Source organism: Lysobacter niastensis (genome assembly GCF_015453285.1).
GTDB classification, from domain to species: domain Bacteria; phylum Pseudomonadota; class Gammaproteobacteria; order Xanthomonadales; family Xanthomonadaceae; genus Lysobacter_J; species Lysobacter_J niastensis.
In genome coordinates, this window is the sequence record NZ_JADLZT010000008.1 from 115,344 (window position 1) to 172,082 (window position 56,739).

49 protein-coding genes and 1 pseudogene (2 of these 50 running past the window's edge) are annotated in these 56,739 nt (G+C 65.4%); 30 read left to right on the forward strand and 20 right to left on the reverse strand.

The genetic code is table 11. The features are described from left to right. Window positions 1–37 carry the 5' portion of an amidohydrolase gene (locus IU514_RS14900; RefSeq protein WP_194931929.1) on the reverse strand. 1,418 nt of this gene lie to the left of the window's left edge, so 37 of the gene's 1,455 nt are visible here — the first part of the coding sequence; the start codon lies at window positions 35–37; its stop codon lies off the left edge, out of view. Between the two features lie 150 nt (window positions 38–187). On the opposite strand from IU514_RS14900, the gene IU514_RS14905 reads away from it, so the two are divergent. The 4 genes from IU514_RS14905 (at window position 188) to IU514_RS14920 (ending at window position 2,767) form a co-directional block, all read left to right on the forward strand. After that, a complete protein-coding gene (locus tag IU514_RS14905) occupies window positions 188–964 on the forward strand; it encodes an AMP nucleosidase (RefSeq protein WP_194931930.1) in 777 nt (258 codons plus the stop codon). Window positions 965–1,047: 83 nt separating this feature from the next. Continuing rightward, window positions 1,048–1,458, forward strand: coding sequence for a GFA family protein (locus IU514_RS14910; RefSeq protein ID WP_194931931.1), 411 nt, complete (start codon window positions 1,048–1,050; stop codon window positions 1,456–1,458). A 110-nt stretch (window positions 1,459–1,568) separates the two neighbouring features. Continuing rightward, window positions 1,569–2,135, forward strand: coding sequence for a lysozyme inhibitor LprI family protein (locus IU514_RS14915; protein ID WP_194931932.1), 567 nt, complete (start codon window positions 1,569–1,571; stop codon window positions 2,133–2,135). An 83-nt stretch (window positions 2,136–2,218) separates the two neighbouring features. Continuing rightward, window positions 2,219–2,767: a DUF924 family protein gene (locus tag IU514_RS14920; RefSeq protein ID WP_194931933.1), complete on the forward strand. Its 549-nt coding sequence runs from the start codon at window positions 2,219–2,221 to the stop codon at window positions 2,765–2,767. Window positions 2,768–2,846: 79 nt separating this feature from the next. Here the strand turns inward: IU514_RS14920 and grxD are convergent, their stop codons facing one another. Next, window positions 2,847–3,773, reverse strand: a complete 927-nt coding sequence (gene grxD, locus IU514_RS14925; protein ID WP_194931934.1) for a Grx4 family monothiol glutaredoxin — start codon at window positions 3,771–3,773, stop codon at window positions 2,847–2,849. A 69-nt stretch (window positions 3,774–3,842) separates the two neighbouring features. Here grxD and IU514_RS14930 point away from each other — a divergent pair, with 69 nt between their 5' ends. Beyond that, window positions 3,843–4,718 (forward strand): polysaccharide deacetylase family protein, encoded by an 876-nt coding sequence (locus IU514_RS14930; RefSeq protein ID WP_194931935.1) that lies wholly within the window; start codon window positions 3,843–3,845, stop codon window positions 4,716–4,718. Window positions 4,719–4,738: 20 nt separating this feature from the next. On the opposite strand, the gene IU514_RS14935 is transcribed toward IU514_RS14930, so the two are convergent. Genes IU514_RS14935 through IU514_RS14945 form a run of 3 tightly spaced genes read right to left on the reverse strand, consistent with a single transcriptional unit; the run spans window position 4,739 to window position 7,079 of the window. After that, complete coding sequence (locus IU514_RS14935; protein ID WP_194931936.1) at window positions 4,739–5,143, reverse strand: MAPEG family protein; 405 nt, start codon at window positions 5,141–5,143, stop codon at window positions 4,739–4,741. A gap of 57 nt (window positions 5,144–5,200) precedes the next feature. After that, window positions 5,201–5,830: an SGNH/GDSL hydrolase family protein gene (locus tag IU514_RS14940; protein WP_194931937.1), complete on the reverse strand. Its 630-nt coding sequence runs from the start codon at window positions 5,828–5,830 to the stop codon at window positions 5,201–5,203. A gap of 4 nt (window positions 5,831–5,834) precedes the next feature. Next, complete coding sequence (locus IU514_RS14945) at window positions 5,835–7,079, reverse strand: aminotransferase class I/II-fold pyridoxal phosphate-dependent enzyme (protein ID WP_194931938.1); 1,245 nt, start codon at window positions 7,077–7,079, stop codon at window positions 5,835–5,837. A gap of 159 nt (window positions 7,080–7,238) precedes the next feature. Here IU514_RS14945 and rsgA point away from each other — a divergent pair, with 159 nt between their 5' ends. Together rsgA and IU514_RS14955 are read left to right on the forward strand one after the other, a co-directional pair. Then, a complete protein-coding gene (gene rsgA, locus IU514_RS14950; RefSeq protein ID WP_386760316.1) occupies window positions 7,239–8,363 on the forward strand; it encodes a ribosome small subunit-dependent GTPase A in 1,125 nt (374 codons plus the stop codon). 249 nt (window positions 8,364–8,612) lie between these two features. Continuing rightward, window positions 8,613–9,875: a flavohemoglobin expression-modulating QEGLA motif protein gene (locus IU514_RS14955; RefSeq protein ID WP_194931939.1), complete on the forward strand. Its 1,263-nt coding sequence runs from the start codon at window positions 8,613–8,615 to the stop codon at window positions 9,873–9,875. Window positions 9,876–10,094: 219 nt separating this feature from the next. Here IU514_RS14955 and IU514_RS14960 read toward each other — a convergent pair whose 3' ends face one another. Then, the gene (locus IU514_RS14960; RefSeq protein ID WP_194931940.1) at window positions 10,095–11,405 is read right to left on the reverse strand and encodes a hypothetical protein; all 1,311 of its coding nucleotides are present in this window, start codon (window positions 11,403–11,405) and stop codon (window positions 10,095–10,097) included. Window positions 11,406–11,589: 184 nt separating this feature from the next. Between IU514_RS14960 and IU514_RS14965 the strand changes: the two genes are divergently transcribed. Next, window positions 11,590–13,875 carry an NADP-dependent malic enzyme gene (locus IU514_RS14965; protein WP_194931941.1) on the forward strand — a complete coding sequence of 762 codons (2,286 nt, stop codon included), beginning with the start codon at window positions 11,590–11,592 and terminating at the stop codon, window positions 13,873–13,875. A 134-nt stretch (window positions 13,876–14,009) separates the two neighbouring features. On the opposite strand, the gene IU514_RS14970 is transcribed toward IU514_RS14965, so the two are convergent. The 4 genes from IU514_RS14970 to IU514_RS14985 form a co-directional block, all read right to left on the reverse strand. Next, window positions 14,010–14,396, reverse strand: coding sequence for an STAS domain-containing protein (locus tag IU514_RS14970; RefSeq protein ID WP_194931942.1), 387 nt, complete (start codon window positions 14,394–14,396; stop codon window positions 14,010–14,012). A gap of 23 nt (window positions 14,397–14,419) precedes the next feature. Next, the gene (locus IU514_RS14975; protein WP_194931943.1) at window positions 14,420–14,839 is read right to left on the reverse strand and encodes an ATP-binding protein; all 420 of its coding nucleotides are present in this window, start codon (window positions 14,837–14,839) and stop codon (window positions 14,420–14,422) included. Further along, the gene (locus IU514_RS14980) at window positions 14,839–16,788 is read right to left on the reverse strand and encodes a SpoIIE family protein phosphatase (protein ID WP_194931944.1); all 1,950 of its coding nucleotides are present in this window, start codon (window positions 16,786–16,788) and stop codon (window positions 14,839–14,841) included. Before IU514_RS14980 ends, IU514_RS14975 begins: the two co-directional genes overlap by 1 nt. Before the next feature lie 399 nt (window positions 16,789–17,187). Then, a complete protein-coding gene (locus IU514_RS14985) occupies window positions 17,188–19,302 on the reverse strand; it encodes a TonB-dependent receptor family protein (protein ID WP_194931945.1) in 2,115 nt (704 codons plus the stop codon). 422 nt (window positions 19,303–19,724) lie between these two features. Here IU514_RS14985 and aceE (IU514_RS14990) point away from each other — a divergent pair, with 422 nt between their 5' ends. The 9 genes and pseudogenes from aceE (IU514_RS14990) to IU514_RS15030 all read left to right on the forward strand — a co-directional run bounded on the left by aceE (IU514_RS14990) (window position 19,725) and on the right by IU514_RS15030 (window position 33,015). Then, window positions 19,725–22,424, forward strand: coding sequence for a pyruvate dehydrogenase (acetyl-transferring), homodimeric type (gene aceE / locus IU514_RS14990; protein WP_194931946.1), 2,700 nt, complete (start codon window positions 19,725–19,727; stop codon window positions 22,422–22,424). Window positions 22,425–22,557: 133 nt separating this feature from the next. Further along, window positions 22,558–23,532: an HPP family protein gene (locus IU514_RS14995; RefSeq protein WP_194931947.1), complete on the forward strand. Its 975-nt coding sequence runs from the start codon at window positions 22,558–22,560 to the stop codon at window positions 23,530–23,532. Then, a pseudogene (gene aceE, locus IU514_RS15000) lies at window positions 23,533–23,823 on the forward strand (pyruvate dehydrogenase (acetyl-transferring), homodimeric type); the annotation flags it as partial. Window positions 23,824–24,304: 481 nt separating this feature from the next. Beyond that, the gene (locus IU514_RS15005; RefSeq protein WP_194931948.1) at window positions 24,305–26,914 is read left to right on the forward strand and encodes a Z1 domain-containing protein; all 2,610 of its coding nucleotides are present in this window, start codon (window positions 24,305–24,307) and stop codon (window positions 26,912–26,914) included. Continuing rightward, window positions 26,883–27,905: a PD-(D/E)XK motif protein gene (locus IU514_RS15010; protein WP_194931949.1), complete on the forward strand. Its 1,023-nt coding sequence runs from the start codon at window positions 26,883–26,885 to the stop codon at window positions 27,903–27,905. Before IU514_RS15005 ends, IU514_RS15010 begins: the two co-directional genes overlap by 32 nt. Continuing rightward, the gene (locus IU514_RS15015; RefSeq protein ID WP_194931950.1) at window positions 27,902–29,749 is read left to right on the forward strand and encodes a hypothetical protein; all 1,848 of its coding nucleotides are present in this window, start codon (window positions 27,902–27,904) and stop codon (window positions 29,747–29,749) included. Before IU514_RS15010 ends, IU514_RS15015 begins: the two co-directional genes overlap by 4 nt. After that, window positions 29,746–30,660 carry a hypothetical protein gene (locus IU514_RS15020; RefSeq protein WP_194931951.1) on the forward strand — a complete coding sequence of 305 codons (915 nt, stop codon included), beginning with the start codon at window positions 29,746–29,748 and terminating at the stop codon, window positions 30,658–30,660. The genes IU514_RS15015 and IU514_RS15020 overlap by 4 nt, the downstream gene beginning before the upstream one ends. Next, window positions 30,657–31,433, forward strand: coding sequence for a DUF6339 family protein (locus IU514_RS15025; RefSeq protein ID WP_194931952.1), 777 nt, complete (start codon window positions 30,657–30,659; stop codon window positions 31,431–31,433). Before IU514_RS15020 ends, IU514_RS15025 begins: the two co-directional genes overlap by 4 nt. Window positions 31,434–31,653: 220 nt before the next feature. Beyond that, entirely contained in the window at window positions 31,654–33,015 is a 1,362-nt protein-coding gene (locus tag IU514_RS15030) for a DNA cytosine methyltransferase (protein ID WP_228760765.1), read from the forward strand. A 3-nt stretch (window positions 33,016–33,018) separates the two neighbouring features. Here the strand turns inward: IU514_RS15030 and IU514_RS15035 are convergent, their stop codons facing one another. Continuing rightward, window positions 33,019–33,459: a very short patch repair endonuclease gene (locus IU514_RS15035; RefSeq protein ID WP_194931954.1), complete on the reverse strand. Its 441-nt coding sequence runs from the start codon at window positions 33,457–33,459 to the stop codon at window positions 33,019–33,021. Between the two features lie 486 nt (window positions 33,460–33,945). After that, window positions 33,946–34,425, reverse strand: coding sequence for a hypothetical protein (locus tag IU514_RS15040; protein WP_194931955.1), 480 nt, complete (start codon window positions 34,423–34,425; stop codon window positions 33,946–33,948). Between the two features lie 429 nt (window positions 34,426–34,854). On the opposite strand from IU514_RS15040, the gene IU514_RS15045 reads away from it, so the two are divergent. Further along, entirely contained in the window at window positions 34,855–35,106 is a 252-nt protein-coding gene (locus IU514_RS15045; protein ID WP_228760766.1) for an XAC0095 family protein, read from the forward strand. A gap of 318 nt (window positions 35,107–35,424) precedes the next feature. Here IU514_RS15045 and IU514_RS15050 read toward each other — a convergent pair whose 3' ends face one another. The 3 genes from IU514_RS15050 to IU514_RS15060 form a co-directional block, all read right to left on the reverse strand. Further along, window positions 35,425–36,051: an SOUL family heme-binding protein gene (locus tag IU514_RS15050; RefSeq protein ID WP_194931956.1), complete on the reverse strand. Its 627-nt coding sequence runs from the start codon at window positions 36,049–36,051 to the stop codon at window positions 35,425–35,427. 143 nt (window positions 36,052–36,194) lie between these two features. Beyond that, entirely contained in the window at window positions 36,195–36,599 is a 405-nt protein-coding gene (locus tag IU514_RS15055; RefSeq protein WP_194931957.1) for a hypothetical protein, read from the reverse strand. Between the two features lie 296 nt (window positions 36,600–36,895). Next, window positions 36,896–37,225 (reverse strand): hypothetical protein, encoded by a 330-nt coding sequence (locus IU514_RS15060; RefSeq protein WP_194931958.1) that lies wholly within the window; start codon window positions 37,223–37,225, stop codon window positions 36,896–36,898. Between the two features lie 909 nt (window positions 37,226–38,134). Here IU514_RS15060 and IU514_RS15065 point away from each other — a divergent pair. The 3 genes from IU514_RS15065 (at window position 38,135) to IU514_RS15070 (ending at window position 40,353) form a co-directional block, all read left to right on the forward strand. Further along, window positions 38,135–38,569: a fasciclin domain-containing protein gene (locus IU514_RS15065; protein WP_228760767.1), complete on the forward strand. Its 435-nt coding sequence runs from the start codon at window positions 38,135–38,137 to the stop codon at window positions 38,567–38,569. A 251-nt stretch (window positions 38,570–38,820) separates the two neighbouring features. After that, window positions 38,821–39,063 carry a hypothetical protein gene (locus tag IU514_RS19025; protein WP_228760768.1) on the forward strand — a complete coding sequence of 81 codons (243 nt, stop codon included), beginning with the start codon at window positions 38,821–38,823 and terminating at the stop codon, window positions 39,061–39,063. A gap of 12 nt (window positions 39,064–39,075) precedes the next feature. Next, the gene (locus tag IU514_RS15070) at window positions 39,076–40,353 is read left to right on the forward strand and encodes a DUF1254 domain-containing protein (RefSeq protein WP_324187852.1); all 1,278 of its coding nucleotides are present in this window, start codon (window positions 39,076–39,078) and stop codon (window positions 40,351–40,353) included. A 144-nt stretch (window positions 40,354–40,497) separates the two neighbouring features. On the opposite strand, the gene IU514_RS15075 is transcribed toward IU514_RS15070, so the two are convergent. From IU514_RS15075 to IU514_RS15085, 3 genes are all read right to left on the reverse strand, one after another. Next, complete coding sequence (locus IU514_RS15075) at window positions 40,498–41,199, reverse strand: ester cyclase (protein WP_194931960.1); 702 nt, start codon at window positions 41,197–41,199, stop codon at window positions 40,498–40,500. Window positions 41,200–41,406: 207 nt separating this feature from the next. Further along, window positions 41,407–42,168 (reverse strand): LytR/AlgR family response regulator transcription factor, encoded by a 762-nt coding sequence (locus tag IU514_RS15080; protein ID WP_194931961.1) that lies wholly within the window; start codon window positions 42,166–42,168, stop codon window positions 41,407–41,409. Beyond that, entirely contained in the window at window positions 42,165–43,286 is a 1,122-nt protein-coding gene (locus tag IU514_RS15085) for a sensor histidine kinase (RefSeq protein ID WP_194931962.1), read from the reverse strand. Before IU514_RS15085 ends, IU514_RS15080 begins: the two co-directional genes overlap by 4 nt. A 275-nt stretch (window positions 43,287–43,561) precedes the next feature. Between IU514_RS15085 and IU514_RS15090 the strand changes: the two genes are divergently transcribed. Further along, the gene (locus tag IU514_RS15090; protein ID WP_194931963.1) at window positions 43,562–45,511 is read left to right on the forward strand and encodes a PASTA domain-containing protein; all 1,950 of its coding nucleotides are present in this window, start codon (window positions 43,562–43,564) and stop codon (window positions 45,509–45,511) included. Beyond that, a complete protein-coding gene (locus IU514_RS15095) occupies window positions 45,504–46,124 on the forward strand; it encodes a hypothetical protein (RefSeq protein WP_194931964.1) in 621 nt (206 codons plus the stop codon). The genes IU514_RS15090 and IU514_RS15095 overlap by 8 nt, the downstream gene beginning before the upstream one ends. Before the next feature lie 162 nt (window positions 46,125–46,286). Here the strand turns inward: IU514_RS15095 and IU514_RS15100 are convergent, their stop codons facing one another. Then, entirely contained in the window at window positions 46,287–47,411 is a 1,125-nt protein-coding gene (locus IU514_RS15100; protein WP_194931965.1) for a DUF1214 domain-containing protein, read from the reverse strand. Between the two features lie 364 nt (window positions 47,412–47,775). On the opposite strand from IU514_RS15100, the gene IU514_RS15105 reads away from it, so the two are divergent. The 7 genes from IU514_RS15105 to IU514_RS15135 all read left to right on the forward strand — a co-directional run bounded on the left by IU514_RS15105 (window position 47,776) and on the right by IU514_RS15135 (window position 55,373). Further along, entirely contained in the window at window positions 47,776–49,917 is a 2,142-nt protein-coding gene (locus IU514_RS15105) for a DUF6311 domain-containing protein (RefSeq protein WP_194931966.1), read from the forward strand. Window positions 49,918–50,168: 251 nt separating this feature from the next. Continuing rightward, complete coding sequence (locus IU514_RS15110; protein ID WP_194931967.1) at window positions 50,169–50,516, forward strand: hypothetical protein; 348 nt, start codon at window positions 50,169–50,171, stop codon at window positions 50,514–50,516. Between the two features lie 175 nt (window positions 50,517–50,691). Next, the gene (msrB, locus tag IU514_RS15115; RefSeq protein ID WP_194931968.1) at window positions 50,692–51,141 is read left to right on the forward strand and encodes a peptide-methionine (R)-S-oxide reductase MsrB; all 450 of its coding nucleotides are present in this window, start codon (window positions 50,692–50,694) and stop codon (window positions 51,139–51,141) included. Beyond that, window positions 51,138–51,659: a peptide-methionine (S)-S-oxide reductase MsrA gene (gene msrA, locus IU514_RS15120; protein ID WP_194931969.1), complete on the forward strand. Its 522-nt coding sequence runs from the start codon at window positions 51,138–51,140 to the stop codon at window positions 51,657–51,659. Before msrB ends, msrA begins: the two co-directional genes overlap by 4 nt. Window positions 51,660–51,853: 194 nt before the next feature. Beyond that, window positions 51,854–53,290 (forward strand): tetratricopeptide repeat protein, encoded by a 1,437-nt coding sequence (locus IU514_RS15125; RefSeq protein ID WP_194931970.1) that lies wholly within the window; start codon window positions 51,854–51,856, stop codon window positions 53,288–53,290. A 117-nt stretch (window positions 53,291–53,407) separates the two neighbouring features. Continuing rightward, entirely contained in the window at window positions 53,408–54,817 is a 1,410-nt protein-coding gene (locus IU514_RS15130) for an IgA Peptidase M64 (RefSeq protein WP_194931971.1), read from the forward strand. 109 nt (window positions 54,818–54,926) lie between these two features. Then, a complete protein-coding gene (locus IU514_RS15135) occupies window positions 54,927–55,373 on the forward strand; it encodes a TIGR03067 domain-containing protein (RefSeq protein WP_194931972.1) in 447 nt (148 codons plus the stop codon). 3 nt (window positions 55,374–55,376) lie between these two features. Here the strand turns inward: IU514_RS15135 and IU514_RS15140 are convergent, their stop codons facing one another. Continuing rightward, window positions 55,377–56,739, reverse strand: the 3' portion of a protein-coding gene (locus IU514_RS15140; RefSeq protein ID WP_194931973.1) for a hypothetical protein. Its footprint extends 209 nt past the window's final position; only the last 1,363 of its 1,572 coding nucleotides appear in the window; the start codon falls outside the window, past its right edge; its stop codon occupies window positions 55,377–55,379.

Below are 56,739 nucleotides of genomic sequence, written 5' to 3' on the forward strand. Positions count from 1 at the left end.
GCACCGCGGCCAGCGCGGTGGCAAGAGTTCGATACATGGTTTCCCCGGAGTTGGCTGGACGCCAGACCCCCACCGTAGCCGCGGTCACAGGTTCGTGCCAAGCCTGACGTTGGTCATGGCCCGGCGTGACACAATGCACGGAGCCAACGACACGACAAAACAAGCAAAAAAAGAGGAGAAACTCCCGATGAAAGACAAAGAGCAGATCGTCGACAACTGGCTGCCGCGCTACACCGGCGTGCCGCTGGACCAGTTCGGCGAACACATCCTGCTGACCAACTTTGGCGGCTACCTGCACACCTTCGCCCGCCTGACCGGCGCCGAAGTGGTCGGACTCGACCGGCCGATGCCCAGCGCCACCGCCGACGGCATCACGATGATCAACTTCGGCATGGGCAGCCCCAATGCCGCGACGATGATGGACCTGCTCAGCGCGATCATGCCCAAGGCGGTGCTGTTCCTGGGCAAATGCGGCGGGCTCAAGCGCAAGAACCTGCTCGGCGACCTGATCCTGCCGATCGCCGCGATCCGCGGCGAAGGCACCAGCGACGACTACCTGCCGCCGCAGGTGCCGGCGTTGCCCGCGTTCGCACTGCAGCGTGCGGTGTCGACGATGATCCGCGACCTCGGCCACGACTACTGGACCGGTACCGTCTACACGACCAACCGCCGCGTCTGGGAACACGACGAAGCCTTCAAGGAGCGCCTGCGCACGATGCGCTGCATGGCCATCGACATGGAGACGGCCACCATCTTCGCCGCCGGTTTCGCCAACCACATTCCGTCGGGCGCGCTGCTGCTGGTGTCGGACCAGCCGATGATCCCGGAAGGCGTGAAGACCGAGGCCTCGGACGCGCGCGTCAGCGCGGAGTTCGTCGATCGCCACATCAACATCGGCATCGAGGCGCTCAAGCTGATCCGCCGCCACGGCAAGTCGGTGAAGCACCTGCGCTTCGACGAGTAAGCGGCGCGATCCGGTACCGCGGTCGCAATCGTTGAAACGGAGCGCGGGTAATCTCCGCGCTCCACTCACCAGGACCGTTCGCGATGCCCACCAAGACCTACGCCGGAAGCTGCCACTGCGGCGCCGTCCATTTCGAGGCCGACATCGACTTCAGTCACGGCACCGGCCGCTGCAACTGCTCGATCTGTGCGAAGACGCGCAACTGGGGTGTGGTCATCAAGCCCGATTCGTTCCGCCTGCACAGCCGCGCCGACGCCACGACCGACTACCAGTTCAAGGCGGGCTCCTCCGTGCACTGGCCGTTCTGCAGGACCTGCGGCGTGCGCCCGTATGGCCTGGGCGACATTCCGGAAGTCGGCGGCAAGTTCGTGTCGGTCAACATCGCCTGCCTGGACAACATCACGCCCGAGGAACTCGCCACGGTGCCGGTGCGCTTTGCCGATGGACGCCACGACAACTGGTGGAATCCGCCGGCGGTGACCAGCTACCTCTGAGGAGGCCCCGGGGCGATGGCCGGCACGTGAGCGCCGGCCGCGCACGGCATCGCAGTGTCTGCGACGCGGGCAAGGCACACTGTCCGTCTGAAGCGAGGAGGGGGTCGGCCATGGACAAGTTCATCTACCTGCTGGCCGGCGCCATGCTGACCTGGCTGTTCTACTTCCTGCAGCGACGGGTCGAGCGCCGCGGCGCGGTCGAGGCGATCGAACGCAACCAGAAGCTGCTCGACCTCAAGCAGGGCCTCGACAGCAGCAACACCAACCTCGACGACCTGCGTCGCCTCGAGCAGCGCCTGATCGGCAAGGCCGAAACCGCGGCGCGTATCGCCGACAGCTATTTCACCCGGGCCGAGGAAGTCGCTCGCCACAGCGGCGACGACGGCCTGACCCAGCACGACATGAACCAGCAGGCGATCGACGAGTTCCGTCTCGCCGACGCACGTCTGCAGGTCGTGGTGGCCCACCTGCGCACCCAGCTCGACGGCGAGACGCTGGCGATCTTCGACGAGACGCAGCACGCCTGGTTCGATTTCCGCAATCGTTACGCCCGCTTCGTCTCGCAGTCCTATTCCGCCGGCGCGATCCGTCCGCTGATCCACGCGGTGACGATGGAGAGCATCACCGAACTGTGGATCAACGAACTGGAAACGCAGCTGGCCGACGAGTCGGTGTGATGGATGGGTACCTTCTCCCGCACGTGGGAGGAGGGGATTGGACTGCGTTACGCTGATATCTGATTCGTCACGCAATGACCTTCATGCACACGACCGCGCGCGACATCGTCGATTTCTGGCACCACGCTGGCTACGAGCGCTGGTTCGCACGCGACGAAGTCTTCGATGCGCGCTGCCGCGAGCTGCTCGACGCGCACCACCGCGCCGCTCGCCGCGAGCTGGAACACTGGATGGACGATGCCGAGGGCGCGCTGGCGCTGGTATTACTGCTCGACCAGATTCCGCGCAATGCGTTCCGTGGCAGCGGCCATGCCTACGCGACCGATTCGCTGGCGCTCCACTACGCGGACCGCGCGCTGGCCCTGGGCTATGACCGCGAGGTGGACGAGGTGCTGCGCGTGTTCCTGATGATGCCGTTCGAGCATTCCGAATCGCTCGAGGACCAGGACCGCAGCGTCGCGCTGTGCGGCGCGTTCGAAGGCGAGCAGGGCAGGGAATACCTGGACTACGCCGAGCGCCATCGCGACGTGATCCGTCGCTTCGGCCGGTTCCCGCACCGCAACCACGTGCTGGGCCGTGCCAGCACGCCGGAAGAGCAGGAATACCTGGACAACGGTGGCGGCTTCACCTGAGCGGTAACGCAACCTGGCCCTGAAACGACGAACCCGCGGTTGAGCCGCGGGTTCGCTTTGTCTGCTGCGCGGGATCCGATCAGTAGCGCGGCAGGTTCGGGTCGACGTCGGCCCAGGCATCGATGCCGCCGGTGACGTTGTAGACCTCGCGGAAACCGAGTCCGCGGAAATGCTCGGCTGCCTGCTGGCTGCGGCCGCCGTGGTGGCACAGGAACGCCAGCGCGGTGTCCTTCGGCAATGCTTCCAGCGCGCCGGTGCCGGCGTCCATGGTGTCGAAGGCGACCGGAGCGGCGGCCATCGCGCGCTCGTCGGCCGGGCGCACATCGACCAGGCGCAGCGTGCCGGCGCGAACGCGCGCGTCGGCTTCGGCCGGCGTGATCGCGCGCACTGCAGGCGGTGCATGCGGGTTGTGTACGACCAGGCCGCGGCCGCGCTCGTCGTCGACCCAGTCGATGCTGATGCCGTCGGCGCGGCGTGCCTGCAGCCAGTCGGTCTGCACGCGCACGCCGTCGATCTCGACCGCCACTGCGTTGGTGTCGACCGGCGCCAGCTGCAGACGCGCGTTGTGGCGTGCGTCGATGTCGAGCTGCACGGCGTAGCCGTCACCGGCGTTGGCGATCGCGCCGCGCAGCATTTCCAGCGCGGCCGGGCTGATGGTCAGCTGCGGCGGGCTGCGATCCGGCGCCGGCAGGCCGAGCACGCTGTGCAGCTCGCCGCTGCCGGCCATCTGCTCGACGATGTCGCTGCCGCCGACCAGTTCGCCATCGATGTACAGCTGCGGGATCGTCGGCCAGTTGCCGTACTGCTTGATGCCCTCGCGGATCTCAGCGTCGGCCAGCACGTTGACGTGGGCATAGCCCTGCGGCAGCAGCGCGTTCAGCACGCCGGAAGCCTTGGCCGAGAAGCCGCACTGCGGCGCGTCCGGCGCGCCCTTCATGAACAGCACGACGCGGTTGGATTGCAGCAGGGTTTCGATGCGCGAACGCAGCGCGGGGTCGAGGGACATGTCGGACTACCTGGTGGGAACGTGATGCAGATGGGGGCGGGCAGTCTACGCCGCAAGGTACGATGGGGGATGAATTTGCCGGTTGTTTCGCCTTCCTTTCACCGTCCGCCGCGCCATCCGTACGCCTGGGCCTGGGTCTTCACCGCATCGCAGCTGCTGGTCGTCGGCCTGTGGTGGCGCTGGGGCTGGCCGGCCGGCCTGCCGGCCATGGTGGCCAGCCACCTGACGGTGATCTGGGCGACGCTGCATCCCCGCTCGCAACTGCTGGCGCCGGCGCTGAGCCGCCTGCCGGTGGCCGACCGGGCGGTCTGGCTGACCATCGACGATGGTCCGTCCGCCGACACGCGGGCGATGCTGGACCTGCTCGATGCGCATGGCGCGCGCGCCACGTTCTTCCTGGTCGGCGAACGGGCATCGGCGCAGCCGGAGCTGGTGCGCGAAATCGTGCGTCGCGGCCACGGCATCGGCCAGCACAGCCACACCCACCCGCAGGCCTGGTTCTGGGCATTGCCCCCGCGCGCGATGCGGGCGCAGATCGACGCTGCACAGGCCGCGTTGACCGCTATCACCGGCACGGCGCCTCGCTGGTTCCGCGCCGTGGTCGGCATGAGCAACCCGTTCGTCGCGTCCGCGCTGAAGCGGCATGGCCTGGCGCGCGTGGCGTGGTCCGCGCGCGGCTTCGATGGCGTGCGTTGCGAACCCGAGCAGGTGGTGGATCGCATCGAGCGCGACCTTGCGCCCGGTGCGATCGTGCTGGCGCACGAAGGCGCGGCGCACGGACGCAACGTGGAGACGCTGTCGCTGCTGCTGGAGCGGCTGCGTGCGCTGGGTTATCGCTGCGTGGTGCCGGACGGGGATGCGAGTGTGCCGGAGCCTTCCGCCGGAAGCGCGGGCGAGGACATTCAACGCCGTAGAGAGGTCGAATCCGGCATCGCGACCCACTGAAGTGGGCCGCAAGGTCCGGGCTAGTGGTTCTGTGATGGGTGCAGGGCCACGATGGCCCACAGACCCAGCACCGCCAGGAAGTTGACCGTAAAGACGACGCCCCGCAGCCGGACGTTGCTGGTCAGTATCTGAACCAGGCTATGCAGTACCCGTCCAAGGACGAAGATCCAGGCCAGCACAAGCGAGAGCTGGCTTGTGCCGGACTGAAGCAGCACCAGGCACGCCGCGTAGAAGAGCAGGGGCCATTCGAACTGGTTCGAGAGATTCGCGCTGATGCGAGGCTCGAACCTCGCCCAGGGATTGCTGCCGTCGGAGCGCCGGCCGATGCCCCAGATCGCCGGGGCGCGAGCAAACGTGAGCAACGCATACAGGAAAGCAGCCAGAGCAACATGTGCTGCCATGGGAGCGATCAGGGGATGCGGCATGGAGATTCCTGACTCGGGATGCGTCCTGCGGCCATGAAGCCAGGTTGACCGCGTCGTTCAGCGCGACAGCAGGGTGCGCGCCACAGGCAATGCCTGCTGCGTCCACAGCGTGTACATCGCCGCCGACGGATGCAGGCCGTCTTCGGCGAGCATTTCGGTTTCGGCGCCGTGTTCGCGCGAGGCAGGCGTGATGTCGACGAAGGCAACGCCGCGTGCGTCGCACACCGAGAGCGCCGCAGCGTTGTAGGCGTCCAGTTCGGCGGCGATGGTCTCCGGCTTCTGCTGCGTGGTCTTCACGAACGGCGTCACGCCCCAGTCGGGGATCGACAGCACCAGCACGCGGTCGGCGCGGCCGCGTGCGTAGCGGATCGCGCGCTGCAGCAGCGTGTCGAACTCGCCGCGATAGCCCACCGCGCTGCGCAGGCGGTACTGGTTGTTGACGCCGATCAGCAGGCTGACGAAATCCCATTCGCCGAGCGGCTCGGCACCGTCGATGCCCCAGGTCAGCTCGTCGGTGGTCCAGCCGGTGGTGGCGATGATGCGCGGATCGGACAACGCGATGCCTTCCTCGCGCAGTGCGTGCGCCAGCTGTACCGGCCAGCGCCCGGCCTCGGGTACGCCTTCGCCGATCGTGTAGCTGTCGCCAAGGGCGAGGTAGGACAACGCGGGTGCGGGAGCGCTCGCCATGGCGTCAGGCCACCGCTTGCGACTGACCGCGGTCGGCGTAACGGTCGAGCAGGCGTTCGATGCGACGGAACACTTCGCGCAGGTCGTCCGGTTGCGGCAACAGCGTCACGCGGAAGTGATTGCGGTAGGGCACGTTGAAGCTGGAACCCGGCACCACCAGCACGTCTTCGGTTTCGAGCAGTTCCAGCGCGAAACGGTGGTCGTCGAAGCCCTGCGCCGCAGCGCCGGTCACGGCCGGGAACGCGTACAGCGCACCGGCCGGCGCGACGAGTTCCAGGTGCCGGCTCGCAGCAACGCTCTCGGTCACCGCCCGGCGAGCCTCGTACAGGCGGCCGCCGGGTGCGCACAACGGCGCGATGGTGTCTTCGCCATGCAGTGCGGCGTCGATCGCGAACTGGCCCGGCACGTTGGCGCACAAGCGCAGCGCGCCGAGCAGGTCCATCGCGTGGTGCAGGTTGCCGCTGGCGACCGGATCGCCCGAAAGCACCGCCCAGCCGACGCGCCAGCCGCAGGCGCGGTGCACCTTGCTCAGGCCGCCGAACGACAGGCACGGCAGGTCGCCGGCGATCGGTGCGACCGGCGTGAACTGCGCGCCGTCGTAGAGGATCGAGTCGTAGATCTCGTCGGCCATCAGCAGCAGCTTGTGGCGTGCGGCAATGGCGACGATCTTTTCGATCAGCTCGCGCGGGTATGCGGCGCCGGTCGGGTTGTTGGGGTTGATCAGCACGATCGCACGGGTGCGGCTGGACACCAGCTGCGCGATCTCGTCCGGGTCGGGCAGGAAGCCGTTCTCCGGCAGGCAGCGGTAATAGACCGGGCGGCCGTCGTTGAGGATGGTCGCCGCGCTCCACAACGGATAATCGGGCGAGGGCAGCAGCACTTCATCGCCGGGATTGAGCAGCGCCCGCAGCGACAGGTCGATCAGCTCGCTGACGCCATTGCCGACGAACACCCGTTCCGGGCTGGCATTGGGCGTACCGCGCTGCTTGTGGAAGGCGGCGATCGCCTCACGCGCGGCCGGCAGGCCCTGCTGGTGGGTGTAGGGGTCGGTATCGGCGATGCGGTCGGCGATCGCGCGCTGCAGGTGCTCCGGCGCGCGGAACCCGAACGCGCCCGGGTTGCCGATGTTGAGCTTGATCAGCTTGCGGCCCTGGGCCTCCAACTCGCGGGCTCGCCGGGCCAGTTCTCCGCGGATTTCGTAGCGGACTTCGGACAGGCGTTCACGGGTCTTCACGGGGGGCAGGGACATCGCAGCAGGAGAGGTGGGGGTGGACCGCCAGACTAGCCAAAAAAACGCATGAACGGCACTGCGGGCACGCCCGATCCGAGGCCGATCCGCGACCGCGTACTGCGCCACGCAGGGCGGCCGAAGGTAGAATCCGGGCATGCCAACCCCCGCCACTGACTTTTGACTTCCACGCACGCCGCCCTGCAGGCGATCGGCTGGCCCCTCGCGGCCGATGAGGCGCGGCCGGCGACGACCGATTGGCAGCAGGCCTGGCGTGACCTGATGGCCACGCACCCGAAGGCCAGCCCGGCGCGGGTGGTGGAACAGCATCGCAGCGGCTACATCGTCTCCGACGGCCCCGACCAGAGCTTTCCGGTCGAATCGCTGCCCGAGTGGCAGCGCCCGCCCGGCTTCCGCAAAGGCACGGTGACCATCGACCAGCGCCCCGGCGTCGGCGACTGGGTGCTGGTCGAGGGGCGCAAGGCCGTGGCCCTGTTGCCGCGTCACAGCACAATCAAGCGTGCCGCCGCCGGCGAGCACTACCAGCAGCAGCTGATTGCGGCCAACGTCGACACGGTGTTCGTCGTCTGCGGCCTGGACGCCGACTTCAATCCGCGCCGCATCGAACGCTACCTGCTGCTGGTGCGCGGCGGCGGTGTCGAGCCGGTGGTGGTGCTGACCAAGGCCGACCAGGCGCAGGACGTCACCGACGCGCTCGCCTCCCTGGTCGAACTGGCCGCGCAGGACGTGGCCGTGCGCGCAGTCAACGCCAAGGACGCCGAGAGCATCCTGGTGCTGGCGCCGTGGCTGCAGCCCGGTCGCACCGCGGTGCTGGTCGGCAGCTCCGGCGCCGGCAAGTCGACGCTGACCAACACGCTGCTTGGCATCGAGAAGATGAAGACCAGCGCCGTGCGCGAGCACGACTCGCGCGGCCGCCACACCACCACGCACCGCGCGCTGATCCCGCTGCCGTCGGGCGCCTGCCTGATCGATACGCCCGGCATGCGCGAGCTGAAGCCGACCGGCGAGGAAGACGTCGCCGAGAACTTCAGCGACGTCGAAGCGCTGGCCGATCAGTGCAAGTTCCGCGATTGCCACCACGAGCGCGAGCCGGGCTGCGCCGTGCGCGGTGCGATCGAGGCGGGCAAGCTCGACCCGCAGCGCTTCGCCAATTACCTGAAGCTGCGCGACGAGGTTGCCGGTGCCGCCAACAAGCTCGCCAACCGGCGCGCGCAGAAGGCCGACGAGAAAGTGCAGGGCAAGGCGCTCAACAAGCGCCTGGACGAGAAGTACGGGCGCCATTGAGGCGCATGGACGGTAACGCGGCGTAACCGGTACGGCGCGTCATCTGCGGCGTCATTCCCTCCTTCAACCCACGGTTCGTCGAAGGGGCGAAGCCGATGCCTGCCGTTCGTCCTGAGCGTAGGCGCATAGCGCCGGAGTCGAAGGGCGGACGCGTTGGAGCTTTGCCGGGCACGCGCAGTCCTTCAATTTGTGCGCCGCGGCCCGGGTGCACCCCGGCAATGGACTACACTCGCGCACGGCATGAACAGAATGTCGAACGCCCTCTCGCAGGAGGTCGCCCACCATGCAGCGCTCGACTCGCGCATGGTCGCGGCCGTGCGCGACGTCCGCGTGCTGGCGCTGGCAAGCTGGCCGGCCGGGCTGGAGGTGCAGTTCCTGGCCGACTACGCCCGCGGCGTCGTGAAGCTCCCGCAGGTCGAATATCCCAAGCTCGATCTCGCCGAGGTTCGCAGCGAGCTTGACGCCATCGCGAAAGCCGCCGACGAGCAACATCCGCTCGGCCAGTACGTGGCCGAATCGGCGCGCAGTTGGGCGGTCGCCGCGGCGCTGTGCGAATCGCTGGGCACCGACGCCGTCACCGATTACTCGATCCAGTTGTTCGGTCATCCCGGCCAGGCCCTGCCCGGCGACGGTCCGAGCACGCTGGAGGCGGCGCACCATTTCATTTCCATCGCCGACGAGCTCGACCACGAGCTGCTGTCGCCCGCCGAGCACGTCACCATCTCCGCGACCGCGTTGCAGCTGCAATTGCAGCGCGAGCTCGACGACTACTTCGACGGCCGCGTGATCGAGGTCGAACTCGATCCCGACCTGATCGCCAAGGCCGCGGCCGGCGCGACCCGCATCCGTCTGCGCCACGGCGCCGCCTTCAGCGATTACGACCGTCACCAGTTGCTGCAGCATGAAGCGTTCGTGCATTCGCTGACCGCGCTCAACGGACGCGACCAGCACATCCTGCCCAGCCTCGCGCTGTCATCGCCCCGGGTCACCGTGACGCAGGAAGGGCTGGCGACCTTCGCCGAGCAGATCACCGGCAGCATCGACATCGGCCGCATGAAGCGCATCAGCCTGCGCATCGAAGCGGTGCAGATGGCGCTGGACGGCGCCGACTTCGTCGAGGTGTTTCGCTATTTCCTGAAGTCAGGGCAATCGCCGGAGGACAGTTTCGCCTCGGCGCAGCGCATCTTCCGCGGCGTGCCTACCTGCGGCGGCAGCGCCTTCACCAAGGACACGGTGTACCTGCGCGGCCTGGTCAGCGTGCACACGTTCTTCCGCTGGGCGCTGCACCAGCAGAAGCTGGGACTGTGCCGGCAGTTGTTCGCCGGCAAGATGACGCTGGGCGACGTGCAGCGCTTCGAGCCGCTGGTCGCCGAAGGCGTGATCAAGCCCGCGCGCTGGCTGCCGCGCTGGATCGCGCGCGCGAACGGACTGGCCGGCATGCTGGCGTTCTCGCTGTTCGCCAACCGCATCCGCCTGGCCAGCATCGCCGAGGATTGCTTCAGCGATATCTGACCCGTACGGCGAAATCGTGATGGAAGCAAAATCCCGTTCGTCCTGAGCGTAGGCGCGCAGCGCCGGAGTCGAAGGATGAGCGGATGGGGTGCATAACGCCTCACTTGTCCATGCGGACGCCATCAAGTGTTCGTCACCCGTCCACCCCTCGACTCCGCTTCGCTACGCTCAGGGCGAACGGTGAAGATTGGTCGGGGAGGGCCTGCGCGCAGGTTGCCGTCACTCCAACCGCCGCAGCGCCCCATCCTTCTCGATTACATAGTCGGCATCCTCGCTGCCGCCGACCAGGCGCACGCGTTCGCCGATGGGGACGCCGGCGTAGCTGGGGATCCCAAGCGACAGGCGCAGATAGATCCAGTGCTGGCCCGCATCGGCGGCGCGTATTCGTACCGGGTGTCCTTCGGCGCGCGCGACCGCGTCGGCCATCGCCGGCGAGAACACCGCCTGCAGTTCGCCGACCTCGTGCATCCGCCGCATGACGTTGACGCCGTGCCACAGGCTCAGCACGGCGGCGATGCCCAGCGCTATCCGTCCGCGACGGTCGCTCCTGGCCCACACTGCCGCCGCCAGCCCCGCGATCGCAGCGGCGAAGCCGTAGCCGTACTGGTTGGCCGACTCCGCGAGGATCAGCACCGGCCCCAGCGCTGCGGCACCGACCAGCAGGAAGGCGGCGAGCCAGCGCGAGCCGGCACGCCAGAACGTCCAGGCGACCGCCAGCCAGACCAGGCCGGCGACCCACAGGCGGGCGTCGCCCGCGCCTTTCTCCAGCAGGCCGGTGATGCCGAGGCGGGTCGGGATCGACGGATACAGCTGGTACTCGAGCCAGCGCAGCGGCGCGTAGGCGAAGCTCCAGCCGTAGTTGGCAGCCTCGCGCGGGGAAAACAGGATCACGCCAAGGCGCAGCGACAGGTAGATCGCGACCGGCACCATCGCGCCGGCCGTGGCCATCGCCCAGCTCCGGCGCCGGCCCAGCAACAGCCAGCCGAGGGCGGCCAGCCCCGGGATCACGATCGCGGACTCCTTCGCCAGCAGCCCGATCGCCGTCAGTACGGCGGCACCCGCGAAGGTCAGCACGGCGCCGCGCTCGCGCTGGGCCAGCAGGCCGGTCGCCAGCGCGCAGCCGGTCCAGATCAGGTCGCCGATCGTGCCGACCCAGCCGTGGGTGTGCATCGCGAACGGGCTCAAAGCGAAGCCCAGCGCACCGCACAGGGCCGAAGTGGCGCCCAGCCCGAAGCGGCGCAGCAACCATGCCAGCAGGGCCGCATTGAGGCCGCCCCAGGCCACGATCACGACATGGAAAGCCTGCGGCCGGGCGAACAATGCCTCCGACAGCCACAGCCACAGCGAGAAGGTCAGCGGCCGGTACTGGAACATCTGCAGGTCGGTCCACAGCTGATCCCGCGGCATCAGGTGGGCGTCGTGGCCGGCGAAGGCGGCCCACTGCAGCTCGTCGTGGCTGAAATAGCCTGGATTGAGGATCAATGGCAGCTGCGCGAGCAGCACACAGGCCAGCGTGGTGGCGGCGAGCATCCATGGAGCCGGCATCCATGTCGACGGGGCCCAGTGCGGCCGGAAGCTCGAGCGCATTCGTGTCCCCACCCTGCAGGAGAGGTTGCATTCTGCGCAACGCGTCGCGCCCCGGCCATACCGTGGCGTCCTCGGGCTTCACGTTAAGCGGCTAGAATCGGCGGCCCATCCGTGGTTTTCGCCCGAAATGTCCGATACCCCGTCCAGCACCGATCTCAAGCAGGCCGCGCTCGATTACCACCGCATGAGCCCGCCGGGCAAGATCAAGGTCTCGGCGACCAAGCCGATGGTCACCCAGCGCGATCTGGCCCTGGCGTATTCGCCGGGCGTGGCCTTCGCCTGCGAGGCGATCGTCGAGGACCCCAGGACCGCCAGCGAGCTCACGGCGCGCGGCAACCTGGTCGCGGTGATCAGCAACGGCACCGCCGTGCTCGGCCTGGGCGACATCGGCCCGCTGGCCGGCAAGCCGGTGATGGAAGGCAAGGGCGTGCTGTTCCAGAAGTTCGCCGGCATCGACGTGTTCGACATCGAGATCGACGAGCGCGACCCGGACAAGCTGGTCGACATCATCGCCAGCCTCGAACCGACCTTCGGCGGCATCAACCTCGAGGACATCAAGGCGCCGGAGTGCTTCATCGTCGAGCGCAAGCTGCGCGAGCGGATGAACATCCCGGTCTTCCACGACGACCAGCACGGCACCGCGATCATCGTCGGTGCCGCCGTGCTCAACGCGCTGGAAGTGGTCGGAAAGAAGATCGAGGACGTGAAGCTCGCCACGTCCGGCGCCGGCGCCGCCGGCATCGCCTGCCTCGACATGCTGGTCGCGCTGGGCATGAAGCCGGAGAACATCCTCGCGGTCGACCGCGACGGCGTGCTCTACACCGGCCGCGGCCACATGGACCCGGACAAGCAGCGCTACGCGCGCGACACCGCCAAGCGCACGCTCGCCGAAATCATGGATGGCGCCGACGTGTTCCTCGGCCTGTCCGCCGGCGGCGTGCTGAAGCCGGAGATGGTCGCCACGATGGCCGACAAGCCGATCATCCTGGCGCTGGCGAATCCCTATCCGGAAATCCTCCCGGAAGACGCCAAGAAGGTGCGTCCGGACTGCATCATCGCGACCGGCCGTTCGGACTACCCGAACCAGGTCAACAACGCGTTGTGCTTCCCGTACATCTTCCGCGGCGCGCTCGACGTCGGCGCGACCGGCATCAACGAGGAGATGAAGCTGGCCTGCGTGCGCGCGATCGCGCACCTGGCGCGCATGGAATCCTCCGATCTCGGCGCGGCCTACGGCGGCGACGTGCCGACCTTCGGCCCCGACTACCTGATCCCGCGTCCGTTCGACCCGCGCCTGCTGGTGATGCTGGCGCCGGCCGTGGCCAAGGCCGCGACGGACTCGGGCGTGGCGACCCGTCCGATCGAGGACATGCCCGCCTACATCGAGAAGCTGAGCCAGTACGTCTATCGCACCGGCCTGCTGATGAAGCCGGTCTACGACCGTGCCCGCAGCGACCTCAAGCGCGTCGTCTACGCCGAAGGCGAGGAAGAGACCGTGCTGCGCGCCGTGCAGACGGTGATCGACGAGAAGCTCGCGTTCCCGATCCTGATCGGCCGCCCGGAGGTGATCGGGGCACGCATTACGCGCCTCGGCCTGCGCATGCGCGAAGGCGTCGATTACGAACTGACCAACATCAACTCCGACCCGCGCTTCGACGACTACTGGCAGCAGTACCACGCGCTGACCGAGCGTCGCGGCGTGTCGCCGGCCGCGGCCAAGAACCTGCTGCGCTCGCGCCCGACGCTGATCGCCGCGCTGATGGTCGAGCGCGGCGAAGCCGACGCGATGATCTGCGGCCTGGTCGGCCGCTTCCACAAGAAGCTCGGCTACCTGCGCAGCGTGTTCGACTTCGACCCGGGCGTGTCCGGCACGGCCGCGATGACCGGCGTGATCAACGAGCAGGGCGTGTGGTTCTTCCTCGACACGCACGTGCAGTGCGATCCGCCGGCCGAGCAGATCGCCGAGGCGACGCTGCAGGCGACGTACCGCATGAAGCTCTTCGGCATCGAGCCGAAGGTCGCGCTGCTGTCGCACTCCAACTTCGGCAGCCACGACAACGCGTCGGCGGCGAAGATGCGCAAGGTCTACCAGATCATCAAGGAGCGCATGCCGAAGCTGGAAATGGACGGCGAAATGCAGGCAGACACCGCGTGGGACGAGGAGCTGCGCCACCGCATCTTCCCGAACACCACGCTGAAGGGCCGTCCGAACCTGTTCGTGATGCCGAACCTCGACGCCGCCAACATCACCTACAACATGATCCGGGTGATGACCGACGGCGTCGCGATCGGCCCGATCCTGATGGGCCTGGACAAGCCCGCGCACATCCTGACCCCGGCCTCGACCGCACGCCGCGTGGTCAACATGACCGCGATCGCCGCGGTGGACGCGCAGATCCGCGCTCGTAGCTGAGAGCGGCCCTCACCCTGACCCTCTCCCGCATGCGGGAGAGGGGACTAGAAGCAAGGCAAAGAAAAAGGACTCCCGAGGGTCACCCCTCTCCCGCCTGCGGGAGAGGGGCAGGGGTGAGGGCTGGCGCCGGGAAATTACTCGTCCTCGTCCGCCCCACGCAGCACCTTGCGCTGCATCGCGTCGAGATAGGCGTCGGCTTCCTCGGTCGAGGTGAAGATCTCGTTGAGCGGGACCGCCTTCACCACGTCGAACACTTTCTTGATCTGCGGCTGCGGGTTCAGCACCAGTACCTTGCCGTTGCGCGATGCCAGCGCCTTGCGCGCCTTGAAGATCGAGCGCACGCCGGCGGAGCTGATGTATTCCAGCGACGCCAGGTCCAGCACCAGCGACTGGATGTTCGAGGCCAGCACCGGCGCCAGGCGCCGGTCCAGTTCGTCGTAGCTGTGCGTGTCGAGGCGGCCGCCCAGCGCGATCCGCTGGTTGCCGTTTAGGGCGGGATCGATGCGGATCTGCAGGTCCATGGCGGTGAGTTCCTCGTAACGGCTCAGGCTGCGCGCAGCACCACGCGCAGGACGTTGTAGGGTTCGTCGCGCTCGTAGCTGACGGCTTCGGCGATCTCGCGGATCAGGTGCACGCCCAGCCCGCCGATCGGCCGGTCGAGGATGCACGCCTCCAGGTCGGGCATGGGTTGCGACAGCGGATCGAACGGCTTGCCGGTGTCGCGGAACTCGACATGCAGGCGGTTTCCGTGGCGCGCGATGTCGACCACGATCTGCTTCTGTCCATCGCGCGAGGCTTCCTCGACGCCGTGGTCCATCGCGTTGCAGACCACTTCTTCGGCGATCAGCTGCATGTCGTCGCGCACTTCCGGTGCGACGCGGTGTTCGGCGAGTGCGCGGTCGATCGCCGTGAGCAGTTCGCCCAGGTGTTCGCGCTGGTGTGGGACTTCGATCCGTAGCTGCATCATTCGCCTCCGTCGGTGTCCGTGGCCAAGCATAGTGCCAATACGGTGATGTCATCCGATTGTGGCGCCGCGCCGCTGAACCGGTGCGCGGCCGACACCAGCGCCTGGCGCAACGCACCCGGGTCGCTACCCGGTTGCAGCGCATCCATCAGCCGTTGCGTGCCGAATGCCTGCTGGCCGCCGTCGAACGCTTCGGTGATGCCGTCGGTGTAGGCCACCAGTGCGTCGCCCGGTTCGAGTCGGCCGCGCCACACCGGATAGTGCTCCTCGATGTCGATGCCGAGCGGGCCCGCCGCCTCGACCGCCAGGAACTCGCGGCTGCCGTCGGCGCGCAGCAGCACCGGCGGCTCGTGCGCGGCGCTCGCCAGCCGCAGCTCGCCGTCATCGACGTTGATGCGCCCGCACAGCACGGTCGCGAACATGCAGGTGTCGTTGCCATCGGCCAGGCGCGTCGCGGCCGTGCGCAGCGCGTCTTCCACCGAGCCGCCGCGGCTGGTGGCCACTTCCAGCACCGTCATCGCCCGCGCCATGAACAGTGCCGCCGGAACGCCCTTGTCGGACACATCGCCGATCGCGAACCACAGTCGGCGTCCGTCGCGCACGAAGAACGTGTAGAAGTCGCCGCCCACCGCCTTGGCCGGTTCCAGCATCGCGTGCGCGCGCAGTACGCGGCCGTTGCCGCGCAGCACCGGCGGCTCCGGCAGCATCGCCAGCTGGATGTCGCGCGCGATCGACAGCTCGCTTTCCAGCTTCTGCCGCGCCGCGCCCATCTGCTCGATGCGACGCAGTTGTTCCTTGATCGAACCGCGCGCATGGTCGAACGCGCGCGCCAGCAGCCCCACCTCGTCGCGGCGCAGCGTGTGCGGCACGGGCGCCTCGTAGTTGGCTTCTGACAGGTGTGTTGCGGACGCAGCCAGTTGCTGCACCGGTTTACCGATCCGCCCGGCCAGTCGCCGCATCAGCAGCATGCACAACCCGGCGAGCAGCAGGCCGGTCGCGCCCAGCGCCATCAGCAGGCGATTGAGGCGCGCGATGATCAGCCGATACGACTGCGACACCACCACGGTCCAGCCGGTCTCGCCGACCGGCTCGACGACGCTGAAGCGCTTCTCGCCGCTGGACGCGTCGATGTGCACCAGTTGCAGATGGCGGCGTTCGCGCACCGCTTCAACCGCGGGCAGCAGGTCGCTGCGTCCGGCCAGCCGGACGAAGCGCTCCATGGTCATTTCGCGGGCGACGGTCACGTCCGGGTTGAACGCGATCATCCCGCCCGGCGCGACCAGACTCGCGCGCCAGCCGGGCAGGTAGGCGACCGTCTGCAGGCTGTCGGTCAGCGCGGTCAGCGGCAGGTCCAGGCTGACCATCCCGGCGCCCTGCGGCAGCGGCTTGTTGTAGGTAACCATCCAGCGGTTGCCGGCGGTCTCGCTGAAGTAAGGCTCGGACCACCAGCCCCGCGCGCTGTGCAACGTGCGTTCGTACCAGGGCTTGCTGCGGTAGTCGTAGTCCTCGGCGACGAAGTCGCGGTCGGCGCGGCCGTCCACGTGCACGTAATGGGCGTACGGGGTTCCGCCGGCGACGCGCGGTTCCAGCGCCAGCAACCCGCCGGCGCAGCCCGGTGTCGCCTTGACCAGCGAGCGCAGGGTGCTGGTCAGCGCCGCGGGATCCAGTCCGGAATGCGCCGCGAGGTCCGACAGGCCATCAGTGCTCACCGTGACCGCGAGCATCGTCGCATCGAGTTGCTCGGCGGCCTGCTGCGCGTTGGCCATCGTGTCCAGGCGCGCGTCGCGGTCGACCTGCTGTCGCAGGTACCAGGCCACGCCGCCGACCATCAGGCACACCAGCAACACGCCGACCATGCCCGACCACAGCGCGATCCGCGTCCGCAGGCTGTCGCGCTTGCGCACGCGATCAACCGGTCCCAGCGGCAGCGCCTCCAGTCGAGTGGCCATGGCCCGTCTTCCCATCCCCTGCGCCGCCCCAGCGCCCGATCATTAGTACGGACGGCGTGAAGGAAACGGAACGGCCGCGGATCAGGCCCCGCGGCCCCAGGGCGAGACGGGCTCGCGGCTGCTGACCCTCCGTTCGTCCTGAGCGTAGGCCGTAGGCCGGAGTCGAAGGATGAGCGGGCGGCAGAGCGTACTGTCGCTTTGCCATGCGAGTCGGGCGCCGAAGTGTTTCCGCACCCGTCCACCCTTCGACTCCGCTTCGCTACGCTCAGGACGAACGGTGAGGGTTGGTCTGGGTGGTGATGAGGCCCACCTAATCCCGTTCGTCCTGAGCGTAGGCGCGCAGCGCCGGAGTCGAAGGATGGTCGGGCTGGAGTGCGCGTACTGCTCTCGCTTGGAGCCTCAACGCGGCCCCCAGCCCAGCCCCACGCTCAGCGTGCGGCCCGCACCCGGCTCGAAATAACGCTCGTTGGCCTCGTTGACGATGACCGAGCCCACGAAGTCGCGGTCGAACACGTTGTCCACGCGCACGAACCCGTGCCAGCCCGATCCCGGCACGCGCCACTGCAGGCGCAGCGCGAACTGCGCGTAGCCGGGCGCGGCCTCGGTGTTGCGGTCGTCGGTGTCGATGTCGTCGCTGGCGCGCATCTCCACCGCCGCATCGAACGCGCCGCTGCCGGCCGCCCAGGCCAGTTCGGCGTAGCCGTTCGCGCGAGGGATGCCCGGCACGCGGTTGCCCGCCGCCACCGTGCGCGTCACCGGCACGCCACCGACGACGACGCCGTAGCTGAAAGGCGTAGTGAAACGCGCACGCAGCAGGTTGGCGGTGGCCACGTACGACCAGCGTTCGCCGAACGCGCCCTCGATGCCGCCCTCGATGCCCTCGCGACGCGTACGCCCGGCGTTGGCGAAGCTGGCGCGGCCGCCGCGATTGTCGGCCGGAACGATCTCGTCCTCGCCGTCGATGCGATACACGGCGACGCTGGCTTCGAGTCCGTCGCGCCGCCAGCGCGCACCGACTTCCGCGCTGTCGAAGCGCGCCGCACGCAGGTCGTTGAAACCGGCGCTGCCGTCGGGCCGGTACGACAGTTCGGTCACCGTCGGTGTCTCGAAGCCGCGGCCGAGGCTCGCGAACATCTCGCCCGAATCGAACGCACGCGACACGCCCAGCGACGCCGCGGTCTCGCGGTAATCGAGCGTGCCGCTGTCGTCGCCGTTGCCGGGCGCGATGTAGTGGTCGTGCGATTCGAAGTCGATGCGCGCGTGGCGCACCGCCGCCAGCGCGTTCCATTGTTCGGCGAAACGCCAGCCGCCGCTGACGAACGCCTCGCGGTCGTCGATGCGGTTGTCCTCGTCGCGGCGCAACCGGCCACGCACGCCGAGCACGGTGTCGGCCGGCGTGGTGCCGACGAAGTTCTCGTAGCCGCGACGGTCTTCGTCCAGGCGTCCCGCTTCCACGCCCACCGCCAGCGCGCCGCGCGTGAACTCCCAGCGATGCCCGGCCTCGATCCCCGCCGAACGCCGGCCCAGGTCGATCACGCCACCGGCACTGGTCGGCGCGCGCTGTGCCGCCACCGGTACCGCGAGGAATTGCACGACGTCGCGATCGATGCCGTAGCCGCCCAGCCAGTACGCGCGGCCCGGTGCATAGGTGTCGTCCCAGCGCACGCCGGCCTGCGCGTTGTCGATCTTCTTGCGCGTGTCGAACAACAGCGCCGCTGGATCGGTGCCGTGCGGCTCACGTTCCCATTGCGCGCGCGTCAGGCCGAGCGGGTCGTCGGTGTACGGCTGCGACAACCCGCCCGCGACCAGGCGCAGACGCCGGTCCGCATCCGGCGACCACTGCGCGACGGCATCGAGTTGCGAGCGTTCGGCGGCGCTGTGCGGGCGCTCGCCGTCGGTGACGAAGCGGCTGCCCAACGCCTGCCAGCGCCAGTCGGCGTCGCTGCTCGCGCCTTCGATGCCGGCCTGCGCGCGGTGCGTGCCGTGCTCGCCGATCCAGCCGTCGGCGCGCACGCCGGTGGGGCCGTCGAGCACGGTCTCGGCGACGATCGCGCCGCCGGCCGCGTTGCCGTACTGCAACGCCAGCGGCCCGCGCAGCACCTCGATGCGATCGAGCGAGCCGAGCGGGAAGTTCGCCGCCTGGCCCTGGCCGTCCAGCGCCGACGACGGAATGCCGTCCACGATCAGCCGGATGCCGCGGATGCCGAATGTCGAGCGCGCACCGAAGCCGCGACTCTGGATCTGCAGGTCCTGCGCGTAGTTCTGCCGGTCCAGCACACCGATGCCGGGCACGCGCACCAGCGTTTCCGCCAACGACACCTGCCGTTGCCCGGCCCGCAGCGTCTCGCCATCGATCACGCTGACCGCGCCGGGAAAATCCGCCAGCGCCTGCCGCACGCCCGACACCTGCACGGTATCGAGCGTGGTCGCGTCTTCGCGCTGCTGCGCAGGCAGCGCGGCAGCGTGCAGGACGAGGGCGGCCGCGAGGCCGCGGCGGAGGGTGGGGGAGGTCATCGCGGCATAGACAACCACAGGTCGGGCGGCGCGCCTACCCGCAACTCCGTCCCCTATACCGAACTTGGGAGGCGCCCCCTTCGAAGCTACGAACCTCTCCCACTCCCCAGAGAACGTCCCCTCTCCCGCTTGCGGGAGAGGGCTAGGGTGAGGGCGCTTTTGACTTTGCGATCAGGCGTCGAAGAGCACCCTCACCCCAACCCTCTCCCGAAAGCGGGAGAGGGGGCGGTTCCCAAGACGTTGCGGGCTCCCAACCATCCACCCCCGCACGTCCCCCCATGTCCACACGACATCAGCCCGAATACCTTGCAAACGTTGCCAACTGGGCCGCCCACAGGGTCGGACGACCCGTCCTTCGCTGTTAGAATCGGGGCTCTAATCCCCGCCCCACAACGAGGCGCGGCCACGGGGCCGCGATGTAAATGACTTCTCTCCACGCCGTCATCCACGACCTGCTTCAGAACGACCCGGACCCGACCGAGACCCGCGAGTGGATCGAGTCCGTCCAGGCCGTCATCGAGCGCGAAGGCGCGCAGCGCGCCCATCAGCTGCTCGAGGGCATGGTCGAGGTCACGCGCCGCGCCGGCGCGCATCTTCCGTTCTCGCCGACCACCGAATACGTCAACACCATTCCCGCGCACCTGGAGGCAAAGAGCCCCGGCGACCACGCGATGGAATGGCGCATCCGTTCGATCCTGCGCTGGAACGCGCTGGCCATGGTCGTGCGCGCCAACCGCAAGCCCGGTGACCTCGGCGGCCACATCGCCAGCTTCGCGTCGGCGGCCACGCTCTATGACGTCGGTTTCAACCACTTCTGGCGCGGCCCGGAAGGCGACCACCCCGGCGACATCATCGGCGTGCAGGGCCACAGCTCGCCCGGCATCTACGCGCGCTCGTTCCTCGAAGGCCGCATCAGCGAATCGCAGCTCGACCACTTCCGCATGGAAGTCGACGGCCGCGGCATCAGCTCCTACCCGCACCCGTGGCTGATGCCGGACTACTGGCAGGTCGCCACCGTGTCGATGGGCCTGGGCCCGCTCGCCGCCATCTACCAGGCGCGCAACTGGAAGTACCTGGAAGGCCGCGGCCTGATGCCGAAGACCGACCGCAAGGTCTGGGCGTTCCTCGGCGACGGCGAAACCGACGAGCCCGAGAGCCTGGGCGCGATCTCGGTCGCCGGCCGCGAAGGCCTCGACAACCTGGTCTTCGTCATCAACTGCAACCTGCAGCGCCTCGACGGTCCGGTGCGCGGCAACGGCAAGATCATCCAGGAGCTGGAAGGCCAGTTCCGCGGCGCCGGCTGGAACGTCATCAAGACGATCTGGGGCAGCTACTGGGATCCGCTCCTCGCGCGCGACACCACCGGCAAGCTGCGCCAGCTGATGATGGAAACCGTCGACGGCGAGTACCAGAACTGCAAGGCCTTCGGCGGCGCGTACACGCGCGAGCACTTCTTCAACAAGTACCCCGAGACCGCGCAGCTCGTCGCCAACCTCAGCGATGACGACATCTGGCGCCTCAACCGCGGCGGCCACGATCCGCACAAGGTCTACGCGGCGTACCACGAAGCGGTGAACACCAAGGGCATGCCCACCGTCATCCTGGCCAAGACGGTCAAGGGCTACGGCATGGGCGCGGCCGGCGAGTCGCTCAACCCGACCCACCAGACCAAGAAGCTCGACGACGAAGCCGTGCGCCTGTTCCGCGACCGCTTCAACATCCCGGTCACCGACGCGCAGCTGGCCGAAGGCAAGGTGCCGTTCTTCCACCCGGGCGAGAAGTCGCCGGAAGTGGAATACATGATGGAGCGCCGCAAGGCGCTCGGCGGCTTCCTGCCGCAGCGCCGCCGCAAGGCCAGCACCTCGCTCGAAGCGCCCAAGCTGGAAGTCTTCGACCGCCTGCTCAAGTCCAGCGGCGACCGCGAGATCAGCACCACGATGTCGTTCGTGCAGGCGCTCAACATCATCCTGCGCGACAAGCAGGTCGGCCCGCGCTGCGTGCCGATCGTCGCCGATGAGGCGCGCACGTTCGGCATGGAAGGCCTGTTCCGCCAGCTCGGCATCTACGCGCCGCAAGGCCAGAAGTACAAGCCGGTCGACCGCGACCAGCTGATGTACTACCGCGAGGACGAGGCCGGCCAGGTGCTGGAAGAAGGCATCACCGAAGCAGGCGCGTTCTCCAGCTGGATGGCCGCGGCCACCAGCTACAGCACCAACGACCTGCAGATGCTGCCGTTCTACATCTTCTATTCGATGTTCGGCTTCCAGCGCATCGGCGACAGCGCCTGGCAGGCAGCGGACATGCGCTCGCGCGGCTTCCTGCTCGGCGCCACCGCCGGCCGCACCACCATTAATGGTGAGGGCCTGCAGCACGAGGACGGCCACAGCCACCTGCTGGCCAGCGCCATCCCCAACTGCCGCGCCTACGACCCGACGTTCGGTTTCGAAGTGGCCGTCATCCTGCAGCACGGCATGCAGCGCATGCTCACCGAGCAGGTGGACGAGTACTACTACATGACCGTGATGAACGAGAACTACACCCACCCGGACATGCCGGAAGGTGCAGCCGAGGGCATCATCAAGGGCATGTACCTGCTGAAGGACGCCGGCAAGCCGAAGAAGGGCGAACTGCGCGTGCAGCTGCTCGGCTCCGGCACCATCCTGCGCGAAGCCATCGCCGCGGCGGAAATGCTCGACAAGGATTTCGGCGTCACCGCCGACATCTGGTCCTGCCCCAGCTTCACCGAGTTGGCGCGCGACGGCGAAGACGCCATCCGCCACAACCGCCTCAACCCGGAAGGCACGCAGCGCAAGCCCTACGTCACCACGCTGCTGGAAGGCCGCCAGGGCCCGGCGATCGCCGCGACCGATTACGTGCGCGCCTTCTCCAACCAGATCCGCGAGTTCGTGCCGATGAAGTACACGGCGCTGGGCACCGACGGCTTCGGCCGCTCGGATACCCGCGCCAACCTGCGCCGCCACTTCGAAGTGGACCGCAACTACATCGCCCACGCCGCGATTGCCGCGCTGGCCGCGGAAGGCAAGATGACGGCGAAGGACGTCGCCCGCGCGATCAAGCAGTACAAGATCGACGGAGAGAAACCGAACCCGCTGGGCGCGTGATGCTTCATGCCCCCTCTCCCGTTTACGGCGCCCGAAGGGTGTCCAGAGGTGAGAGGGTTGGGGAGAGGGAAAGGCGGCCGCGAGGGCGCCTTTTCTTTTCTGGTTCCCACCTTCCTGCCTGCAACGTGCATCAATGAGCCAGTCCCCGTTTCTGCATGAGCTCCGCCTGTTGCTGGGCATCGAGCGCAACACCACCCGGCATGGCGAGAAGTGGATCTCCGGCGTTGGCGCGGCGATAGGCATCCTGGCCGTCTGGTGGCTGACGCGCTGGTCTTTGGGCGATGCCGCCACGCCGGCCGGCGTGTTGATGATCAGCTCGATGGGCGCTTCGGCCGTGCTGCTTTTCGCCGTGCCGCACGGCGCCTTGTCGCAGCCCTGGGCCGTGATTGGCGGGCATCTGGTCTCGGCCGCGATAGGAGTCACCTGCCAGCGCCTGCTACCGGGCCACGCCTGGACCGCGGCGTTGGCCGTCGGCCTGGCGGTGGGCGCCATGTACTACCTGCGCTGCATCCACCCGCCCGGCGGTGCGACGGCGCTGACCGCTGTCATCGGCGGTCCGGACATCCACGCCCTGGGTTACCACTACCTGCTGGTGCCTGTGCTGGTGAACGTGCTGGCCATCCTGGCGATGGCCGTGGCGTTCAATGCCGCGTTTGCGTGGCGCCGCTATCCCGCGCACCTGCACCGTCGCCAACAGCCTTCCCGCATCACCCAGCCCGCGCAGCGCCAGTTCGAGTTGACCCAGGAGGACTTCTCCGCCGCCATGGAGCAGCTCAACTCCTATGTAGACATCACGACCGAGAACCTGACCGAATTGCTGGAACTGGCCAAGCAGCACGCCGAGCGCAACATCACCCACCCCGATGCCATCGTGCCCGGCCGCTACTACAGCAACGGCAAGCTGGGCCGGTTGTGGAGCGTGCGGCAGTTGCAGGCGGGAGTTGCACACGTTCCCGGCACCGGCGCGGGCACAGCCCCGTTGCGCTATCACGTGGTCGCTGGCGATCAGGCAGGGCAGTCCGGCAGCAGCGGCGCGGACGAATTCCGGCAGTGGGCGCGCTTCGAAGTCGTGCCCCAGGACAATGGCCGCTGGGTCAAGGCGGATTAGGGCAAGGAAGGAAGGCTGCCAGGGGGCGGTGCTACCGATACGTGCGCGCCTTCTCCAACCAGGGTCCGCGAGTGCGTGCCGATGAAGTCCACGGCGCTGGGCACCGACGGCTTCGGCCGTTCGGACACCAGCGCCAAACTGCGCCGCCACTTCGAAGTGGACCGCAGCTACATCGCCCACGCCGCCATCGCGGCTCTGGCCGCGGAAGGCAAGATGACGGCCAAGGGTGTCGCCCGAGCGATCAAGCAGTACAAGATCGACGGAGAGAAGCCGAACCCGATTGGGGCTTAAGTCGCCAACACCCCCGCGCTCGCGGGAACCATCTCCTCTCCCGCTCGCGGGAGAGAGCTAGGGTCAGGGCAAGAAGGCGGCCGAGAGGCCGCCTTCGTCGTTCCAATCAATCGCTACGGTCCTTGGCGCTAAGGCAGTTAGATAGAACTAGGACTCGATACAGCCGATGTCCAGACAAGTCGCCGGTCCGAGCCTGGCGCTGGTCTAGATCTTGCACATGGACCCCACCGAGGCGCGCACACGATCGCTGAGAAGTGTGATCTGTTGGACATACTTGAATCTCCCGAATAGCATCCGGACAGGGGGGAGTTTGGTCCGGCTGGGTCGACGGGCGAACATGTCTCGCCACTGTCCTTCCCCCTAGGGACGAAGCCGCAACTGGCGGCAACACAGGGTTACGGGGGATTTGGATGGATCGATGTGTTTCTTTGCTTGCCGAGGCAGGCAACGTGCAGCGCGTGGCAATCCTGTGGGGTGCTCGATGAATCCGCAGATCGAGCAGTTCGTAAAGGAAATCAGGCAGAGGTTGCCTGCACATGGATCACCCGAGTCTGCTGCCAATGAGCTGCGCAGCTTCATCGTGAGTGTGACCGGGACGTTCTCGCCCGAAATGGAATCAAACCTTGCCGAGGCGCTCGGTCAAGTGCAGAGCACGCTGCAGAAGGTTGAGATTCTTAGGCGAAACTCGCTTACCAAAACGCGCGACGACTGGTATCCGGGTCCTGCAGCTACTGATCAGCACTGGCCGGCTTTGCAAGGCTACCTGCGGAACGCCAAGAATTGGGATCACGAGTCGATCGGCGTCATTGACGAGAGTTCCAGCGAAGTCGTGTCCCTCCTGGCCAATCCGGCGGAAGAACAGTTCCGCTGCAGAGGTCTTGTCGTAGGGTATGTCCAGTCCGGCAAGACGGCGAACATGACTGCCGTGATCGCAAAGGCGGTCGATGCGGGTTACAACCTGATCGTGCTGCTCGGCGGAGTGACGAACAAACTGAGGGCGCAGACCCAGCGGCGTCTGCTCAGCGACATTGTGGAGCGCCATCGCCATATGTGGCAGCTCTACACGACCGTCGATGACGACGGCGATTTCGCTAGGCCGCCCAACGGTCAGTTCACGATGCCGGTGACTGGTCGCGCCCAGCTCGTCGTGATGAAGAAGTGGACATCTAGGCTGAATGCATTTCTGCAGACAGTGGAGCGCACTCCGCCGACTGTTCTGAGGTCACTCAAGACGCTGATCATCGACGACGAGTGCGACCAAGCATCCGTCAACTCTTCGTCGAAAGAGCATGACATGACGAGCATCAACGAGGCGATCAGGAAGATCATTCGGGCCCTGCCAGCAGTCTCATATGTGGGCTACACCGCAACGCCATTCGCGAACGTCTTCATCAACCCATTTCCGCACAACAAGGACGAGCTGGACGATCTGTACCCGGAGGATTTCATTACTGACTTGCCGAGACCGAAGGACTATTTCGGAGCGAGGGAAGTCTTCGGCTTTGACCCGGTCGATGCGGCCAATGACGAAGGGGCATCGGCCGGGCGCGACATGATCAGGATCATCCTCGCTGATGAAGTGGCAAAGGTGCGTCCTGCCAGCAACAAGGATCGCGGAACCTTCATGCCGGCAATAGCCAAGGAACTGGAGCGGGCGCTGCTCTGGTTCCTAATTACGAGCGCACTCCGGCGGCGGCGCGGTCAAGCAGGGTCCCATATGACCATGCTTGTGCACACATCTCCCAACGTCAATCAGCACACCCGCATGGCGGAATCGATCCGCGCGTGGCTTACCCTGCATGCTGACGCGATCAGGAACGCGAGCGGCGGCGCTTGGGATCTTCTCAAGGAGGTCTGGGCACTCGAAACCGACCGCGTCCCGCTTGAAGGGAAGGATGAGAACTCGCTGGATCCCGATGGGCTGCTGCCTTGGTTGAAGGAGGTGCTCGGCAAGCTGGAAGTGGCCGTAGAGAATGGCGAAAGCGTTGAGCGGCTCAATTATGCGGACGAGGCCAAGACCTATATTGTCGTCGGCGGCTCGGTCCTGGCTCGTGGCTTGACCTTGGAAGGCTTGTGCGTTTCCTACTTCCTCCGCACCTCGCAGCAGTACGACACCCTGCTTCAGATGGGGCGCTGGTTTGGGTTCCGTCATGGCTACTCTGAGCTGCCTAGGCTCTGGGTGACGCAGGATCTTGTGTCGAACTTTCGTGCACTGGCACGGATCGAGGAGGAGATTCGGGAGGACATCGCCTTCTATCGCGAACGCAAGGCATCTCCCCTCGAGTTTGCAGTAAAGGTTCGCCAGATTCCCGGGCTGGCCATCACGTCAGCCGCCAAGATGCGGCACGCATACAGGACAAGCATCAGCTTCGAGGGCAAGCACGTTCAGACGATACGCTTCGACCATCGAAAGGATGGCATCGTGTCTTCCAACTGGTCGGCAGCGAGTCGCTTCATTGATGAGGCAAAGGCGAAGGGGAAGTTCGACCACGAACGCGGTGTTTTCGAGGCCGTCCCCTTGGCCTCTGTCCGAAAGTTCCTGCTGGATTTCCAGATCTCCGATCAGCACCTGGACCTGAAGCAGGACATGCTCCTGAGCTACCTGGATAAGGCCGCTGCAGGCCTTGGCTTTTGGAACGTGGCGGTTGTTGGGCCGGAGAGGGGACAGGCTTCTAGCCGGGCACTCGGTTTCTTGGGCAACGTCCCGACCAACAGGCGATCGAGATTGGCGGAGTCAGGGGAGTACGCCGACATCAAGGCTTTGATGTCGATGCGGGACATCCTGGTGGATGCGGACGATTCGCGCGTGAGCCCTGGCGATAAGTGGAAGGATCTGAAGGGCCGGAGGCCCCAAGTGCCTCTGCTGCTGCTCTATCCCATCGAAGCGGAGTCGAAGCCCTCGGCACCGACCATTTCAAAAGACGGACGCCCCACTCGTGTTGCACTCGATGCCGTCGATGACCTGATCGGCTTCGGCATCGTATTTCCGGGTGCACTCGACAGGTCGGGTGGCTACTACTCGGTAGAACTGGACGTCCCCACGCCTGAGCAACTTGAGGATGATGGCAGTCAGGGAGACGAGAATGGTTGAGCGGCCTATCGAGCGCTGGGCGAGGCTGCGAGCCTCGGGGGCTGGTGACGGTGCAGTGGAAGTTCCAAGCCTCTCTTCGCTTGTCGAAACCGGCTACGGTCCGATCAGGTTCGCGGTTGGTCCCAGCGGTGAGCCACGCCTGATGGTGCCCTGCGGAACCGGTGTATCACTGAAGTCGGAAGCATCGAACGGCAAGCTGGCTGTCACCGTGTCCAAGTACGACGTCGATGGTCGCAAGACGCTCTTCATCGACGTAATGTGCGTTGAGCGGGCACTGGACACGGTATTCGCGGAGCTTGCCGACGAGATTGTTCACCGGGTATCCACGGGGCAAGGGCCGGTGGCTGCCGTGGAGGGGACAATCGCTGATTTCCGTGATCTCTTACGTGATGCTCAGACACAAACGGTTAAAGATCCGCAGATCGTGGGGCTGTTGGGCGAGCTCCTCGTACTTCGGTGGCTCGTGGAGTCCTCTCCGCATGCGATCGAAGCGTGGACCGGACCATACGATCAGAGGCACGACTTCCGTCGGCGGGAGCACGCGATCGAGGTCAAGACATCTACCCGCGCCGACACCACGTCCGTGACAATCAGCAGCTGTGAGCAGCTCTCGGAGCCAGCAGGGGGGACTCTCTCGCTCGTCCATCTGAATGTGGAGCGCGCCGATGGCGGCGAGCTCTCCGTCTCCAGTTTAAGCAATGAGATCATTGCAGCGGGCGTTGCGCAGCATGCCCTTGGAAGGGCGCTCGCCGAGATGGGGTGTCTCGATCCGAATGCGGCCGAATGGAACAGAGTTTCCTACGCCTTGGAGAAAGCCAGCGGCTATCGGGTTGGTCCGGGCTTCCCCAGGATCACGTCGACCCAGTTCCCGGGAGGAGTTATGCCGGAAGGAATCGAGTCTATCGTCTACGTGGTCGACCTGAAGGTCGCCCGACAATTTCAACTCTCGGAACTTGAGTTGAAGGCTGCTTTCTCGAGGATGGCATCGTGAGAGGGCTCGAGCTTTACAGTGAACCCTTCGCAAAGACAGGCAACATGGCGGCAGAGGGTTTCAAGCGTCTCTTGGGTCGGCCGACGCTGGGTCTTCTGCAGACGTTGATAAGGGAGGGTATCCAGAACGTGCTGGATGCGTCCCATGGGGCCGAAGGCCCTAAGGTCCTGATTCGTCTGCGCACGCTTACAGCAGAGCAACGGAAGGCCCTTTCTGAAGGAGTTTTGGTAGAGAGACCGCGCGGCGACTCGACGCGTGCAGACATCGACGCAGCGCTGTCCAAGTCGGACCTTCGTGTTCTTGAGCTCTGCGATTTCGGAACCGAGGGCCTTTCAGGTCCAACGAGGGCCGATGCACCACACGATGGAGAGGAGCCTCTCAACTTCGTTAACTTCCTCCGTAACGTCGGCGCGGCGAGAGATACACACCACGGCGGCGGTACCTACGGGTACGGAAAGAGCTCGTTGTACGCGATAAGCAGCTGTTCCACGATCGTCGTCGACAGTCAGACTCGCTGCGCCAATCACGCCGAGCGCCGACTCATGGCCTGTCATCTTGGCGCCGCGTTCGACGCTACGGGAAGCGATGGCGAGCGTCGGCGGTACACCGGCCGCCATTGGTGGGGGATCCGGGACGGTGTCGATTCGGTTGATCCTGCTACCGATGAAAGGGCAGCTGCGCTGTCCGAAGAGCTAGGGATGTTCCCCAGGGGGCGTGCTCAGACGGGCACCTCCATCCTGATCATTGATCCGCTGTTGGGAGACGACGCTTCCCAGTCGGCGATTGAAGACATCGTCGAAACCGTGCTGTGGAACTTCTGGCCCAGAATGGTCTCGTCTACGCCACAAGCAAGAAGGCTCACAGTGGAAGTGGAGCTTGAAGGCGAAAGCGTTCCTGTGCCGAGTCCCGAGGAATTTCCACCGCTGGACCTCTTTGCCTCGGCGATGTCGGAGCACCGAGCCAAGGGAGCTGATCTTCAGTCAATTGTGTGCGGCAACGCCAGGAAGCAGCTCGGCAATCTCGTCCGAAAGAATGGGCTGCGTGCAGAGCGACGCTGGCCGGCCACAAGGGAGGGGTCGTTGATTCCAAAGCAGGCCAGTCATATCGCGCTGATGCGGCCTGTCGAGCTGGTGGTCAAGTACATCGAGGGGGATCCGCTTCCGGACCGCCGCTTCGACTGGGCTGGTGTCTTCATCTGTTCGGATAGTGACGAGATCGAGGAGGCATTTGCACTTGCGGAACCTCCTGCACACGACGACTGGATTCCTGACAACCTTCCGAAAGGGAACGCAAAGACATTCGTCCGCGTTGCTCTGAGACGACTTAATGAGATCGCTCGGCCGCCGAGCAGTCACGCGCTACCCGCCACAGCATCAGTTGAAGCTGGCCCGTCCCTGGCGGCGACTGCCGCCAGGATGGGAGCGTTCCTGGATGCTGTATCCGCCACGGGGCCGGGTAGGCCACCACGCAAGCCTGGCGCTGTATTGCCTCGGAAGTCGCTTGCCGTTTCAGCGCCGAAGTTCGAGGGATTGCAGCTAGATGCTGCAGGTCGACCCTTGGCCAAGTTCAGTGCGGAGCTGCACAACGATGGGTCGGACGCGAACCTGCATTTGATTGTTGCCCCCTACCTGGTGGTTGATGGGGGCTCTACAGATGCAGCCGACCTGCCTGAAGGGTTCGAGTTGAATGTTTCGCAGATCCTGCTGGGCGGCCTGAGAAAGGCCGTGGAAGGTCCCTGGATCAAGGTCGGGCGAGACGGTGGAACGGTCGAGATGCTTGTGCCCACTGTAAAAGAAGCCGCCGTCGGCGTGAGGCTCCAACTCAAATCCGGGAGGCCTGAATGAGTTCTCGGATTGCATTTCCGTTCCTAGTTCTGCCCGATGGTGTTGTCTCCTTCGGAGGATGGATGATCGGGGATCCCGGGGCTCCGTTGGCTGCGGCAGGGGCCTTGCTGGAGAACTGGGACTACGCCCGGGATCTTGAGGTTGGGGCTTCTGTAACGATTGACTGGGCTGCTGCTGCCGCTGCGTTGCAGCTTCCGATTTCCGCGCTCAAGCTCAAGCTGTGCCTTATCGCAGGTACCGGCACGGGCAACCTGCCCCGCAGACAGGACCGTCTTTGCGAAAGGGTTGTCGATAGCTCCATCCGAGAATCCCATCTTTCAGCGGTTGTCTTGGGTAGCAATCTGTCGGGCCGGTTGCGGCTTTCCCTGGTGGTAACTCTCGTTGCCCCATGTGAAGGTGGCACAGTGCTTTCCCCCCAGGTTCAGGGGGCTCGCTTGTGGCAATCGCGACAGGACATCCTGATCGAAGATGGAGGCGATTCCCGCTTTCCTCTGGAGACTGCGAGTTTCACCGAAATATTCAAAGGGAAACCGCACGAGAACGCGCCTTGGTATCTGCACTGGACGCCCGGCGTGCTTCAGGCGGATTTCTCCGCATGCGTCAGGCTCTATGTGAACTCGGACCGACCTGACGTTCTTGCGCGCTTTGTCGAAGGTGACGCCCCCACTCTTCAGGCGATCTTGGGGGATGTTGTGTCGCAGATGGTGGAATCCGTGATTGCTAAAGAAGATGCCGCTGAGCTCTTGGCAGAGTGTGGGGAAGGCTCTGTTGGGCAGCAGGTTCAGCAATGGCTCGACTTCGCATTCCCAAGCCAGGAAGTCGGGAGCATCAAAGCCCTATGCGATCAGAAGCCGGGCACATTCCGGGCCGCGATCCTTGCCGCAATGGAGACGAAGGGGTCTCAACAATGAGCATTCTGTTGATGCCTCGCCTCACCTCGCTCGGCGTGTCGGCGGTTCTGGAGTCGGCGGGCTCGGTGGCGCCGACGCCGGAGGGGGCGAAAGCAATTCTGGAAGACGGCGCGTCGATGCGGTCCTTTGCCGCCAGTGGCGGCAATCGCGCGGAAGAACTTGCGTGGAACGTTGGGGCGGCCTTAAGGGAAATCGCCATCAATTCGGGGTTTCCCGGGAACCCCAGTCAGGTGGCTCGCTCGAAGTTCGACCGTGAGGCAGCCATCTACCTGGCTGCTCATCCGGACCTCGCAACCGGAGAAGCCTTGCGGGACGACGTGTGGGCGTACATCGCGACTATCGTGGTTCCCGATCTTGTCGCATGGCGGTTCCCCGACCGCGGGCAGCACCGGTTTGAGGGCGGCGTTCGCAACGCGCTCCAGCGCTTGTGGTCCAGAGGGACTGTTCTGGATCGAGGGGAGCATCACGTTGCTCGATGGGGGCTCGTTCAGGAGTTGAGCGAGGACGCTGCCGTCCAGATATTCGAGCGCGCATCAATCGCCGGAAACAGGCCGCTCGCCGTCGCGTTGGCGGAGTGCTGGGTGCGAATGGCTGGCAAGATCGGGCGCGGGAATATGGAGGATGTCATGCGGAGGGCTACCAAGCTGATCAGGCTCCGAAACGAGATTGTGGATCTCGCTGGCCTTCCTGCCGCGGAACTGGACACCTTGGTGGCTTCGAGCTTCGACTTGGCCTGGGAGTCGATCAGCGCTGACTCGCTTACGGCCTGTTGACAATTCCAGGGTTCGTGCGATCCTGGAGCTGAGGCCGTCCGGCCTCATTTTTCGTGCTCGCGTTCCGAATATGCAAATACCCGTAGTCGACATTTTTGCCGGTCCTGGCGGGCTGGGTGAGGGTTTCTCAGCCTTTGTGCCAAAGCCCTCGTCGCAGGCTGCCCCTTTCCGAATTGCTATTTCGGCTGAGATGGAAAGCAATGCAGCGAGGACGCTTCGCTTGCGCGCGTTCTTCAGGCAATTCGCACCAGGTGAGGCGCCGGCGAGCTATTACGATTACGTGGCTGGGCGTACCGGCCAGCCTTGGACCGATGCGACGGAAGCGCAATGGGTCGCGGCAGGGGAAGAGGCGCGGCAGTTGACATTGGGTGTTCCGGACCATGATGCGTTCCTCCGCGAAAGAATTCGCCCCGTCGCTCAACGTGATCAGCCCTGGGTTCTTATTGGTGGTCCACCGTGCCAGGCGTACTCGCTTGTCGGCAGGTCCAGGAACTTGGGCAAGGCCGGATACAAGGCCGAAGAGGATCACCGCCATTTCCTTTACACGCACTACCTGAAGATCCTGAAGGAATTCAGGCCCGCGGCGTTCGTAATGGAGAACGTCAAGGGCATCCTTTCGTCCAAGGTCGGTGGTGAGTTGATGTTCCCTCGGATTCTCGAGGACTTGCATCAACCTGGTGGTCGGAATGGGCCGAGATACCAGATCGTTCCGTTGGTCATTTCGAATCACGACTCCGACAAAGATGTGGCGGGAAAGCGCTTCATCCTTCGAGCCGAGGAGTTGGGCGTTCCCCAAGCAAGGCATCGCGTGGTGCTTCTCGGATTGATCGAGGGCATCGACCCGGCCAAAGGCAAGCGCCTTGTTCCACTCAGTGAGCGATTCGGCGTTTCCGACGTCATCGACGGTCTTCCGAAGCTTCGCAGTGGCGTTACAGACCGTGAGGTCGGAAGTTGGTGCGAATTCGCAGAGTACGTGCTGGAAAAGGCGCGCGACGCATCCAACGACGAAGCTGTCGCCGCCAAGCTGGAGAAGTTTGCCGCGAGCGTGAAAAAGCGCGACCCGGGAATGGGGGGGCGCTGGATTAAGGGAGCGACTGACGGGGATAGAGTTCCCGATCACCTGAGGTCGTGGCTGATCGACCCGAGGCTGGATGGCGTTCTGAACCACGAGGTGCGAGAGCACATGGCTTCGGACCTGAAACGCTATGCCTTCGCGTCGGCATTTGCGCGAGTTCATGGGCATTCTCCCCGTGGGGCGAAAGAGTTTCCCTCAGCCCTCTATCCAAAGCACAAGAACTGGAAGAGTGGAAAATTTGTTGACCGCTTCAAGGTCCAGCTGTCCGGTGCACCGAGCTCGACGGTAACAAGCCATCTCTGCAAGGATGGGCACTACTTCATTCATCACGACCCGAGTCAGCTTCGCAGCCTGTCTGTTCGCGAGGCCGCACGCCTCCAGACTTTCCCAGACAACTATTTCTTCGAGGGATCTCGCGGAGCGCAGTTCAAGCAGGTGGGTAACGCCGTACCTCCCTGGATGGCTCGGCAGATTGCGGGCGTCGTGCACTCGTATCTGAAGCCTTGATCCTCAATCTGGAACTTCGATCGATCTTTGGTTGGAAGTTATGAAGTCGACCACGCGACCAATCGCGTGATCGCTATTGGACCTCAGCGCGCACTCCCAGACGACGGCAACCCGCCATCCCAGATCGCGAAGCTTCTCTTCGTTCGCATGGTCTCTGACCTTGTTGGCTGCGATCTTCGCCACCCAGAAATCTGTTCTGGTGGCAGGGACAGTCGCGAAGCGGCACCCGTGGTGGCCGTGCCAGAAGCAGCCATGAACGAAAACGGCCACTTTGTGGCGCGGAAGAGCCAAATCTGGCCGTCCCGGAAGGTCTCGTGGCGATAGCCGATAGCGAAACCCCAGGCGGTGGAGAAATCTTCGGACGAGCATCTCCGGCTTTGTATTGCGAGACCGGATCGACGCCATCATCCGGGATCGGACTTCGGGGGAGACTACGTCTGCCATCCGAACAGGTCCCAACGTATTCCGACAGATATCACAATCATACGCACTGCACGGCTGCCAGGTAGGTCCGATCCCATTGGCAGAGTACGAATCCGCTTCGCTCTTGCGGGAGCCTATTGGGGTGGGGCGGCCATCATGTAGTGCCGATCACTGTTTCAGTTCCGATCTGCGATCGCGGCCGAATGCATGGAGCTCCAAGCCCCACTCGCCGAGCAAATAGCTCCATCGCCCGAGCTCTGAGCTCCATCGTCGGAGCAAATAGTCACAGTTGCCGAGCAGATTGCTCGGACGTCCGAGCACCTGAGCTCCATCGCCCGAGCAAATAGTCACGGATGCCGAGCTCTGAGCTCGGGCGGTGGTGAAAGTTTCACCACGCGCCGAGCAAAAAGCCCGGCGCGCGGAGTGGGGGAGCTCCACGCGCCGGGCTCGAACAGTCAACGCGCCTGTCGGGGTGGCTCCCGCGAGGCGTTACAGAGGGCCTTGCCTCTACGCGGAGACCGGGTCGGCCGGCTTTTCCGACGGCGACGGTGCGCTCCGGTTGAAACGCCCTGACAGATCACGGCGGGCGGCTTTCAGGGCTTCGTTCTTGCCGGCCACCTTCAGCAGGGCGTAACCCTCCAGCGAACAGGCGATCACGTCGCTGCCCAAGGCCAGCACGGTGTCGTCCAGGCGTTCCACCTGCTGCTTCAGTTGCAGCAGGCGCGGACGCAGCAGGTCGAGTGCGGCCAAGTCGCCCATCGCCATGCCCACGTTGACCGTACCGGGCACGATCTGCGGGTTCGCGGCGAGCACTGCGAGCGTTTGACGACAGAACACTTCGGACTTCTCGCCCATCTTGGTCAGCTCGCGCCGCTGCTGCGGCTGCAGTGCCAGCATCTGCGCGAAGATCGCGCGCAACGTGGCGATGGCGGCGTCGAGTTCGGCAACCTGCGGGTCCGTCAGATTCACTTGGATGAGGTTTTGCATAGCGGTTTCCTTGCGTCCTTTTAGCGAGTCCGGATGTGCCGGACGGTCCTTGCTCCGCCGCGATCCGTGCGGACGGTTGCTGCATGCCGACGGGTCGGCGAGGGAGCGGGGCCAGTGTGGATGCAGTGCGCGACTGTGACACCGGCGATCCACGCAAATGTGCCTTGACGTGCTCGCAGTGCCGGTAGCAGATTCGCTTGCAAGGAGCGTCGAAACTCCGACACATGGCGGTACCCACCTCCGAAAGACCGGTGGGTTTTTTGTGCCCGTACTGCGGGTGCGCCGACGCTGAAAGTCTCTGCGTCGGGAGGGCGGCTAATACAACACCCGCAAGGGGAATACGCCCGCCGACCATGTGCGGTTTCGAACCTCCCGACACCTTGCGTCGCGTCCGCGACGCAAGCCGGCAAGGCTGCCTGGAGAATCGAGATGCGAAAGGATCATCGCACCAACCCCGCCACGCCCAAGGCCAACGCGCCGATGGGCTACGTGCTCCCCGAAGACGCCCACCTGGCCCTGGTCCAGACCCGCGACCACCTGCGCCTGCTCGCGCGCCTCACCGAACCACGCACCGACACCGGTGCGGACGAGCTGCCGCTATGTCCGCTCGCGCTGGCCCACTGCTTCGATCGGTTGGCTCGGGATCTGGACGAGGTGGTGGGGGCGGCAGTGTGGGGCTAGACCTGTGGCGCAAGCACGGCTCCAGCAATGCCTCGTAAAGGAGACGTAGGAGGCGAGCTGAAGAAGCTGTTAGCCGAACAGGTCGTTGAGGACGGAGCGTCCAAGGAGGCTATGCAGAAAGAGCCGGAGATTGATCGCTCGGACTGGGCCGGGCTGATCTTATGGCCGCTGCTGACCAGCGGCAGGCGATGTCCGCTCACGGCCAAAAGCAGAGATTCCGCCAACCTCTAGGCCGAGGTCAGATCGGCTCCGACACCTTCCAGGTTCCGTTCATGATCGGTCTCTGCCGTCGGCGCAGGCGCATCGGAGCTCGACTCGCTAGCTAGTACGAGCGACAAGGGCTTGAACTTCATTCCTTCTAAAATGCGGGATTGCGAATGTCTGGTCATAGCTCGCCCACAGGACATGATCGATAACCGTCCACCTCGATCCCGCTAGCGCCAGGATCAGTTCTTCCTTTGCGAGAGATCGGTGCTCCTCAGTGTCGTATCCGTTATAGCGGAGCGTCGCAACAAGAACTTCTGGAGACTCAAGAATGCCAATTGCAGGATCATCTGGAAGTGGAGCCTCGCCGGCGTCAAGATGATTCGAGAGGAAGAATGCAACCGTCCATCCATCCTGATTCGGCTGCTTACGCAGCGGGATTGGGAACATCCTGAACTCGCCAGTCGTTTGGAAGATCGGCGAGGTCATCTCCATCTTCTCTCGACTCTCATTGTCGCCATGTATGTAGTCGGCCAGCTTCTCTCGGGCCGCTCCCACAGCTGCGTCGTGGCCTCCTTCCGCGAAGACATGAGCAAGCAATGCCGGCGCGTATCGCCTGATCTCCACGTGCCCAACGATGCCTTCCATGTGATACGCAGGCTCGGAACCGAGACGAATGCCGAAGAATCCTGGTATCGATCTAAGGGTGTCGGTTAACAATGGTTTAGTTGTGCCGTTCATAACGTCTCTCCAGCACGTGTTCTTGCTCGTGATGTCTCTCTTGGCCGGGAACGGCCTTGTGATGGACGTTGTCGCAGAAGACTCAAGCGGCGGCGGAAAGTCCCGACTCTTGTCCGCCAATGCGCCGCAGTGGTGCTCCCGCGTCACCGCAGGAAGCGCTCCAGCCCGTTGTAGCGTTGACGCCATGCACGCATTGACCTTGCGCTAAGGCTGCTATCGATCGAGAAATGCTTGGCGTCCCTGATATCCGAAGCCATCAGGAACATCAGAGATGCGGACTGCTTGCCTATCCGCGCATCGATAAGCGACATCGCCTTGATATCAGCAAGCAGCTGCTCAAGCGTCAACTCTTGCTCCTTTGTGAACCAAGCAAGACCGCTTCGCAGACGCATGGACACCCGGTCGAAGAGGTTCGGATTCGCAACACTCTTAGGCACAAGGCTGGGCATCCCTTCGTTCTCAGCCCGCTGCGTCGCGAACTCGTCTTCGTCGTCGCAAGCCGGCTGAGCCAGGTACAGGGAAATTCGTTCTGAGACTTGAGTAGTCATGGGACCTCTCCCGAACGGCATCGAGTAGGTTGCCCCCCACTCGTCGATACCTGTCAACTTTCAACGCACGGCATGGGATCAATAGTGCCCATACTGAACGTGCATGTTATTGGGAAGGTCGACAACTTACCCTCTGTCGGCCGACAGCAGGGATTGGTGATGCGGCATGAAGGGGATGCGGCGCCGAGTGGCCGTTACAACCGGCGCCTTAGTGCCATATGATCATGCGCCAGTTGCCGTTATCCAGTCGTGACTGAGTATAGGAAATAGCGGGGCTTCGCCCATCATCCCGCATCTCACCAACCATAGAGCGCCAATGTCGTGAGTGCCGCAATGCCCGTGATAGCCGTGAACCAGTACGCGGCCAACATGAGGGTCCGGTAGCGACCGCAGTAACGAATGCCATCTCCATCCAAGCTGTCCAAATACTCACGGTGGTGCAGATAGAGCATCGTGCTGCGCGCACTCAATACAGTCCTGTCTCGCCAAATGATGGGCTGCTCGGCATGCAGCCATTGCTGTGGATGCCGCACCTTCAATCGATGCAGAAATGCAAGCCATATCACGGTTTCTGCCGCGATCGCGGCTGCAAACAACAAACTCGCGATGGTGGTGAACTGGTTCATGAGGATCTAGAGGACGCGGGAGGAACCCCAAGCGGACGTTTGAAGAAGAGCCTAACTAGGCGAGCGGTCAAGGTGCTTTGTCACCTCGTCGAGGCTCGGCTCTCCGCTCCGGCTTGTGGTCCCGGCTCGTATCGCGCTCGTTGTCATCGTCTGGCGGCGCCCGTTGACCAGGCTGATCCGCGCGGCTTTCAGGTTTGCGCAGCTCGCCGCGTGCCATTTTTGCTTCGCTTTCATGGCCATGCAGTGTGCTCATCTGCTTTGGTCCTGAATCAGTATCGGTTGGACGCTTAGGCGTCGGGCAAACGGCGGCGTCAGGCTGCTCGGTTACGCGAGTGCCGTTACGTTGAAGACCCCGCTTCCAGAAACACGAGTCCCCGTCGGCAGCAAGTATTCGCCTTTTCTCATTAGCGCAGGATGAGGGCGAATGCCGCGCTTCGACGAACAATGCACTTTCGCTGAGGAAGCGATTTGTTCAGGCCAAGCGGCACTAGAGGGAGCAAGCAAGATCATCGTCCCGGTCGGAGGTCCTTGGGGTAACCTCCGAATGGCGCCGTAGCTTCGGCGTCGAGCTGCCGTTCTCGGCGACCCACGAGAACTTGATGGGAGCAGGAAGCATGCTCGTCTGCTCGTCGTGAGCGGGCACGATCCCGTGGCGCCAGCGGCAATGCACAATGTCAGGTGACCACCCTCCCATGAAGCGTGGTCCAGATAACATCTAAGTAACAACGCAAGGCGCACTCTCCCTTGGCACTACGACGCAATGTCGTAACGGCCACTCAGCCGCGCTGCACTTCCCCCCCATTTCTCCGCACTGAGCCTCGCGTCCCTGCCACCGGCAGGGGCCACGGCTTCGGCCGCTTTCGATTTCGCAACCGCGAATCACACTCCAAAGGCAATCTTATGAACACCATGACCAATACCCCCAGCACCAAGAACCTCGTCGATACCGCCGCCGCCAACGGGTCGTTCAAGACCTTCGGCAAGGCCATCGAACGCGCCGGCATGAACGAAACCCTGCGTGGCACGGGCCCGTTCACCGTCTTTGCCCCGACCGATGCCGCGTTCGACAAGTTGCCGGTCGGGAAGTTGGAGAATCTTTTCAAGCCCGAGAACAAGGAAGAACTTGTTTCGCTGCTTAACTACCACGTCGTCAATGGCCGCAAGCTCGTAGCCGACATCGGCAAATGGGATACGGCCAAGACGGTCAATGGCCAGTCCGCTCCGATCAAGATGACCGACGACAAGGTCAGCATCGACGGCGCGCTGGTCACCTCGGCCGACATCGGCTCGAGTAACGGCGTCATCCACGGCATCGACAAGGTCAACATCCCGACCAAGCTGTAATGATGTTGCGGTGAGCTAGAAAGAACGGCGGGGCTATTGCTCCGCCGTTTTTTCTGGCGCGGGGCTAGCGACTGCCGTACTTCAACGACCGCTTCCGGCCACAAGCGGACTTCACCATGCCGTCACTCCTGCGGGGGCATGAAGCGATATTTCCGGCCGCCTGTGTCCAGGCTGAGCGCGGCGGCCGGCACCATTGCCGCCGCATTGCCGGCCGCGGTGTTCGTCTAGTGTCACTCTTCAGGGGAAATGCCATGCGCTCGCTGCATATTGCCGTCGCTACATTCGTGTCGAGTACGCTGCTTCTCGCCAGCTGCCAGCGCACGGAGACACCGCCCCCATCCACTGCCTCGCCCACGAAGGCCGCGCTCGCGGAAACGGTCTCGCCAACCCAGGTGCCGCCACCGACCTCCGCCGCTGACATCGCCGGCACGCCACCCGGGACGGTGATGACGCCGGGGTATATCGAAACCGTGGGCCGGATGATCTACGTGTAGGGCTGGCCACTGGTGAACCATTACAACCGTGCGCTTGCCCTAGCGGATCTGCCCGAACCGGGCCGTAACGGCGGCGTGTTGCCAGTGGCGCCTCCGGGGTCCATCAGCATGCTGACCGACTATATCCAGGCCGACCAGAAGTTCGTGACCTGTCCGAATCAGGACACCGTCTACGGTGCCGGTTACCAGCACGTCGATACGCAGCCGGTCGTCATTCAGGTGCCGGACTTCGGGGACCGGTTCTTCGTCTATCAAATGGCCGACTCGCGCACGGAATCGTTCTGCTCCATCGGCAAGCAGTACGGCACCAAACCCGGGTTCTATCTCTTAGTCGGACCGAACTGGAAGGGAGAAGTGCCCAAGGGCATCAACGCCGTGTGTCGCGCATCGACCGACCTGATCGCCGTGCTGCCGCGCGTCTTTATGGATGACACCCCCGAAGACCGTGAGGCGGTGCGGCCCCTGGTGAACCAGGTCGTTCTGTACCCGCTGGATCAGTTTGACGGGAAACTGAAGACGAAGGATTGGTCGAAGACGCCCGTGTTCCCGGCTCCGAAAGTCGAAGGCGGGGGCGAGATCAAGTTTGTCGTGCCCGAAAAGTTCTTCGACCAGCTTCCCACCGTGATGCAAGGCGTGCCGCCGTTGCCCGGCGAGGAGGCGTTGTACTCGACCGCCCGCTCGGTACTGGACGCGGCAGCGAAGGATCCGAAGATCAAGGAACAACTGGTGCGCATCGCCGTGGCGACCGAGAAGGATGTGATCGCACCGTTGTTCGACTTCCGCAACAACGGCCGCCCTGTCGGCAACGGTTGGACTTCGCCGTCCAACGGCGCGAAGTGGGGCTTCGATTACCTGTCGCGCACGGCGTCGGCAAAGTCGAACATCTACGACAATGCGCCCAATGAAACGCGCTACATCTACACCGACGTCGACTCGAACGGCGGCCGGCTGACCGGCGCGGGCGGAAACGCCTACACCGTCACCTTCGCCAAGGGACAGACGCCGCCGGTGAAGGGCTTCTGGTCGCTGACGTTGTACAACAAGCACCACCTGTTCGAACCCAACGCGCTCAACCGCTTCGGCGTGGGCACCAAGAACAAGGACCTAAAGCTCGGTGACGATGGCTCGTTGACGCTGTACATCCAACATGCGTCACCCGGTCCCGACAAGCAAAGCAACTGGTTGCCGGCACCGGCAGACGAGTTCTCGCTCTATATCCGTGCGTATTGGCCGGACGCTCCGATCACGGAAGGCAGTTGGATGCCGCCAGCAGTAACCAAGGTCCACTAACTCGAGCGTAATGTCCGCTTTGGGTCGTTAGCAGACATCTCCGATGCTTGCTCGATGTGATGTCATTTGAAATCTTCGAATGACTTGATCACGAAGCAACGCCGACGCCGACGCCGACGCCGACGCTGACGCTGACGCCAGCGCTCAGTCGCCACCCCGCACATTCACGCAAGCGAACCCGGTGTGAAGCCGCACGCGCCTCGTGTGCCGCCACATCCAACTCGCGACTGTGGCGACACCTCTGACCTTGTGAGACTGCTGTTGGTCGGCTATGCGAGGCGCTGCGTCGGCCTGGGTCAGGGAGCACCAGCGGTAGAGCTTCCGTCGGTCGCCGGCGTCGCTGCGGGTGTCGGCAACATGCCCAGTTGTTTCATCAACCCCCAGCGAATCGGCGCATGTCCATTCTTCAGCGATTCGCCCATCAGCCACTCGGAACAGCGTCGTGCCCGTGACTTGCACTGCGCGACCGGTGGCCGGAACGCCGTTGCCGGCGCCAGTGTTGGTACCGCGCGCCGTCCAGCGCACCGCCACCAGATCGCGCTCAGCCACTTGTTTATCGACCGTGATCTTCAGATCCGGAAACGCCTCGCGCCATCCCCGGGCTTCGGCCATGCCATGGGCATGGGTGAAGGTTGCCCTGCCGCCGTGGCCAACGAAGTCCGCACTGTACGGCACCTCGAATCGACCCTGATTGAGACCTTCCTCGTACACCCTGCGGGTGATCGACTTGTTGAGCTCCACGGACTCAGCGCGAACGCCGTCGGACGCATTGGCCCCACACGGCATTACGCCGGTGAGAGCGACGATGGTTGCCACTGCGGACAGCAGGATGTTGTACGTTTTCATGGCCAGCTCCGTAACGCGGAAGTGCGTGTTGCGGATCATGGGCCGTCGTACGGACGCTCGCGTGCCCTTGGGGGCAGGCGGACGCGGCGGTGGGAGGAGTGGGGGCTGCGCAGGGACGAGAGCGTGTCATGCATCGGCGCAAACGCGCGGAGGAGCGCGGTGCCATGCCTGGCTCGCCCAGAAAGCGAGTGGTGCGGAGAACAGCGATCAGCCAAGCAACTCGTCGAGCACCGCCCGATAGCGGCGGCTGCCGTTTACCTGCGCGCCAGTCTTGAGGAGAACGACGAAGTCTCCATTGAACATTGGCTGCACTTCGCGAATCTGGGCAATGCTGACGAATGCCGCTCGCGATACCCGGATGAAACGTTGTGGGTCCAGGCGGGACTCGAGGCTGGCCATCGTCTCGCGCATCCGGTGCTGTTTCGCGCCCGTGTGGATCTCGACGTAATTTCCTGCGGCGACAATGCGATCGACCTCGTCGATGTCGACCAATCGAACGCGACCCTCGGAGCGGATGGCGAGTCGCGCGGGGTAACGCTGCAGTTCTCCTCGGTCGATCGACATCAAGGCCTCGGAAACGCGGCGGATGAAGCCGTCATCGGGATGGGCCAGGTGGGAACGAGCGCGCTGCAGTGCACGGCGAAAGCGTTCCGGATCGATCGGCTTCAGCACGTAGTCGAGCGCTTGCGCATCGAACGCTCGCACGGCGTGTTGATCGAATGCGGTCACGAATACGACCGCTGGCATGCGGTTGCCACCGATGGCTTCAATGACGGCGAACCCATCGAGTTCGGGCATCTGCACATCGAGGAAGACGAGGTCGGGCGAAAGCGCGCTGATCGCCGAGATCGCAGCTTCGCCGTCACCGCACTCTTCGACGACTTCGATGTCCGGCTCCTGCTGCAGCAGCCGCAATATCCCGCGGCGGGCGACCGGTTCATCGTCAACGATCAGTACGCGGATGGTCATGTGACAGTGCGCCAAGGTAGCTCGATCTCGGCGATGACGCCGCCGGCGTCGGAATTTCGCACGTCGATGCGTTGCCTGTCCGCATACAGCAAGCGCAACCGCGCCCTGGTGTTGGCCAGGCCGACGCGTTCGGTCGCCGCAGGTGGTAGACCTCGGCCGTCATCGACAACGCGCAGCAGGAGGGAGTCGCCCTGCCGGTCCGCGTTGATTTCCACTCGCCCCGGTCCGGCGCGCGTGGCCAGCCCATGGCGCAGCGCGTTCTCGACCAGGGGTTGGAGGATCAGGTTCGGAACCCGCGCTTCGAGCACCTGATCAGGAATGAGGATCTGGTAGCTCAGGCGCTCGCCGAAGCGGGCCTGCTCGATCTCGAGATAGTTCTCGAGAAAGCCAATCTCTTCGCCGAGCGTCACCTCATGCGCGTCGGTGCTGTCGAGCGAGCGGCGCAGCAACGCGCTGAGTTGCAGGAGGATCCGATCTGCCGAGTCGACATTCTCGTGCATCAGCACCGAGATCGTGTTGAGGGCGTTGAAAAGGAAGTGTGGCTGCAGCTGGGTGCGCAATGTCTGCAGGCGGGCATCGGCCAGCTGCGCTTCGAGGCGGAGTTGCCGACGATCCTTTTCCCGCGCGGCCCGCACGAGTCGCTCCACATGTGCCGCGGCGACGATCAGCCAATACACCGGGAGGTTCAGCAGAAGCGTCGTGCTGAGCAGCCGGCTGAAGGTGCCGAGCCAGGTGGGTTCGACCTGGGTTGCGCCGATGACGGGCGCCGCCAGCGCGAAGAGCGCCAGGTTGACCAGGGCGCAGGTCGCCGAAGCGACGCCGTGCACCGCAAGCGCGCCAAGGAGGCGCGGTCGCTGCAGCGGCAACCGCGCCTCGAGTCGCAGCGCGATCGGCGTGAGGGCCGCCCAGACCGCGGCCCAGACGAGCCAGATGGCACTGGCACGTGCCCACGCCAACGGTTCGCCGCGCACCTGTGCAGCAAACCAGGCCTGCCCGGCGAAGAGCATCGCGACCAGCGTCCACGCCGCCAGAATGGCGACGCCCCGGCGACCGATTCCGGACCCGGTCTCCACCACCGGTCGCGCCCCTTCGCGCTCTTCTCTAGCGAGCTGTGCCATCGGCCGGGCTGCCTCCAGTCGCCGACCCCGTCGCCGGCGTTGGCAGCATACCCAACTGCTTCATCAGCCCGGGCCGGGAGTGACGACCGGGGGCCGCGGTGTGGTGAGTGGAGGCTGCAGCCGGATAGGACTCGTTGTTGGAGCGCGCGTTCGAAGAGGCGTCGCGGTGGCATCTCCTATGCGGTGTGTCTTGCGTGCAACACGCCAGCTCGCACATTCACACAAGCGAACCCGGCGTGAAGCTCCGAACGCATCGCATGCGGCCCGGAACCTGCATGGCCGGATGCCTCGGGCACACCCGTTCGCGTTATCGACATGACCGTCGAAACGCCTTCGGTGCGCGTGCAGCCATGGGGTCTCCCATCGATACGCGCGCACGCATCGCCACTGGGTTCCGCATCGTGATGCGGCGGCGTGCCGGCTTGCGCGTGGGTCTGCGCCTGCTCGCCGCGCTGGCGATCGCCTGTGCGAGCACGGGTGCCTGGGCGTGCGACGAACACAAGACGCAGGCTGGCGGAAAGAGCGCCCAGATCCTCGTGCCGGGCGTGATCGGCGACTCCGAGCGGCTCGCCATCGAATGCCTGCGCCGATACGGCTATACGCCGAAGCTCGGTGGCGTCATCCAGTCGGATCGTCCCGAGGGCACCGTGGCGCGGACGGTGCCCGCCGAAGGCACCACGCCGGTGGGGAAGTCCCGGCTCGCCGTCGTGGTGGAGTACTGGGTGTCGGCCGGTGCGACGGGGTACGACCCACAGGCAACGAACGCAGCAGCCCTGGCAGAAGAAGCGGCCTCTCGAAGGGATTCAACGAAAGAGACGCGCACCGTCCGCGTTCCGGACCTGCAGGGGCGATCGCTCTCCTCGGCGAAGAGCCGGTTGAAGTTCAGCCGCCTGGTGCCGGGCGAAGTCTCGTGGCACGCGCGCGGCGCCAAGGCGGGGCGCGTGCTCGAGCAGGTGCCCGCCGCGGGAACGCGGGTCCCGCTGCGCACGCGCGTGGATCTGGTGGTGTCGAACGGCGGGCAGGCCGCACTCGTCCCCGATGTCGTGGGCAAAGAGGAGATGAGCGCCATCGGAACGCTCTCGTCCAACGGTCTGAACGCAACCAGGCAGGGGCGCATCGACTCGCCGCGGCCAGCGGGGACCGTGCTTCGGACCGTTCCGTCCGCGGGATCGGAGGCGCCCTCCGGTGCCGTGACTTACTGGGTGGCATCGGGCCGGAACGTCGTCCCGGACCTGCGCGGCAAGACGCGCGCGGAGGCGACGCAGGCGCTTCGTGCGTCCGGATTCGCGATCGGCAATGCGCCGCCGCGGTTCGATGACGGCAAGCCGAACCGCGTCGTCGAACAGAAGCCCGAGGCAGGCGCGGTCGTTACCCTCAGCGCGCCGGTGTCGGTGTCGCTCGGCAAACCGCGAACGGTGCCCAAGGTCGTCGGCATGCTGGAGCGCGATGCGCGCAAAGCCCTCGCGGCCGCGGGGCTGAAGGGCGCGAGGGTTGGCGCGGACACCGTGTCGTCGCAAGGCGCGCGCGTGGTGTCTTTGGAACCGCGCGCGGGGATGCGGGTGAAGAAGAACGCCACGGTGCGGTACACGTTGGCGCAGCCTGCCATCGCGGGTACGGATACAGTCGGTCCAGATCAGGCCATTCCCGATGCAGGAGCAACGTCATCCGCATCAGCTGCGCCCACCAACGAGGTCACGCCGCAACGCAATGACGATGCGTTTGCGAACTACGACCGCGCGCTGGCTGCGGACAACTCCAGCATTCCGACGGACGAGGGCGCACAGCGCGCCCCGGTGGTGACCCTCGACACTCCGCCGACCCGAGAGAACGTCGCACCGGTTCGCGACGACGTTCCGCCAGCTCGCGAAGCCATTGCACCCACTGCCGACACCGGCACGGACGTAGGGAAGCCAACATCTGACTTCCTGCAGGACGCCATCGCGCTCGTGCAGCGCGGCTGGCGGGTCATCGCCGGCTCGACCACCCTGGCGCTGGTGCTCGCGGGCGTCTGGTGGACGCAGCTGCGCAGCTGGCCATGGCATTGGCCGCCGCCGCGCCCGCGCACGAATGTTCGGCTCAAGCCCGCCGAACCGCCATGGCCGATGATGAGTCCGCTGGATCACGATCCATCGATGGACGTGCGCATCCGCGTGGCCCTGGCGCAGGGCGAGACGACTTTCGATACAGCGCTTCCGTTGCTCGACACGGAGATCCGACATGGCTGACGCGAATCGTATGGCGGGCGGCAACGACGTGGTTGCCGACAGCCCCAGGACGCTGCGCGAACTGCTTCCGCGCGAGCTCGATGGGCTGGAGACGGTCATCGAGGACGGCCTGAGGAAGGAAGCCAACGGCAACCTGTCGACGCTCGTGTGGCGCTTCGTGCGCGCCAGTGCCGCCGAGGACGTGAGCAAGGCGCTCGACGCCGATGTCTGGCCGGTGTTGGCCCACGCCTGGGCGAAGGCAAAGGAACTGCACACCTATGCCGACAGCTCGCCGGACGAAACGCGCGTCGTCCATCTCGGCAATCACGACTTCATGACGGCCGTGCATCCCGAATTGACGGTGGACATCGGCGCGCCGCCCTATCCGCCGCCGCTGGTCTTCACACTGGAGATCGCAGCGCACATCGACGCCGCCACGCTGCGCATCCGGCAAGGACGCATCGTCGCCCTGGAGTCCGCCGACGCCTGGGTCTACGCGCAGTTGAAGTACGGCAACGAACCCCTGCACAAGAAGGAATCCCCCGTGCTCAGGCTGCCGGCCGAGTGGACGTTCGAACCCGGGGTGCCGATCGAGCCCCAGCATGCGCAGCAGGCGGGCGAGCGGGCTGCGTAGCCCGGAGAAGTGGCTAGATGAGATTCCCTGTCTAGAGTGGGCCTAGTTGGCCCGCTCAAACACTGCCCCGCGGAACCCGAATACAACGTGAGACCACTCGATGTCGGCTATCGGCCAGAAGCGGACATCTGTACCGGGCGTGGAGCGGCAACACGTCGAAGCTCAGGACGCAGGTATGGCTTCCGGAAACTTCCAGGTGCCGTCGAGGATGGCCTGCTTCGGGCGGTAGAGCCGCACCCAGTAGCTCCAGCCTTTCACGATCGGCAGGCAGTTCGGCACCTTGCCGTCACAGCCACCGAACTGGATGGTGACCGAACCGTCGGCTGCTTTCTTTGCGGTGACGTCGTTGACCGAATATGCGTCCAGATCGTTCTTGTGGAAGTAGCCATCCGGCCCGTACACGCTGACCGACCAGAAGGCATCGACCGGAACACCTGGCTTGATCTTAATCGTGTGCACTGTCTTCCCGTCGTTCTTCGGCGGCACGACCGTCAGGTAGAGCGCGTCCTTCTCGTTGTTTCCGCCCCAGCCGCTGGCGGCACCGATCAAGTGTTTCTCCGGGTCCACCTTCCCTCTCGGACCAAACATCCCGCGGCTGTCGGTCAATGTCGCAGCACGCTGGATCAGCTGTGCACGGACACTGTCTTGGCTCGCCGAATCCCAGTCGGGGACGTCCCAGGAACCTGTACCGGCCTGCTCCACCTTGACCTGATCCTGTAACGCGTGCGCTGACTTCATGTCCACCGGATCGTTCGGATCGGCAAAAGTCCGAACGCCGATCAGCACATACCGCGTTTCGGCGTCGCCCTTCGAAACGGTGAATGTCGCCGGTGCGTACACCGTCTTCAGCGCGTACTCGTCCTGGTCGATCACCAGGGCCGACATGAAGCGCTTGCCCGGATCCGGCAACGTGACCGTTACCGGGCCTGCTTCGAGGTCGAAAACTCCAGGCGAATACAGCGTGTCACGATTCGATCGGATCACCGACTGGTTGTCGATCGGCATCAACTCGCGGAGGATCCCGAGCTTGCCGATGCCACTCCCCGCGACCCGATTGCCGAAATACTTGTCGCTCTCTGCGCGGACGAAGTTCTCTTCGGTCACCAGTGTCGGCTGCGAAGCAGAGGCCGACGTTGGTATCCCAGCATCCGCCGGCTGAGACGTGCCCGACGCCGCCGGCTCGGAAGGGGCCACGGAATCGGTCGGCTTCTGGCACCCTGCGGCCGCCACGACGATGCAGGCGACGAAGGCCGCGCACACGTGCGTTGCATTGTTTCGGGCATTCATAAGGCCACCTTCTCGATGTGGGGAAGCACCATGCCTCGACGAAGAGCAGCAGTCTTGGTCTGGTCGCGTTTATCGGGTGTGAGGAGGGTCGGAAGCTGCCGTTTGCCGCATCATTCAAATGTTGGTCATGCTGTCGGGGGCTGATCGACTTCAGGCCGGTTCACCGAGCATCTTTGCCGTCGTGCGCAGCTAGCAAAGCATCAGTCGCAAATACCTGGCTCGGCTTCTTGGCGAGTCGTAGGGTCATTACCAAGGCTTGCGCAGCGAGGCTCGTTGTTGAAAATGGCCGTGCCCCTCCGCGGTGCTCAAGTGGGCGCTCGACCTAACTACCCAGCAAGATCGTCACGCCAGGAGCTCCACCCGCATGGACGCCAACCCCACCGTTTCCGCTCGCCCGCGCGATCCGCGCTTCCTGATGCTGTGGCCGCTGCTGCTGGGCCTGGCCACGTTCTTCGCGCTGGGCGGTGCAGGCATCCTCGCGCCGGGCAATGTCGGCTGGCTGGCGCATAGCGATCTTGCGCAGAGCTATCTCGGTTGGGCGTTCTATCGCGATGCGCCGTGGTCGTGGCCGCTGGGGGCCAACCCGGCCTACGGGTTGGAGATCGGATCGTCGGTCTACTACTCCGATTCGATACCGGTGCTGGCGATCTTCTTCAAGGCGCTGGCCGCCTGGCTGCCCGCGCCGTTCCAGTATTTCGGCTTGTGGGTGATGGCGTGCTTGGTGCTGCAGGCGTGGTTCGCGTGGAAGCTGGCCGGGCTGGCGTCGCGCGATGTGTGGTTCCGCACCGTCGCCGTGCTGCTGCTGGTGACCGCGCTGCCGATGCTCAACCGCATCGGCGGGCACATGGCGCTGGTCGGGCACTGGACCATCCTCGCCGGTCTGTACCTGTGCCTGCGACCGCATCGGGATCGACAGGTGTTCTGGTGGGCGCTGCTCATCGCCGGTGCGATGGCGATGCATGCGTATCTGTTCGTGCTGGTCGGCGTGCTGTGGGTCGCCGACCTCGCGCATCGTCATTGGGAAGATCGCCGCACGATGCCGCGCGGCGCCAAGGCCGGTCTGCTGAAGGAGTCCGGCATCGTGATCGGTGCGGCGCTGGCATCGGCCTGGGTGTCCGGACTGTTCATGGTGTCCGGGCGCGGCATGCGCGCGCAGGGTTTCGGCCATTACAAGATGAACCTGCTGGCGCCGTTCGACAGCGCAGGCTGGTCCGCGTTGGGGCTGCACTTCCAGACGGCGGCGGGTGAGTACGAGGGTTTCAACTATCTCGGCGCCGGCGTAATGCTGCTCGCAGCACTCGCGCTGCTGCTGTTCGTGATCAAGCGCGCGGATCACCGCTGGACGACGCGCAACACTGTGCTGCTCGCGATGGCGTCGGCATTGACCTTGTTGGCCATGACCCACGTCATCGGTATCGGCGGTGCGCAGTTGCATCTGCCGTTGCCGGCCAAGCTGGTGGACAAGCTGCAGGGCCTGCCGGTGCAGGCCACCGGACGCCTGTTCTGGGCGGTGTATTACCTGATCGTCGTGGCGGCGCTGTTCGCCCTCGCGCGCACGCTCAAGCCGATGCCGCTGCGTCTGGTGCTGCTGGCGATGCTGATGTTGCAGGCCATCGATCTGTATCCGGGTCTCGCGCGGTTGCGCCAGTCGAACCTGTCGCGCGCGGAGGCGACGCTGCCGACGGAACTGCGTTCGCCGTTCTGGGCGCAGGCCGCCGAGCGGTATCGCCACGTGCGTCGCCTGCCGACCAAAGCACTGGCCCCGGGCTGGGAGCCGGTCGCGTTCTTCGCCCAGCAGCACGGTATGGGGACCGACATGGTCCAGGTGGCGCGGCTGGACGTGAAGCCGTTCTGGCAACTGGAGCAGCGCAAGCGCGCGCGCCTGTTCGAGGGCGATCCGGAACCCGACTCGCTCTACCTGCTCACCAACGACACGCTTGACCTCGCGCGCGCCGCACTCGTCGATCCGCGCGATGCGCTGTTCCGCCTCGATGGCCAGATCGTGCTCGCGCCCGACTGGGGCACCGCATTACCGGCCGGTGCCGAGAACCTGCGCAGTGGCGATGCGGTTCGCGATGCCGGGCCCTATCAATTGCCGTATCGCGCGGACTTCCGCCAGGGCAGCCAGGCGCGCAGCCTGCTGGGCGCCGATGGCGAGCGCATTGACGCCGCGCAGCACTACATTCCCATGCACGGCGCCACGCTCTATGTGCCTGCAGATGCGGACACGACGGCGACGCTGCATGCCACGTTCGAACTGCAGGCGTTGCCGCCGATGCCCCCATCGGCGCGCCTCAACGTGCGCATGGACGGCCGGGAGATCGCGCGAGCCATGCCCGACGCCGACGGTCGTTATCGCGTGTCCGTCGACGTTTCGCCTGCGCGCAACCCTGCTCACTTCCGCCGCCTGGACCTGCACTTCGACCTGCCGCCGGCGTCGGAGAAGCAGTTGCGGAAATGGAAGGTGGGCGTGGCGGCGATGGAGGTCAGCGCGGTCGCGCCATGACGGCAGCCGCGGCCCTCACGACCGAGCGCCTGAATGCGTTGGGCTGGCCGGCCGGTCGTCCAGTTCGCTTGTCCTCCGTCACAGATGCGGCAGACGCCGGTGATCCGGGCTTGATCCCCGGCGCGCCCTGACGCAAAAAGGACGTCTGTCGTCCGGCCTAGCCGGGCGTTGATTGGCCGAACGTGCGGGGCAGTATGCAAGACAGGAGCGGGACTATTCGGGTGTGGCCCGTCGCGATGGCGGGTGCTGCCGTGCTGGTGGTCGTCGGTGTACTCATTTATCGCGTGGCGTCAGTGCCGGTTCCGGATGCGGCGCGACCGGTATCCAAGGCCGCGCCGACGATCGAAGCCCCCTCAGCCGCTTCCACCGTCGAGTCGGTGCCCGTCGAGGCTCCCATCGCCGTTCCCACCCCGGAGCAATCGCGTGAAGCGTCCTGGCGCGCGGCGCGGGAGGAGGCCATCCGCGTGCAGCAGGAACTGCGCGCACAGGAGTTGGCGCGCAAGTCCGCTGAGCAGGTACAGGCGAAAAGCGTGCGTTGCATCGAAGGGCAGCGCATGAAGCGCGTCGAGAACGGCTGGGTGCAAGCGGGCCACTGCTGACCGCCGGGCGGCGTGGCGCATTGCGGGCCACGCTTTTTTAACGACGCGATGCGCGGTGACTCCACTGCGCATGGAACGCTCATTCCCACGGCTCGCGGCGGCGGCCGGGCATTGGAGTCCGTGCGGGCGGCCCCATCTGGTAGGTACGTTCCCCTTCCTCCCCCCGGAGCCGTCCATGAGCGAGTACCGCAAGACCCCCGACGCCATCGCCCGGCTGACCCCGGAGCAATACCGTGTCACCCAGGAAGGCGCCACCGAGCGCCCGGGCACCGGTGAGTACCTGCACACGACCGAACCCGGCATCTATGTGGACATCGTGTCCGGTGAGCCGCTGTTCGCCTCGTCGGCGAAGTTCGACTCCGGCTGCGGCTGGCCCAGCTTCACCAAGCCGATCGAGCCGACCAACGTCAACGAGCTGCGCGACACTTCGCACGGCATGATCCGCACCGAGGTGCGGTCGGCAAACGGCGACAGCCATCTGGGTCATGTGTTCACCGACGGTCCGCGCGATCGCGGCGGGCTGCGTTACTGCATCAACTCGGCGTCGTTGCGCTTCGTTCCGCGCGACCAGATGGAAGCTGCCGGCTACGGCGCCTGGATCGGCCAGGTGGAGGACGTGCGATGAGCAGTGCAAATGCGGGACTGGAGCGCGCCATCCTTGCAGGCGGCTGCTTCTGGGGCATGCAGGACCTGATACGGCGCATGGACGGCGTGGTGTCCACGCGCGTGGGCTACAGCGGCGGCGACGTGCGCAACGCCACGTATCGCAACCATGGCACGCACGCGGAAGCGGTGGAGATCGTGTTCGATCCTGCGCGGATCAGCTATCGCGACCTGCTGGAGTTCTTCTTCCAGATCCACGACCCGTCCACGCAGAACCGGCAGGGTAACGACATCGGCACGTCGTACCGCTCGGCGATCTTCTACACGACGCCCGAGCAGCAGCGCGTCGCGCTGGACACCATCGCCGACGTCGACGCGTCAGGTCTGTGGCCGGGCAAGGCCGTCACCGAAGTGACGGCGGCAGGCGACTTCTGGGAAGCCGAACCCGAGCACCAGGACTACCTGCAGCACTATCCCACCGGCTACACCTGCCACTTCGTGCGTCCGGACTGGAAGCTGCCGCGGCGCAAGGCCGGTTGAGCCGAAGAAGCCGGGCTCCGTGCCCGGCTTCCTGTCGCTGACGCTTGCCGCCTGGATGGGCGGCACCGGAGGCCGTGCTAGATTTCAGCCGGGGACTTTAACCACATAGGGATGTTGTGGCTTTCATCCGTTGCCCGGACTGCGGGCTGCAAGTCAGCGATCTTGCCATCTCGTGCGTTTCCTGCGGCCGGCCCATGGCGCAACAGGCGGAGCCCGCAAACGCCGGCTCGCCCGAATCGATGGATACAGGCGGCGCATGGTTCCTTCATGTGCTGGATGGGCGACGGCTCGGTCCGCTGACGATCGACGAGGTTCGCGCGTACTACACCTCGGGCATGGTCCGTGCGCAGGACCGCGTGATCGGCCCAGGAATGTCCGGGCCCATACCGGCTCCCGAGGTGGCCGCATTGCTGCAGGTGCGCGCGCCGGTGGACACCTCGCCGCAATTGCGGGCGCCGCCGCTGATTCCCACCGCCGCGTCTTCCGCGCCGCCGGCCGAGGCCGCGACCACTGCGCAAGCACCGCATGCGCCCAGTGCCGGCGGCATGTCGCCGGCCGTGCCGCCATCGCCTCAGGCCTTCCGTCCGGCGAGCAGGTTCGACATGGCCGAGGCTCCACCCGGGCTCGGCTGGCGCTTCGCGTTGCTGTGGCTGGCGGTGCTGTTCGTCGTGCAGATGTCTTCGCTGCCTGTCGGCGCATTGGGCGCGACGCATTCGCTGCGTGCGTTCATAGCAGCGTCGTTGCTGCGCTTCCTTTCGGTCGCGGCCGGATGCACCGCTGTCGTCATGTTGCTGAGCCGGCTGTTGCGAGGCCGCTGGGCGGACGCGAAGGATGCGCTGCTCGCGATGACGTTGGTTTTCGCGGTGTTGTTCGGCAATCGCTTCCTGCAACCGCCGCCGCGCGCGGCGTCCGGGAACGTGCAGGCTGCATCGGAGGCGTCTGGCCAGGCAGGCCGTTTCTCCGTCGTCGGGGAACTGTCCCGCGCACAAGCGCCGTCCCAGGCGCAACTCCAGGCACCATCGGCGAGCACCGTCGCCGCTCCGGCCGCACGCATCAAGCGGGATTGGTTCGGAGAGGGAAAGATCCTGGGCGCAAAGGGCGACTGGGAGGCCGTGTTGAAGCTCGCGACCGAATGGACGATTGCGGAGCCGGACGAACCGGCCGCCTGGTCGATGCAGGGGCTTGCCTACGATGAACTCGGGCAGCCGCACCAAGCCATCAAGGCTTACAAATACGCGCTGCACCTGGACCCGGAGTCCGCCATCACCTGGGACAACCTGGGGTGTGTGTACGAGCACCTTGGGCAGCACCAGGATGCGATCAACGCGCACTCGAAGGCGCTGCAGCTGGACCCGAGGTTTCCCAGTCCCTGGAACAACATCGGCGTCGTGCATGCCAGGACGAGCCAGAACGCCGATGCGATCGACGCGTTCAAGAAAGCCGTCGAGCTCGATCCCTCGTTCGTGAAGGCCTGGAACAATCTCGGCTCGATGTATCGCGACATCGGCCGCTATTCCGATGCTGCCGCGACCTACCGCCAGGCATTGCAAGTGGAGCCGGGCAATGCCAACGCCACCGACGGGCTCAGCGATGCGCTTGCGATGGAACAGCGTGCTTCGGGCGGCAGCTAGGAATAGCGCTTTGGAGGGGGGCAGAAGAGCTCCGTCACTGCGCGGCCCAGGAGCGAACGGCGACCCGATTTCTGGATAATGTGTCGGACCGCCCCGGGTGTTGTCGCAGGAGCCGCCATGTCCCTCCGTACTTCCGCGATTGTTCCCTTGCTAGCCCTGGCGCTGAGTGCCGCCCACGCCGCACCGCCCCAGACGCTGCGCGTTGACATCCAGCACGGCGGCGACGCCAAGGGCGAGCACTACGCACTGGAGCGCGTGGTGGTGGAGCCGTTGCCGTGGCCGGGCAATCCGGCGCGGCCGATCGACGCCACCAACCGCGGTACGCAGAAATTCGAAGTCATCGATCCGGACAGCGGCCGCGTTCTGTATTCGCGCGGCTATAGCACCGTCTTCGGCGAGTGGCAGACCACCGACGAGGCGAAGGAGATGCAGCGCAGCTTCCAGGAGTCGCTGCGCTTCCCGATGCCGGCGAAACCGGTGCTGGTGAAGGTGTACAACCGCGATGCCGGCAATGGCTTCGCATCGCAATGGTCGGTGCGGGTGGACCCGCAGGCGCTGGACGTGGAGCGCGCCTCGCGGCCGGCCCCGGCCAAGCCGATCGCGATCCGCCACAACGGAGACCCGGCCCACAAGGTCGACCTGCTGCTGCTCGGCGACGGTTACACCGCAGGTGAGATGAAGAAGTTCGAGGCACGTGCGCGTGCGCTGGCCGACCGGCTTTTCGCTGTGTCGCCATTCAAGGAGCGCGCGGCCGACTTCAACGTCTGGGCGCTGGCGTTGCCGGTGCCCGAGTCCGGTGTCAGCCGGCCGTCCACCGGCGTGCATCACGTGTCCGCGACCGGTGCGCGCTACGACATCTTCGGCAGCGAACGTTACGTGCTGACGCTCGACAACCGCGCGTTCCGCGAAGCGGCCCAGTACGCGCCGTACGACGCGGTCGAGATCATGGTGAACGGCGAGACCTATGGCGGCGGTGGCATCTTCAACCAGTTCAGCACGGTGGCGGCCGACAACGACTGGCGCGACTACGTGTTCGTGCACGAGTTTGGCCACCACTTCGCGGGTCTGGCCGACGAGTACTACACCTCGCCGGTCGAATACGCCGCCGTCGACACGCCGCGCGTCGAACCGTGGGAGCCCAACGTCACCGCGCTCCTCGATCCCCGCCACCTGAAGTGGCAGGACCGCGTGACCGCGGCAACGCCGGTTCCGACGCCGTGGCCGAAAGCGCAGTTCGAGGCGCACCAGCGCGATGTCCAGGCACGCCGCAAGCAGCTGCGCGCCGATCGCAGGCCGGAGGCGGAGATGAGCGCGCTGTTCCGCGAGGAACAGGCGTACTCCGATGCGCTGTTCGCCGAGGCCCCGCAGCGCAATGCGATCGGTGCCTTCCAGGGCGCCAACTACTCGGCGACCGGCTACTACCGCCCGCAGATGCAATGCATGATGTTCACCCGCGCCGACGCGTTCTGCGACGTCTGCGCACACGCGATCGACCAGATCATCGATCTGTACAGCGCGGAGAATTGAGCCGGCATGCATGGCTTCATGCTCCCCCGCCTTTTTCCGGCGTCCTCTTGACGTCGAACTGACCGGCGTCGCGCTATACGTCAGCGCACGGCCGCGGCAGGAGAAGGGCATGCGCAGGATCCTCATGGCGATGGGCTCGCTGTTCGTCGGTGTAGCGTGCGTGCCTGTCTCCGCGCAGCAGGTGACCGGAGCGCATGACGTGCTGCAGGGCCACTGGACCGCGACGCAGGCTGTACGCGATGGGCAGGCGGCCGGCGACGTCGTCGGGCATCGGATCACCTTCGAAGGTGATCGCTTCCGCATCGAGTCCGGCGAGGGCAAGCCGCTGCACGAAGGAACGTTCCTCGACGATCGCCACGCGGTTCCGTCGTCGATCGACTTCACGCATGCGCAAGGCACGCTGAAGGGCAAGACGTGGCGGGGCATCTACGCTGTCGAAGGCGACACGCTGAAGGTGTGCGACAACGCTCCCGACCTCGCCAGGCCGCGACCGGCGGCATTCGAGGCCTGCACCCGGACGGGTTATGTGCTGATCACGTTCCGGCGCGCCCGCTGACCATCAGAAAGAGGTGTTGTCTCCGTAGATCGCATAGCGACCGATGCGTCCCACCTTCGCCACGGCCGCCTGCACGTCTTTCCGCGCGAGCAGCGCCTCGCGCGCTGCCCGCGCATCGACGTCGCCGGGAAGCGGCTCGGGCAGGAGGTAGCCCTGCAGCCATTCCAGCATGCCGCCGCGATCCTCGGGCGAGGCGAGCTGCCTCATGACCTGGCCCGCGGCTTCGTCGAGTTCGCCTGCGCGGAGCAGGGCTTCGAGATAGACGGCCTGCCCGTCGTCGCGGTGATCGCGCAGGTAGGCGAGCGCGCGGCGTGCATCACGTGTCCGTCCGCTCTGCCGTGCGGCGCAGAGCCGTACGTTGTTCTCCACCATGCGGCCGAAGCCGCTGATCGCATCGCCTGCCTTGTCGATGGCCTGCAGGGCATCGACGGGCCGATCGAGGCTGCAATAGAGCGTGCCCAGGTTGAGGGCCTGGCTCACGTTGACGCCGCCATCCTCGGTGAGCTGGCTGGCCCGGACCATCTCGGCCAGCGCTTCGTCGTCGCGGCCCAGTCGCCGCAGCGCCATGGCCCGGTTGTTCATCACCCACACCTGCTCTTCGATGTCCTTGAAGGCCGGCGCGTCGACCGGCGCCTCGGCAACGGCGGCCAGGGACCGGTCGGCCAACGCGACGGCCTCCTCGTGCATGCCGACGGTCAGCAGCGCATACGTCAACTGCATGCGCAGCTCGAGGTTGTCGGGCTGCAGGCCGGTCTGCTGATGCAGCTCCTCTACTCTCCGCTGCGCAGCGAGGAGCGGGTCGAAGGCCGAGGCGTCGGCGTCGATGGCTGCGTCGAAGCGCATGTCGCTGCGCAGTCGCACCAGGTCCAGCGGGTCGTCGATGCGCCGGACCGCCGCGCGAACGCCGTCCATGTCGCCGCGCTCGGCGCGGGCCACGGCCAGGCTGTACCAGGCGGCGCTGTCGCCGCCTCCGGTCGTCTTCCAGTTGGCGTCGAACAGCGCCTGCAGCAGTTTCAGCCGCACCGGCGAATCGAAGTCGAGCGAATTGCGCAGGCGGTGGATGTGGCTTTCATCGACGTTGGGCAGCAGCTGCGGCCAGCGTTCGATGACCTCGGTGAAGGCCGTGGCGGCCTCCTCGACGCGATCCAGGTCGTACTCCAGGTACGACAATCGATACCAGTCGTCGGGATCGGAGTCGGCATAGCTGGTGGCGAGACGGTACAGGTCGCGGGCGCGTTCGGTCTTATCGAGTTTGACCGCCATCCAACCCGCCGTGGACAACGCGGTGCGCTGCTCGCTATCGGATAGGAGCGCGAACATCGGGTCGGCGAATACCTCGGCGAAGGCCTGGTCGGCGTTGCGATAG

What these genes read in the sequence shown, in the direction of transcription:
- IU514_RS14905 (WP_194931930.1), top strand. Translation starts at nt 188, where the DNA reads ATGAAAGACAAAGAGCAGATCGTCGACAACTGGCTGCCGCGCTACACC.
- IU514_RS14910 (WP_194931931.1), top strand. Translation starts at nt 1,048, where the DNA reads ATGCCCACCAAGACCTACGCCGGAAGCTGCCACTGCGGCGCCGTCCAT.
- IU514_RS14915 (WP_194931932.1), top strand. Translation starts at nt 1,569, where the DNA reads ATGGACAAGTTCATCTACCTGCTGGCCGGCGCCATGCTGACCTGGCTG.
- IU514_RS14920 (WP_194931933.1), top strand. Translation starts at nt 2,219, where the DNA reads ATGCACACGACCGCGCGCGACATCGTCGATTTCTGGCACCACGCTGGC.
- grxD (WP_194931934.1), bottom strand. Translation starts at nt 3,773, where the DNA reads ATGTCCCTCGACCCCGCGCTGCGTTCGCGCATCGAAACCCTGCTGCAA.
- IU514_RS14930 (WP_194931935.1), top strand. Translation starts at nt 3,843, where the DNA reads ATGAATTTGCCGGTTGTTTCGCCTTCCTTTCACCGTCCGCCGCGCCAT.
- IU514_RS14935 (WP_194931936.1), bottom strand. Translation starts at nt 5,143, where the DNA reads ATGCCGCATCCCCTGATCGCTCCCATGGCAGCACATGTTGCTCTGGCT.
- IU514_RS14940 (WP_194931937.1), bottom strand. Translation starts at nt 5,830, where the DNA reads ATGGCGAGCGCTCCCGCACCCGCGTTGTCCTACCTCGCCCTTGGCGAC.
- IU514_RS14945 (WP_194931938.1), bottom strand. Translation starts at nt 7,079, where the DNA reads ATGTCCCTGCCCCCCGTGAAGACCCGTGAACGCCTGTCCGAAGTCCGC.
- IU514_RS14955 (WP_194931939.1), top strand. Translation starts at nt 8,613, where the DNA reads ATGTCGAACGCCCTCTCGCAGGAGGTCGCCCACCATGCAGCGCTCGAC.
- IU514_RS14960 (WP_194931940.1), bottom strand. Translation starts at nt 11,405, where the DNA reads ATGCTCGCCGCCACCACGCTGGCCTGTGTGCTGCTCGCGCAGCTGCCA.
- IU514_RS14965 (WP_194931941.1), top strand. Translation starts at nt 11,590, where the DNA reads ATGTCCGATACCCCGTCCAGCACCGATCTCAAGCAGGCCGCGCTCGAT.
- IU514_RS14970 (WP_194931942.1), bottom strand. Translation starts at nt 14,396, where the DNA reads ATGGACCTGCAGATCCGCATCGATCCCGCCCTAAACGGCAACCAGCGG.
- IU514_RS14975 (WP_194931943.1), bottom strand. Translation starts at nt 14,839, where the DNA reads ATGCAGCTACGGATCGAAGTCCCACACCAGCGCGAACACCTGGGCGAA.
- IU514_RS14980 (WP_194931944.1), bottom strand. Translation starts at nt 16,788, where the DNA reads ATGGCCACTCGACTGGAGGCGCTGCCGCTGGGACCGGTTGATCGCGTG.
- IU514_RS14985 (WP_194931945.1), bottom strand. Translation starts at nt 19,302, where the DNA reads ATGACCTCCCCCACCCTCCGCCGCGGCCTCGCGGCCGCCCTCGTCCTG.
- aceE (WP_194931946.1), top strand. Translation starts at nt 19,725, where the DNA reads ATGACTTCTCTCCACGCCGTCATCCACGACCTGCTTCAGAACGACCCG.
- IU514_RS14995 (WP_194931947.1), top strand. Translation starts at nt 22,558, where the DNA reads ATGAGCCAGTCCCCGTTTCTGCATGAGCTCCGCCTGTTGCTGGGCATC.
- IU514_RS15005 (WP_194931948.1), top strand. Translation starts at nt 24,305, where the DNA reads ATGAATCCGCAGATCGAGCAGTTCGTAAAGGAAATCAGGCAGAGGTTG.
- IU514_RS15010 (WP_194931949.1), top strand. Translation starts at nt 26,883, where the DNA reads ATGATGGCAGTCAGGGAGACGAGAATGGTTGAGCGGCCTATCGAGCGC.
- IU514_RS15020 (WP_194931951.1), top strand. Translation starts at nt 29,746, where the DNA reads ATGAGTTCTCGGATTGCATTTCCGTTCCTAGTTCTGCCCGATGGTGTT.
- IU514_RS15025 (WP_194931952.1), top strand. Translation starts at nt 30,657, where the DNA reads ATGAGCATTCTGTTGATGCCTCGCCTCACCTCGCTCGGCGTGTCGGCG.
- IU514_RS15035 (WP_194931954.1), bottom strand. Translation starts at nt 33,459, where the DNA reads ATGGCAGACGTAGTCTCCCCCGAAGTCCGATCCCGGATGATGGCGTCG.
- IU514_RS15040 (WP_194931955.1), bottom strand. Translation starts at nt 34,425, where the DNA reads ATGCAAAACCTCATCCAAGTGAATCTGACGGACCCGCAGGTTGCCGAA.
- IU514_RS15045 (WP_228760766.1), top strand. Translation starts at nt 34,855, where the DNA reads ATGCGAAAGGATCATCGCACCAACCCCGCCACGCCCAAGGCCAACGCG.
- IU514_RS15050 (WP_194931956.1), bottom strand. Translation starts at nt 36,051, where the DNA reads ATGAACGGCACAACTAAACCATTGTTAACCGACACCCTTAGATCGATA.
- IU514_RS15055 (WP_194931957.1), bottom strand. Translation starts at nt 36,599, where the DNA reads ATGACTACTCAAGTCTCAGAACGAATTTCCCTGTACCTGGCTCAGCCG.
- IU514_RS15060 (WP_194931958.1), bottom strand. Translation starts at nt 37,225, where the DNA reads ATGAACCAGTTCACCACCATCGCGAGTTTGTTGTTTGCAGCCGCGATC.
- IU514_RS15065 (WP_228760767.1), top strand. Translation starts at nt 38,135, where the DNA reads ATGACCAATACCCCCAGCACCAAGAACCTCGTCGATACCGCCGCCGCC.
- IU514_RS19025 (WP_228760768.1), top strand. Translation starts at nt 38,821, where the DNA reads ATGCGCTCGCTGCATATTGCCGTCGCTACATTCGTGTCGAGTACGCTG.
- IU514_RS15075 (WP_194931960.1), bottom strand. Translation starts at nt 41,199, where the DNA reads ATGAAAACGTACAACATCCTGCTGTCCGCAGTGGCAACCATCGTCGCT.
- IU514_RS15080 (WP_194931961.1), bottom strand. Translation starts at nt 42,168, where the DNA reads ATGACCATCCGCGTACTGATCGTTGACGATGAACCGGTCGCCCGCCGC.
- IU514_RS15085 (WP_194931962.1), bottom strand. Translation starts at nt 43,286, where the DNA reads ATGGCACAGCTCGCTAGAGAAGAGCGCGAAGGGGCGCGACCGGTGGTG.
- IU514_RS15090 (WP_194931963.1), top strand. Translation starts at nt 43,562, where the DNA reads ATGGCCGGATGCCTCGGGCACACCCGTTCGCGTTATCGACATGACCGT.
- IU514_RS15095 (WP_194931964.1), top strand. Translation starts at nt 45,504, where the DNA reads ATGGCTGACGCGAATCGTATGGCGGGCGGCAACGACGTGGTTGCCGAC.
- IU514_RS15100 (WP_194931965.1), bottom strand. Translation starts at nt 47,411, where the DNA reads ATGAATGCCCGAAACAATGCAACGCACGTGTGCGCGGCCTTCGTCGCC.
- IU514_RS15105 (WP_194931966.1), top strand. Translation starts at nt 47,776, where the DNA reads ATGGACGCCAACCCCACCGTTTCCGCTCGCCCGCGCGATCCGCGCTTC.
- msrB (WP_194931968.1), top strand. Translation starts at nt 50,692, where the DNA reads ATGAGCGAGTACCGCAAGACCCCCGACGCCATCGCCCGGCTGACCCCG.
- msrA (WP_194931969.1), top strand. Translation starts at nt 51,138, where the DNA reads ATGAGCAGTGCAAATGCGGGACTGGAGCGCGCCATCCTTGCAGGCGGC.
- IU514_RS15125 (WP_194931970.1), top strand. Translation starts at nt 51,854, where the DNA reads ATGGCGCAACAGGCGGAGCCCGCAAACGCCGGCTCGCCCGAATCGATG.
- IU514_RS15130 (WP_194931971.1), top strand. Translation starts at nt 53,408, where the DNA reads ATGTCCCTCCGTACTTCCGCGATTGTTCCCTTGCTAGCCCTGGCGCTG.
- IU514_RS15135 (WP_194931972.1), top strand. Translation starts at nt 54,927, where the DNA reads ATGCGCAGGATCCTCATGGCGATGGGCTCGCTGTTCGTCGGTGTAGCG.